Origin of the sequence: Pandoraea commovens, assembly GCF_902459615.1 — a bacterium.
Taxonomy (GTDB): domain Bacteria; phylum Pseudomonadota; class Gammaproteobacteria; order Burkholderiales; family Burkholderiaceae; genus Pandoraea; species Pandoraea commovens.
Genome location: NZ_CABPSA010000014.1, coordinates 1 through 57671, shown reverse-complemented (window position 1 = coordinate 57671; position 57671 = coordinate 1). Strand labels below are relative to the sequence as shown.

The 57671-nt window shown below is 63.6% G+C and carries 43 protein-coding genes, 1 tRNA gene and 1 pseudogene (1 of these 45 running past the window's edge); 32 read left to right on the top strand and 13 right to left on the bottom strand.

The genetic code is table 11. From position 1 onward, the window contains the following. Nucleotides 1-35, top strand: partial view of a sodium:solute symporter family protein gene (locus PCO31010_RS25525; RefSeq protein ID WP_150666717.1) — the final stretch only. Its footprint begins 1984 nt before the window's first position; 35 of the gene's 2019 nt are visible here — the last part of the coding sequence; the start codon falls outside the window, past its left edge; the stop codon is at nucleotides 33-35. A gap of 87 nt (nucleotides 36-122) precedes the next feature. Beyond that, a tRNA-Ser gene (locus PCO31010_RS25520) sits at nucleotides 123-213 on the top strand. 96 nt (nucleotides 214-309) lie between these two features. Here PCO31010_RS25520 and PCO31010_RS25515 read toward each other — a convergent pair. Further along, nucleotides 310-531: a hypothetical protein gene (locus tag PCO31010_RS25515; RefSeq protein WP_150666716.1), complete on the bottom strand. Its 222-nt coding sequence runs from the start codon at nucleotides 529-531 to the stop codon at nucleotides 310-312. A 621-nt stretch (nucleotides 532-1152) separates the two neighbouring features. Between PCO31010_RS25515 and PCO31010_RS25510 the strand changes: the two genes are divergently transcribed. Then, on the top strand, nucleotides 1153-1341 hold the full coding sequence (locus PCO31010_RS25510; RefSeq protein ID WP_150666747.1) for a type II toxin-antitoxin system VapB family antitoxin: 189 nt from the start codon (nucleotides 1153-1155) through the stop codon (nucleotides 1339-1341). 5 nt (nucleotides 1342-1346) lie between these two features. Then, nucleotides 1347-1445 (top strand): annotated as a pseudogene (locus PCO31010_RS27030) (VapC toxin family PIN domain ribonuclease); the annotation flags it as partial. A gap of 286 nt (nucleotides 1446-1731) precedes the next feature. Here PCO31010_RS27030 and PCO31010_RS25500 read toward each other — a convergent pair. Beyond that, nucleotides 1732-2196, bottom strand: a complete 465-nt coding sequence (locus tag PCO31010_RS25500) for a hypothetical protein (RefSeq protein WP_150666715.1) — start codon at nucleotides 2194-2196, stop codon at nucleotides 1732-1734. 349 nt (nucleotides 2197-2545) lie between these two features. Then, nucleotides 2546-2845, bottom strand: coding sequence for a DUF3955 domain-containing protein (locus PCO31010_RS25495; protein ID WP_150666714.1), 300 nt, complete (start codon nucleotides 2843-2845; stop codon nucleotides 2546-2548). 223 nt (nucleotides 2846-3068) lie between these two features. Here PCO31010_RS25495 and uraH point away from each other — a divergent pair, with 223 nt between their 5' ends. The 6 genes from uraH (at nucleotide 3069) to PCO31010_RS25465 (ending at nucleotide 8793) form a co-directional block, all read left to right on the top strand. Further along, complete coding sequence (gene uraH, locus PCO31010_RS25490; RefSeq protein ID WP_150666713.1) at nucleotides 3069-3479, top strand: hydroxyisourate hydrolase; 411 nt, start codon at nucleotides 3069-3071, stop codon at nucleotides 3477-3479. Nucleotides 3480-3850: 371 nt separating this feature from the next. Further along, nucleotides 3851-4168 carry a c-type cytochrome gene (locus PCO31010_RS25485; RefSeq protein WP_150666712.1) on the top strand — a complete coding sequence of 106 codons (318 nt, stop codon included), beginning with the start codon at nucleotides 3851-3853 and terminating at the stop codon, nucleotides 4166-4168. 124 nt (nucleotides 4169-4292) lie between these two features. Continuing rightward, nucleotides 4293-5321 carry a porin gene (locus PCO31010_RS25480; RefSeq protein WP_150666711.1) on the top strand — a complete coding sequence of 343 codons (1029 nt, stop codon included), beginning with the start codon at nucleotides 4293-4295 and terminating at the stop codon, nucleotides 5319-5321. A gap of 12 nt (nucleotides 5322-5333) precedes the next feature. Next, complete coding sequence (locus PCO31010_RS25475; protein ID WP_217426199.1) at nucleotides 5334-7034, top strand: arylsulfatase; 1701 nt, start codon at nucleotides 5334-5336, stop codon at nucleotides 7032-7034. A 71-nt stretch (nucleotides 7035-7105) separates the two neighbouring features. Continuing rightward, nucleotides 7106-8209, top strand: coding sequence for a formylglycine-generating enzyme family protein (locus PCO31010_RS25470; protein WP_373275393.1), 1104 nt, complete (start codon nucleotides 7106-7108; stop codon nucleotides 8207-8209). A gap of 128 nt (nucleotides 8210-8337) precedes the next feature. Then, nucleotides 8338-8793 (top strand): hypothetical protein, encoded by a 456-nt coding sequence (locus PCO31010_RS25465; RefSeq protein ID WP_217426198.1) that lies wholly within the window; start codon nucleotides 8338-8340, stop codon nucleotides 8791-8793. Here the strand turns inward: PCO31010_RS25465 and PCO31010_RS25460 are convergent. The 4 genes from PCO31010_RS25460 to PCO31010_RS25445 all read right to left on the bottom strand — a co-directional run bounded on the left by PCO31010_RS25460 (nucleotide 8790) and on the right by PCO31010_RS25445 (nucleotide 15157). Beyond that, nucleotides 8790-10430, bottom strand: coding sequence for a gamma-glutamyltransferase family protein (locus PCO31010_RS25460; RefSeq protein ID WP_150666709.1), 1641 nt, complete (start codon nucleotides 10428-10430; stop codon nucleotides 8790-8792). The genes PCO31010_RS25465 and PCO31010_RS25460 overlap by 4 nt on opposite strands. Then, nucleotides 10427-13036, bottom strand: coding sequence for a branched-chain amino acid ABC transporter ATP-binding protein/permease (locus tag PCO31010_RS25455; RefSeq protein ID WP_150666708.1), 2610 nt, complete (start codon nucleotides 13034-13036; stop codon nucleotides 10427-10429). Before PCO31010_RS25455 ends, PCO31010_RS25460 begins: the two co-directional genes overlap by 4 nt. Then, on the bottom strand, nucleotides 13033-13911 hold the full coding sequence (locus PCO31010_RS25450; protein WP_150666707.1) for a branched-chain amino acid ABC transporter permease: 879 nt from the start codon (nucleotides 13909-13911) through the stop codon (nucleotides 13033-13035). Before PCO31010_RS25450 ends, PCO31010_RS25455 begins: the two co-directional genes overlap by 4 nt. Nucleotides 13912-14005: 94 nt before the next feature. Continuing rightward, nucleotides 14006-15157, bottom strand: a complete 1152-nt coding sequence (locus tag PCO31010_RS25445; RefSeq protein ID WP_150666744.1) for an ABC transporter substrate-binding protein — start codon at nucleotides 15155-15157, stop codon at nucleotides 14006-14008. Between the two features lie 540 nt (nucleotides 15158-15697). Between PCO31010_RS25445 and PCO31010_RS25440 the strand changes: the two genes are divergently transcribed. From PCO31010_RS25440 to PCO31010_RS25410, 7 genes are all read left to right on the top strand, one after another. After that, nucleotides 15698-16675, top strand: a complete 978-nt coding sequence (locus tag PCO31010_RS25440; protein WP_425495032.1) for a polysaccharide deacetylase family protein — start codon at nucleotides 15698-15700, stop codon at nucleotides 16673-16675. A gap of 7 nt (nucleotides 16676-16682) precedes the next feature. Then, nucleotides 16683-17681, top strand: a complete 999-nt coding sequence (locus PCO31010_RS25435; protein WP_246184775.1) for a GntR family transcriptional regulator — start codon at nucleotides 16683-16685, stop codon at nucleotides 17679-17681. 9 nt (nucleotides 17682-17690) lie between these two features. Continuing rightward, nucleotides 17691-18326, top strand: a complete 636-nt coding sequence (locus PCO31010_RS25430) for a flavin reductase family protein (RefSeq protein ID WP_150666706.1) — start codon at nucleotides 17691-17693, stop codon at nucleotides 18324-18326. A gap of 204 nt (nucleotides 18327-18530) precedes the next feature. After that, a complete protein-coding gene (locus tag PCO31010_RS25425; protein ID WP_150666705.1) occupies nucleotides 18531-19964 on the top strand; it encodes an MFS transporter in 1434 nt (477 codons plus the stop codon). A 58-nt stretch (nucleotides 19965-20022) separates the two neighbouring features. Further along, nucleotides 20023-21222, top strand: coding sequence for a CaiB/BaiF CoA transferase family protein (locus PCO31010_RS25420; RefSeq protein ID WP_150666704.1), 1200 nt, complete (start codon nucleotides 20023-20025; stop codon nucleotides 21220-21222). Nucleotides 21223-21224: 2 nt separating this feature from the next. Continuing rightward, the gene (locus tag PCO31010_RS25415) at nucleotides 21225-22061 is read left to right on the top strand and encodes a citryl-CoA lyase (RefSeq protein ID WP_174985192.1); all 837 of its coding nucleotides are present in this window, start codon (nucleotides 21225-21227) and stop codon (nucleotides 22059-22061) included. A gap of 192 nt (nucleotides 22062-22253) precedes the next feature. Continuing rightward, entirely contained in the window at nucleotides 22254-22838 is a 585-nt protein-coding gene (locus PCO31010_RS25410; protein ID WP_150666702.1) for a hypothetical protein, read from the top strand. Nucleotides 22839-22874: 36 nt separating this feature from the next. Here the strand turns inward: PCO31010_RS25410 and PCO31010_RS25405 are convergent, their stop codons facing one another. After that, nucleotides 22875-23621, bottom strand: coding sequence for an IclR family transcriptional regulator (locus PCO31010_RS25405; protein ID WP_150666701.1), 747 nt, complete (start codon nucleotides 23619-23621; stop codon nucleotides 22875-22877). A gap of 219 nt (nucleotides 23622-23840) precedes the next feature. Here PCO31010_RS25405 and PCO31010_RS25400 point away from each other — a divergent pair, with 219 nt between their 5' ends. Together PCO31010_RS25400 and PCO31010_RS26745 are read left to right on the top strand one after the other, a co-directional pair. Continuing rightward, nucleotides 23841-25013 carry an AAA family ATPase gene (locus PCO31010_RS25400; RefSeq protein ID WP_150666700.1) on the top strand — a complete coding sequence of 391 codons (1173 nt, stop codon included), beginning with the start codon at nucleotides 23841-23843 and terminating at the stop codon, nucleotides 25011-25013. A 165-nt stretch (nucleotides 25014-25178) separates the two neighbouring features. Then, a complete protein-coding gene (locus PCO31010_RS26745; protein ID WP_217426197.1) occupies nucleotides 25179-25739 on the top strand; it encodes a hypothetical protein in 561 nt (186 codons plus the stop codon). An 81-nt stretch (nucleotides 25740-25820) separates the two neighbouring features. Here PCO31010_RS26745 and PCO31010_RS25390 read toward each other — a convergent pair whose 3' ends face one another. Then, entirely contained in the window at nucleotides 25821-27242 is a 1422-nt protein-coding gene (locus PCO31010_RS25390; RefSeq protein ID WP_150666698.1) for an aldehyde dehydrogenase family protein, read from the bottom strand. A 109-nt stretch (nucleotides 27243-27351) separates the two neighbouring features. Here PCO31010_RS25390 and PCO31010_RS25385 point away from each other — a divergent pair, with 109 nt between their 5' ends. Continuing rightward, on the top strand, nucleotides 27352-28260 hold the full coding sequence (locus tag PCO31010_RS25385; protein ID WP_150666697.1) for a LysR family transcriptional regulator: 909 nt from the start codon (nucleotides 27352-27354) through the stop codon (nucleotides 28258-28260). Nucleotides 28261-28328: 68 nt separating this feature from the next. Here the strand turns inward: PCO31010_RS25385 and PCO31010_RS25380 are convergent, their stop codons facing one another. The 3 genes from PCO31010_RS25380 to PCO31010_RS25370 all read right to left on the bottom strand — a co-directional run bounded on the left by PCO31010_RS25380 (nucleotide 28329) and on the right by PCO31010_RS25370 (nucleotide 30974). Next, nucleotides 28329-28610: a XapX domain-containing protein gene (locus PCO31010_RS25380; protein ID WP_150666696.1), complete on the bottom strand. Its 282-nt coding sequence runs from the start codon at nucleotides 28608-28610 to the stop codon at nucleotides 28329-28331. Further along, the gene (locus PCO31010_RS25375; RefSeq protein ID WP_150666741.1) at nucleotides 28607-29050 is read right to left on the bottom strand and encodes a DoxX family protein; all 444 of its coding nucleotides are present in this window, start codon (nucleotides 29048-29050) and stop codon (nucleotides 28607-28609) included. Before PCO31010_RS25375 ends, PCO31010_RS25380 begins: the two co-directional genes overlap by 4 nt. Before the next feature lie 70 nt (nucleotides 29051-29120). Next, the gene (locus tag PCO31010_RS25370; RefSeq protein ID WP_150666695.1) at nucleotides 29121-30974 is read right to left on the bottom strand and encodes an amidohydrolase; all 1854 of its coding nucleotides are present in this window, start codon (nucleotides 30972-30974) and stop codon (nucleotides 29121-29123) included. Between the two features lie 295 nt (nucleotides 30975-31269). Here PCO31010_RS25370 and PCO31010_RS25365 point away from each other — a divergent pair, with 295 nt between their 5' ends. Continuing rightward, entirely contained in the window at nucleotides 31270-31950 is a 681-nt protein-coding gene (locus PCO31010_RS25365; RefSeq protein WP_150666694.1) for a response regulator transcription factor, read from the top strand. Between the two features lie 76 nt (nucleotides 31951-32026). Here PCO31010_RS25365 and PCO31010_RS25360 read toward each other — a convergent pair whose 3' ends face one another. Then, nucleotides 32027-32398: a hypothetical protein gene (locus PCO31010_RS25360; protein ID WP_246184774.1), complete on the bottom strand. Its 372-nt coding sequence runs from the start codon at nucleotides 32396-32398 to the stop codon at nucleotides 32027-32029. A 349-nt stretch (nucleotides 32399-32747) separates the two neighbouring features. Here PCO31010_RS25360 and PCO31010_RS25355 point away from each other — a divergent pair, with 349 nt between their 5' ends. The 11 genes from PCO31010_RS25355 to PCO31010_RS25305 all read left to right on the top strand — a co-directional run bounded on the left by PCO31010_RS25355 (nucleotide 32748) and on the right by PCO31010_RS25305 (nucleotide 57412). Further along, nucleotides 32748-34433, top strand: coding sequence for a ShlB/FhaC/HecB family hemolysin secretion/activation protein (locus tag PCO31010_RS25355; RefSeq protein WP_246184773.1), 1686 nt, complete (start codon nucleotides 32748-32750; stop codon nucleotides 34431-34433). 88 nt (nucleotides 34434-34521) lie between these two features. Then, nucleotides 34522-36294: a DUF2341 domain-containing protein gene (locus tag PCO31010_RS25350; RefSeq protein WP_150666692.1), complete on the top strand. Its 1773-nt coding sequence runs from the start codon at nucleotides 34522-34524 to the stop codon at nucleotides 36292-36294. A gap of 12 nt (nucleotides 36295-36306) precedes the next feature. Beyond that, nucleotides 36307-36717 (top strand): ExbD/TolR family protein, encoded by a 411-nt coding sequence (locus PCO31010_RS25345; RefSeq protein ID WP_039396424.1) that lies wholly within the window; start codon nucleotides 36307-36309, stop codon nucleotides 36715-36717. Between the two features lie 10 nt (nucleotides 36718-36727). Further along, the gene (locus PCO31010_RS25340; protein ID WP_150666691.1) at nucleotides 36728-37477 is read left to right on the top strand and encodes an energy transducer TonB family protein; all 750 of its coding nucleotides are present in this window, start codon (nucleotides 36728-36730) and stop codon (nucleotides 37475-37477) included. An 80-nt stretch (nucleotides 37478-37557) separates the two neighbouring features. After that, nucleotides 37558-39366, top strand: coding sequence for a putative porin (locus PCO31010_RS25335; RefSeq protein ID WP_174985187.1), 1809 nt, complete (start codon nucleotides 37558-37560; stop codon nucleotides 39364-39366). Between the two features lie 9 nt (nucleotides 39367-39375). Continuing rightward, nucleotides 39376-40176, top strand: a complete 801-nt coding sequence (locus tag PCO31010_RS25330; RefSeq protein ID WP_174985184.1) for a coiled-coil domain-containing protein — start codon at nucleotides 39376-39378, stop codon at nucleotides 40174-40176. A gap of 102 nt (nucleotides 40177-40278) precedes the next feature. Beyond that, a complete protein-coding gene (locus tag PCO31010_RS25325; RefSeq protein ID WP_150666690.1) occupies nucleotides 40279-40878 on the top strand; it encodes a YbjN domain-containing protein in 600 nt (199 codons plus the stop codon). Nucleotides 40879-41111: 233 nt separating this feature from the next. Then, nucleotides 41112-41813 (top strand): STN domain-containing protein, encoded by a 702-nt coding sequence (locus PCO31010_RS25320; protein WP_150666689.1) that lies wholly within the window; start codon nucleotides 41112-41114, stop codon nucleotides 41811-41813. Continuing rightward, complete coding sequence (locus PCO31010_RS25315) at nucleotides 41814-42329, top strand: RNA polymerase sigma factor (protein WP_150666688.1); 516 nt, start codon at nucleotides 41814-41816, stop codon at nucleotides 42327-42329. A 76-nt stretch (nucleotides 42330-42405) separates the two neighbouring features. Next, complete coding sequence (locus PCO31010_RS25310; protein WP_174985181.1) at nucleotides 42406-43455, top strand: FecR family protein; 1050 nt, start codon at nucleotides 42406-42408, stop codon at nucleotides 43453-43455. 268 nt (nucleotides 43456-43723) lie between these two features. After that, nucleotides 43724-57412, top strand: a complete 13689-nt coding sequence (locus tag PCO31010_RS25305; RefSeq protein ID WP_174985178.1) for a filamentous haemagglutinin family protein — start codon at nucleotides 43724-43726, stop codon at nucleotides 57410-57412. Nucleotides 57413-57671 lie beyond the last annotated feature (259 nt).

The window sequence follows — 57671 nt, the reverse complement described above, 5'->3', positions numbered from 1 at the left end:
ACCGCCATCTTGTAGACCATCTCCGACGTCCCTAAGGACGGGCATCCAAAGGAATTTGACGCCGCATTTCACGAAAGAGGGTGAGATGTTGTCGCCGACCTGCTATAATGCGCGACCATTCAGGAGAGATGGATGAGCGGTTTAAGTCGCACGCCTGGAAAGCGTGTATAGGTTAATAGCCTATCGGGGGTTCGAATCCCCCTCTCTCCGCCAAGAACAAACAAAGGGCTTCCCAGTTGGGAGGCCCTTTGTGCGTTTACGTCGTCCAAAAACTAAAAAACGCTGCGCTATCGACAGTCGAGGCGGCAATTACGCATCGAGAAAATCGGCTTTCAACTTATGGCATTCGCAAGCCATTTCGACAGTCATTTCGCCAAGCTCTTCGAAGATCGCGAGTAGGAATCGATGAGGGACCTCCTTGCCGGTATCCGTGACTGTGCACGTCGTGAGAGCAAGGATGCGTTCGGAGAGCGTGTTGAGCTTGTCGACGGAAGCGTGGACTGGGGAAGCTGCGGGAAGATGAAGCGTCATGCGGGGCACCTCTAACTAGCCAATTTGAGATTCCCGCCACCCGCTGCATTGCGCAGGGGTGGGCGGGCACTGGACTAGGTTGGCGAACCGCTGATGACTAGGATTAACGGCACACCCGAAGGTGTCCTAATCCAGGCCCACCCGTTGACAACGAGGCGTGGCACAGCGCACACGAAAGCCGCAAACTGCGCGGCTGTGTGCCCTAGTAAAGCATCAATCGGGTCGCCAAACCCGGCCGCGTTTGGAGCGCGACAGGAGCAAGATTATCGAGCTGACGTTGTGGGCACCACGCGTTCGGAGTCGCATTCTAGGTCACTCGTTGAGATTCAGATTATTCCGAAGTCTCAATAGGGACTCTTCTTGGTCGACGAGAACGCGATGAGGTTTTGTTGGGTTAAATGTAGGGTTGCCTGGAACTGATAACTGACTGTCTTGGAAGGATTTTTTGGGTTTTCTGTACGGTTGAATGTGGGGTTCCTTGGAGGGATGTTGGAGCCTCATATCTTCTCGTTTGGAATAAGGCGCGTGACTAGGGAGAGCAATAGGCGAGAATGGTGCGGCTCAAAACAGGACATCATTCGATGCCGCAATCGTGCTAACGGACTGTTGACGAGGTGAAACATTCGAACGACATTGACTCTTGATGATGATCTTTTGGCGAAGGCTCAAGCCTTCACCGGCCTACAGGAAAGGTCTGCGCTGATCCGCGAAGCGCTTAAGGCATTGATCGAGCGTGAGAGCGCCCGCCGCTTGGCGCGTTTGAGTGGGAACGAGGCTGACCTTGGTGACATTCCTCGACGCCAAACGTAGCCCGCATGATTCTGGTCGACACGTCAGTTTGGATTGATCATTTGCGATCAGGGGATGCTGCGCTCGTCCAGTTGCTTGAGACTGGACGAGTTTTGGCGCATCCGGAAACGAAAACGGAGCCCAATGGCTCCGTTGACGTGTGCAAACCGCTAATGTTATCCGTACCGTTTGACCAGGAGCCCGCTTCCAATGAGTCCTACGATCATTGCAATCACGGTAACGATTGCGCTGGGAGTAAGCACCGTCGTACCTAGGCCGACGGCGGTTGCCCCCGTGAGCGTAGTCACTATCTTGATCAATCCGCTAGAAGGTGTCTGGCGTTGGGGTATGGGGGATAGCGCGCGGCTGGATCCTAGACTTGTCCTACGGATTGAGCGCGCTCTGGATGCGCTAGCGGCAAGTCGTTTGCGCGTCGGTGTGGCGGACATTATCGACTCCATTGACTAATGTTGCGTCCTGAACGTTGTAGGCCGAAACAACGATGACTGCCATCAGAACGCAGGTAAATACTATCAGGATACCGGGCGGCTTCCATTCTGGAATTTCCCCTCGGGTAATCATGCCTGCGGCCACAACAGCGCCGCAAAGAAGAGCGGTGCCGAAACAAATCCATACAGCAATCGAGTTTTGTCCGCTTACGGAGTGGTCGACTCCCCTGAGTCCCGACTGAACGGCAAGAATAGCCCCGCCGTACAACCACCCCATTGAATCGAACGCTTGGCCCCACGCCCATTTCACCCGCCTGCATGCAGGTGTCACCAGCCACTTGGCTGCCCCAAGAAACCCATAAATCAACGTTGCTCCGAAGAGCGGTAGCAACGCTTCAAGCAGCACCCATTTAGTTGCGGGAGACATGGGGTTGCGCCTCGTTGTGCATCAATGATCCTCCTACGAATTCGTCCATGTCGCCGGGGCGATGTGGGGGATGATTGTATGTCGAGGGGCAGGCGTTGGGCGGGCGGTTGGATTGTGGCTTCTTGGCGAAAATCGTAGCTAGAGTCGACTGATACGAGGTTGTAACGACGACTAAACCACTGTTTGCGGCACGGAAATTTCGGATGCCACCCAATGGTCGGATGCTTACTCACCTGACTGTTCCAACGTCTGCCACCAACGGAAACCGCTGACGACTACGACGCGGGGCTTCCCTGGAGGAAGACAGTCGGCCTACGTTGAACGATCTGCTGATCGCAGAACATCCTCTTCATTTGGTGCCCCGCGATTGGCGGCGATACAGCGTCATGATTCCGCGTACCAAGCTGCCGACTACGCCAATGACTACCATCAACATTCCCACCGGCACCAATGCGAACGGCTCATGCAAAACGCCTTGCGCGTCGACTTCCGATCCTATTGCAGCGAACGCGATCCAACATGCGAATCCTGCGAAGATGAAGCATGCACAGACCGTCCAATATCGACGGTGATCAACGTCTCTTACCGCCGCGACGATCGTCGCAACGAGAGCAGTCGCCGAAACAAGAAGTAATGCGAACTGAATCATAGGTTCACCGGGCTGGCCTCGACACGACGCATTCTACATACGCTGCGAAGCGTGATTCACGGATCTCCCAGTCCGTAGTTCTGCTTTGGCAAATGCACCCTAGCATTTGGGGAATTTCCCCTCTTTTGGCGGGTTGATAGCACGTACGATGAGTGACGCACACATTAACCCGCCGGTTGGTCTAGCGCTGTATATGTAATTTTTGACCATTGAGAGATAACGTATGTTGAAAAAATGCATTTTCGTTGTTCTTGCTTTTTGTCTGCTGCCAGTCCGCGTAGCCATGGCGGACGTCAATCCGATTAGTGTGCATATCCTCGATCAGCAAACCGGCAAACCTCCTGTTGGGGTGGTTGTTGAGCTTGAGCGGATGAATGGAAACGCGTGGAAGAAAATTGCGTCGGGCGAAACTGATGCGCAAGGGCGAATCAGATCTCTGTTCCCGAAGGGTGAGCACTTCACCAAAGGTGAATATCGCGTGATCTTTAAAACAGGGGAATACTTTGGGAAGATGAAGCAGGACACGTTTTTCCCCGAAATTCCGGTGATGTTCCGTGTTGTAGATGCAACCCAGCACTACCACATTCCTTTGCTTCTAAGTCAGTTCGGTTATGCGACCTATAGAGGTAACTGAGTTTTAGGCGGGAGAGCAAAGGTATGATGCCCCGTGCAGGATAATGTGCGCCCCGCATGTTCGTTTCTTTGGGCGTCTGGGTCATGCTTCGACTCCCCGTTGCTCCGCTGAGGACAAACAAAAGGGCTTCCCGATAAGGAGGCCCTTTGTGCGTTTACGGCGCTGCTGACACTTCTCGTCACGCTGCTTGAGACCTTCGGCGCAGTCATGCTCACGCCCCCCCGCTATAACCCCTTGGAATAACCACTTCCAAACCTTTCATGTACACCAAATTATTTCAATGTATTCTTTGACATAAATATGTATACATAAAACTCCTTTAGTCCACCTCGATTCCTCGGCCCTGGGAATCGCTCATTTGCGAGGTATCCATGAAGTTTCGCCGAGTTTCGTTAAGTATTGCCATCGCGCTCGCCGCCACCGCTCAGGCGCACAGCGTCTGGGCTGCACCGTCGGCCAGCGAGCAGACGTGCCGTGCCTGTCACGACATGAACAGTAAAAAGGTCGGGCCGTCGTTCCGTGAAATTGCGGCGTCCTATCGGAACGATCCAGACGCGCTCGCCAAGATCAGGAAGAGCATCCTCCAGGGCAGCACCGGTAAGTGGGGGAACATCCCCATGCCCGCGAACGCCATTCCCGACGACGAAGCCGAGCGCTTCGCCCACTGGGTCATGAGCCTCAACAAGTAAGGCCAGATCCCGCCATCGGAACACCCCCATATCGAGCACCGGGACGTCACGGCGTCACCGGGCCACTGCGCCTGCAACGCTCCGCCATGACTCGTGGCGCGTCGTCCGGCGCACAGGAGGAGACATGTACAAGAAGGCCTGCACCGCACTCGCGTTAGCGCAGTGTGCGGGAGCATCCTGGGCGCAAACCGGCCCGACTTTGTCCGGCTTCGTCGACAGCTACGTCGAGTCGATCCGGGCGCAAAACACCACGACGCAACGGCTTCAGAGCGGCGGACTTCAGACGTCGCGCTTCGTCTTTCGCGACGTCGAAAAGATCACCGACACCCTCGAAGCGCAGGCCGTTCTGGAATGGCGCTTGCGCGTGAACAACGGCACGACGCCCGTGCCACCCGCGCGCGATGCCTACGTCGCCCTCAAAGGCGAGTTCGGTCGATTCCTGCTCGGCCGCATGCGAGTGACGTCTGCCACCACTTACGGACGCATCGATCCCACGTACACCGGCAACTACAGCGTCATCACTAACGTCATCGCTTCCTACGAGCGCTGGCTGGAGAACAACACCGTCAAGTACGAGTCGCCGAAGTGGCAGGGCTTTCAGGTGATCTCGTCGCTGTCGCTCGGCAAGCAAGGGGAGAACCTCCAGCCGGGCGAGCGCCCCAAGAGCGGGCAGGGGACGAGTACGGGCCTGCGCTATTCGACCGGCCCGTGGTTCGCGTCCGTCGTCTACGACAACTTCAACAACGCGCGTCCCGGTGAAGGCATGCAGGACGTCTGGCTCGTCGGTGAATACTGGATTCGGGGGCAATACAAGATCACTGCGGCACTGCATCGCTATTCCGGCGTGTACACGTCCGGCAAGCCATCGCAGCAAGGCTTCGACTGGCAGATCGGCGGCCGCTACTCGATCACCCCTGCAAACGAGCTGGTCGTCTCGCTCGTCAATCGCAACGAAGCCGGTAGTTCGAACGGCGACGCGACAGGCCTGTACGTCGGCATCGAACACAGCCTGTCCAAACGCACGCGCCTCTATGCGAGTTACGCGCGCATTAACAACCGGGGCAATAGCCGTTACGCGCTGGCGTTCGACATGGTCCCGATGCCCGGCGAGAACACCAGCGCTGTGGCGTTGGGTATCAGTCATGCGTTCTGACAGGAGCCGCTCATGAACCATCGACGAACACACCTGCGCGCGCAGATGCGACGCAAGCTCACTACGTGCCTCTGCGCACTGGCGGCACTGGTAGCCAGTGCATCCGCACCCGTGGCAGCGGCCCCGTCCGAGAAGCCGAACATCCTCGTGATTCTTGCGGACGACCTCGGCTACTCGGACATCGGCGCGTTCGGCAGCGAGATTCGCACGCCGAATCTCGACGCGCTGATCGCGTCCGGACGCATCCTCACGAACTTCCACGTCGCGCCGAGTTGCTCGCCCACCCGCGCGATGTTGCTCTCCGGGGCCGATCACCATCAGTCGGGTCTGGGCACGATGGCCGAGACGCTGCAGATCTATCAGGTCGGGCATCCCGGATACGAGGGATATCTCAACGAACGCTCGTTCTCGATTGCGAGTCTGCTGCGCGATGGCGGCTATCACACCTACATGGTCGGCAAGTGGCACCTCGGTCTCACGCCGGGGCAAAGCCCGCAGGCGCGCGGTTTCGAATCGTCGTTCGTGTTGCTTCAAGGGGGCGCGGCGCACTTCGCTCCGGCCCCGGGTGCAGTCACCTCTGCCGACCGGGCGTCGTATCGCGAGAACGGCAAGATGGTGACGCTGCCGCCAAACTTCTATTCGAGCGTGGGCTATACCGACAAACTGATCGGCTACATCGACCGGAATCTCGGCGACGGAAAACCCTTCTTTGCGTACGCGGCCTACACGGCCCCGCATTGGCCCTTGCAGGCACCGGACGACCGCATCGACAACTATCGTGGTCGCTACGACGCCGGTTACGACGCGATTCGTAACGAGCGAATTGCACGCCAAAGGCAGCTGGGATTGCTGCCACCGGATTTCCGTCCGGCCACGTTACTGCCTGCGTCGCCCATGAATCCTCGCTGGGATCAACTCTCGCCGGAGCAAAAGAAGACCGAAGCCCGCAAGATGGAAGTCTATGCGGCGATGGTCGAAACACTGGACGCCAACATCGGCCGCCTCGTCGATCATCTGAAGTCGGTCGGCGCGTACGACAACACGTTCATTTTCTTCGCCTCCGACAACGGCCCGTCAGGCGAGAAGGTCGATATGTTCTACCCGGACGGGCCGAACAACGACAACAGCTATGAAAATCTCGGCCGTCGCCGCTCCAACATAGCTCTCGGCACCCGCTGGGCGGAAGTGAGCGCGACGCCTTTCCGGTTGTTCAAGGGATACCCGTCGGAGGGCGGCGTGAGCGTACCCGCTATCGTACGGATGCCGAAACAATCGAGCGCTCAGGCGACGGCGACACAACTGACAACCGTCCTCGATCTCGCTCCGACCTTCCTCCAGTTGGCCGGGCTGCCGAACCCGGGCGACCGCTATCGCGGCGAATCCGTCAATCCGATGACGGGCACGTCGTTGCTTCCGCTTCTCACCGGAAAGACGCAGCGCCATCTCCCCAACGGCAGTCTGCTCGGCGCCGAGTTCGGCGGGAACCGCTATGTTCGCGACGACCGATGGAAGTTGCTGTCGGTGCACATGAAGCGTGGTCCGCAGCCGGTCGCAGAACCGCCCGACTGGAAGCTATACGACATGACCCGTGACCGTGGCGAGACGACGGACCTCTCAGTCGATCACCCCGACATTGTGGCGCGTCTGAAGCAGGGCTGGGTGGACTACGCCAAACGTGTCGGTGTGGTGCTGGCACCGGGCGCGACCGAATGAGTAAGGGGACGCGTCACGATCACCTCGCATGGGCGCTCGCGATTATCTTGCTGGGCGTATCGATCGGGTGGATGGCGTCGTCGCGACACGCGTCGGCGCTGGTTCAGCGAAGCCAGTCGAACATTCCGCCCGCGCCTCTGACGTTGCCGCTCGTTGGCGACGGCAAGCGCGGTCCCGAGAAGATGGCGTGGATTCCGGGGCAGACGTTCCTCATGGGCACCGACAGCCGTCTTGCGCAGCACAACGAACGCCCTGCATTTGATGTGACGACGAGTGGATTCTGGATGGATGTTCACGACGTCACGAACGCAGAGTTCGCGCGATTTGTCGACGCTACGGGCTACGTCACCACAGCCGAGCGCCCACCGCGCTGGGAAGACTTGCGTGTGCAGCTGCCACCGGGAACGCCTGCGCCCCGGCCGGAAGCTCTCGTGCCCGGTGCGATGGTCTTCGTCGGCACCGAAGCGATGGTGTCACTGCGGGACTATTCGGCGTGGTGGCGATTCGTGCCCGGGGCGAACTGGCGTCATCCGCAAGGGCCGGGCAGCGATCTGACGGGCAAAGAAAATCACCCGGTGGTGCAGGTGTCGTATGACGACGCCTTGGCCTATGCGACATGGGTCGGCAAGCGCTTGCCGACCGAAGCGCAATGGGAGGTGGCGGCACGCGGTGGACTGACACAAGCGGACTACGCATGGGGAGATACGAAACGTCCCGACGGCAAATCCATGGCGAACGTGTGGGACGACAACGCGCGTCCGTTCCCCGTCGTCGACTCGTCGAAGATTCAGATCGGAACGACTCCCGTAGGACAGTTCTCGCCGAACGGCTACGGCCTCTACGACATGGCGGGCAACGTCTGGCAGTGGGTGGCCGATTGGTACCGCGCTGACGAATTCGCGACGCAGGCCAAACGTCGCGGCCGAACCGTCGATCCGTCTGGCCCGACGTCAAGCTTCGATCCCGACGACGGCGCGACACCGGTCGATGCGCCGAAGCGCGTCACGCGCGGTGGCTCGTTCCTGTGCAGCGACACCTATTGCAGCGGTTACCGCACCAGCGCGAGACGCGGCACGGACCCCGCGAATCCGATGTCGCACATTGGCTTCCGGCTGGTCATGACGTCTGCCGATTGGGCGGGTAAAGCCGGACGCAAGGGACCAGACGTCGATTAAACTGCTCGACTTCCGTAGCAGTCCAACCTGACGCACACGAAAGTCCCTGCATGCCTCTGACAACTTTGACACGCGGCTCCCACGGCGGACTGCGAGTTAGCCCCCGATGGCCCGCGCGCTACGTTCGTGTGGATGAGGCTGTTCTGAAAGCCCTTCAGGATATTCAGACGCAACTGCCCGAAGAAATCACGCTGATCCTCACTAGAGGATATGAGGCCCACGCGTCCCAACTCGGCTTCGCGAGGAGGCAGTTCCGCAAGTTCGGCATTGGCGTGTTCCGTCGGCTGTACCCAAATCGCCAACACGAGATCACCGACATTTTCGGCAGCAACGGCCACGACGTCGATGGCACACATGTCGACGTCTCGTTCTGCGTAAACGGACGCCGCATCCGCATGCTGCCGCTTGGCGTCTTCACCCCTTCAAGCTGGCAGCAGCGCCGGGTCCGGCGGCACGCATCATCCCTGAGCTGCATCCTCACTTTGCTAAAGCAATACGGATTTCAGATCCACCGCAATGCAACGGAGAGCTTGCAGATTCATTGCGACTTCCGATGGATGATGACGTCTGTCGATTGGCCCTAAACCGCCAACGCCGCTCCATCGCTGCGAGGGTCATGTGCGCCGGTTGCCACGCCGTCCTCCGCAATCGCGATGACGCCTGCCTGTCCGGCTAGCGGGCTGTGGGCAGGTAAGGGCACCACCGAATGTCCGCGCTCGCTGAGGCTGTCGAATACCGCTTGCCCGGCATCGCGCTCGAGCTTGAGATTGTCCCGGCTGTCGGAGAACGTGCGGCCAAGCAGAAAGCGCGGATGGGATAGTGCTTCTTGCGGGGACATCCCGAAGTCGATCAGTCGGGTCAGCAATGCACTCAGCGTTTGCGGTTGTCCGTCGGCCCCCTGAGTGCCGTACAACAACCGTGCGCGCCCGCCCTTTAGATACATGCCCGGATTGAGCGTGTGGAACGGCCGCTTGCCCGGCATGAGTGCGTTCGGATGCGCGCTTGCGGCGGGACGAAACGCCGCGCCCCGGTTGTGCCAAAGCACGCCGGTATCGCCCGCCATGACACCGCTTCCCCAGTCGAAATAGATCGTTTGCAGAACGCTCACGGCCCGTCCTGCCGCGTCGGTCGCGGCGAAATACACCGTATCGCCCTCACGAAACCGATGGGGCCATTCGAGCGCCGTACGATCTTCGATTCTCGAGGCGGCGGCCCGAAGTTGGTCGTCCGACAGCATCGCCGCGAGGGGAACGTCGACGAACTCCGGATCCGCGACGTATCGGTCGCGATCAAGGAACGCCTGCTTCACGGCTTCGACTAGCCGGTGGTAATACGTCGCGCTGCCATGCTCGCAGTCTTTCAGTCCGACGCGCTCGAGAATGCCCATGATCTGGAGCGTCGTGACGCCCTGTGTGGGCGGCGGCATCGTCGCGAGCACGCCGTCTGCATACGGCATCGTCAGCGCAGGCGACACATGCACACGTGTGGCGGCAAGATCCTCGCGCGTGAGTGGAGCGCCTGCCGCCTGCAAGCCGTGCGCCATGCGGGTTGCCAGCTCGCCCTCATAGAATTCGCGCGGTCCGCCATCTGCCAGCTGACGCAGTGTCGCCGCCAATGCCGGTTGACGAAATGTCTCGCCTGCCGCCGGGGCGCGACCGCCGGACAGAAATGCTTGTGCGAAGCCGCGCCACGTTGACGCATCGTGCATCTCGTCGGCGCGATACGTGTACCAGAAATCCTGAGAACGACTCGTCGGGAATCCCGCGTCGGCAGCCGCGATCGCCGGTGCGAGCAACGATGCCCACGACAATCGACCGCCCCACGTGTCGCGGCTGATGCGGAACGCCGCTTCCCATGCCGCCACCGTCGCCGCCGAGGTCAATGCGGCGCTTGGCCCGCGCAAGGGAATGGCCTCGCCGCCGAGCCATCGTGACGGCAGATCCCGCGCCGCCTGTCCGATGCCGGAGATGGCAAGTGGCGCTGTGCCGCCCTCGGACGTCCCGTCGGCGACAAGCCAGAAACCGTCTCCGCCGAGGCCGGTGAAATGAGGCATCGTCACGCACAGCATCGCGGCAATGGCGATGCCCGCTTCGATGGCGTTGCCGCCCTGTTGCAACACGTCGCGGCCCGCAGCACTCGCCAGCGTGTGCGGGCTGGTCACCAGTCCACGACACCCACTCGCGGCGCGGGGCGACTCGCAAACCGTCATGTCACGCATCATGCTGCCGCCCCTGCGTCATGCTCACCCCCGAGATACGCCGCGGCCAGCCGTGCGTCGCCTGCCAGTTCGCTCGCCGCTGCGCTGACCGTCACACGTCCCTCTTCAAGAACATAGCCACGGTCGGCAATCGACAGCGCCATGGCGGCCATCTGGTCGACGAGCAGCATCGAGAGCGATTCGCGACGCAGCGCATCGAGCGACGCAAACAACGACGCAATCACCTTAGGGGCCAGACCGAGCGAAGGCTCGTCGAGCAACAACACGCGCGGCGACGACATTAGCGCTCGCGCAATCGCCAGCATTTGCTGCTCGCCGCCGGAGAGCAAGCCCGCGCGTTGATGCTGGCGCTCTTGCAGTCGCGGGTAGCGTGCAAACATCTGTGCGATGCGTGCATCGAGCGTCGCTTTGGGCAGACGTCCGCACGGGAAAGCGCCGAGACGCAGGTTGTCGAGGACCGACAACTCCGGGAACACCTGCCGCCCCTCCGGCACGAGCACCACGCCGAGCGCCGCGATCTGCGCGGCGTCCAGACGTGACAGATCGCGTCCATTGAAGGTGATGCCGCCCTTGACCGGACGGTGCAGTCCCGCGAGTGCGCGCATGAGCGTCGACTTGCCCGCGCCGTTGGCACCGAGCAGGGCGACGAGTTCTCCTTCGCGCACCTGAATCGACACGTCGTGCAATACCGGCGCTGCGCCGTAATCCGCCGTCAATTTGCCGACCCCGAGGATTTCCGGGGTCACTGCCTTTTCGCGCGCTGTCGGGGCCGTCGTCGCGCCGGTCGCGTCGGGGACCGAAGCCCCCAGATACGCCTCACGCACCCGCTCGTCACGGCGAATCGCGGCGGGGGAGCCTTGCGCAAGGAAGCGCCCCGCATCAATCACGACGATGCCGTCCGATACGCCCATCACCAGCGACATATCGTGCTCGACGAGTCCCACGGTGACGCCGCTGTCGGCAATGCGACGCAACAGCTTGCCCAACTGCGCCTTGTCCTGCGTCGAGAGCCCGGCCGCAGGTTCATCGAGCAGCAGCACCGACGGGCGCGTTGCCAATGCTCGCGCGATTTCGACCAGACGCCGGTCGACGTGCGCGAGATCCGCCGCCATCAGCTCGACGTCGCCCAGATAGCCACACGCACGCAGCAATGCCAGGGCCTCCCGGCGCGGTGTCTCGCCTCGCATCCGGGCGCCGCCGAGCAGTGCACCGAGACGTCCGGCACTGCGTGCCAGCGTGACGTTATCGAGCACGCTCATGCCACCGAACAATTGCGAGGTCTGATACGTGCGCGCCACGCCGCGACGCGCGCTGTCGCAAGCACCGCGTGCCGCCAGTGCGTGAGCGCCGAGCGCACGCGTGCCGGACAGCGGCCGGTAAAAGCCCGAGAGCATATTGAGGACGGTCGACTTGCCCGCGCCGTTGGGCCCGATCAGGCTCGTCACCCGACCCGCAGGCAACGTGAACGAAAGATCGGCGACGGCCTTGACGCCCCCGAAGGTCATCGTCAGTCCCTGCGCCGTCAGTTCCTTTCGTTGCGATGCCTCAAGCACCGGCAGGGCGAGCATCGACGTTGCCGCGAGGTCCGTGCCGTCCGGCACAACACGTCTGCGCGACATCCACCATTGCCCGAGCACCCCGATGACGCCATTGGGTGCGCCCCACAGCACGACCAGCAGCAACACGCCGAAGCAAAGCAGGCGCATGTTCTCCAGACTCGCCAGAAACTCCGGTAACAAGCCCACGATCGCGGCCCCGACGAGCGGTCCCGCAATCGTGCCCGCCCCGCCGATCATCACGACAAGTACGAAGAGAATCGATTGCAGGAAGGAAAACATGCCCGGTGTCACCATGCCTTGCAACGGCGCAAAGAGTCCGCCCGCAAGTCCCGCGAGCGCGGCGGAAAACGCAAAGGCCACCGCCTTCACAACCAGCGGGTCGACACCGATCGATGCGGCCGCCGTCTCGCTGTCGCGCACCGCGCGCATGGCAGCGCCCCAGGTGCCACGTGAAATGCGAACGTAGACGACGAGTGCGACCGCCAGCACCGCCAGCGCGGCCACGGCCACCACTCGTTCGCTGCCCGCTATGCCGAATGCGCCCGGCGGCATCACGCCCATCAGTCCGTTCTGGCCGCCGGTCAACGTGCGCCACTCCACCGCGCCATGCTCGACGATGAACCCGAACGCAATCGTCACCATCGCGAGTCCGGGCCCGCGCACGCGCAGCGCCGGTAACGCCAGCAGCGCGCCGGTGAATGCCGCGATGACGCCACCTGCCAGCCACGCGGGCCAGAATGGCCAGCCTGCCTGTGTGGTCAGAATCGCCACGGCGTAGGCGCCAATCGCATAGAAGCCGACATGGCCGAACGACACCTGCCCGGTCAAACCCAGCAGAAGGTTCAGGCCCACACCGCAGATAGCCAGTAACGCCACGCCCGCGATCACCACCACGAAATAGCCGTTCACCACACACGCCGCACCGGCCATCGACAGAAGCGCGACAGCGATTGCGCCACCCAATGCCAGATCGTTGCGCGAACGCGGGGGTGTCGCCGTTGCGCGGGCGCTGTCGGTCTTCGACGCGATTTTCAACACGGAATCGCTCATACCTTACGTACCTCCGCACGACCGAACATGCCGTCCGGACGCATTGCCAGCAACACGATAACCAGACCGAACGTGATGATTTGTGTGTAGCCGGATCCGAGCGTCGCCGTGATCATCGCCTCGGCAAGGCCGAACAGCAGACCGGCAATCATTACGCCCCACGCGCTGGACAATCCACCCAGAATCGCGACCGCAAAAGCCTTGAGGCCGAAGACCGTGCCCATGTCCGCCTGCACGTTGAACAGCGGCGCGATGAGTACGCCCGCAATCCCGGCGAGCAGCGTCGAGACAGCGAAGGCCCCGGCGATGGTGCGACGGATCGGAATCCCCATGAGGCGCGCCGCATCCCGGTTCTGCACAACGGCCAGCATGGCGATACCCCAGCGCGAGCGTCGCAAGATGTAATGCAGTACGCCTGCGAGCGCGAGACCGACGACGGGGATCAGCAGTTGCAACGGATACACGCCGAGCCCGGCGTCACCGATCTGCAACGCGCTTTGTGCGAGCGGCGAGGGCAGGCTGCGCGGCTCCGTGCCGAACGTCAGCATGACGAGGTTATCGAGCACGATGCCGAGCGCCACCGTCGCCATGAGCCACGCGCTCGAACCGCGCCGCACGAACGGCTGCACCGCAAGCCGCTCGACCACCAGACCGTAGACGGCGCACAGCGCGAGCGCGATGGCGACGGCGAGCGGCATCGGCCAGCCGAGCGTTTGCGAGAACGTGTACGCCAGTACGGCGCCCAGCATCATCGAGCTGCCCTGCGCGAAATTGACCGTCGCGCTGACGGCGAAAGTCAGATGAAAGCCTAGCGCCATGAGGCCGTACATACTGCCGAGCCCCAGGCCGGCGACGAGCGCCGAGATCCATTGCATGAGATGTCCTCCGGGACGCTGCCTCGGCAGCGCCCGTTCGTTGACGCCGTCGTGTCACCGACAACGCGCGCATTACGTAAGCATTAGGCAAGCATTACTTCGCCGCGACCTTCGCCCCTGCGGCGGCCACCGGCACGATGCGGTTGTCGATGAATTGCGCCCACACGTAGTCTTGTGCCGAGAGCGCGTCGTGCTGCTGCTCGCTGAACGGCTTCACGTAGGTCTTGATGAGGCCCTCGTAGCGGTCGATCTTGTAGAAGCCTGTGCGGATCGCATCCCCGTTGGTCGAGCCGGCGCGGTCGATGGCGAGCGCCGTGAGACGCATCGCGTCGTAGGCATTGGCAACGCCCACCGCAGGCGTGATGTCGTCCGGCCCCTTGATGTCGGGGTACTTCGCCTTGAGCGCAGCTATCACCCGCGCGCTCACCGGCGACGTCGCACCGAAGAAGCTGTACGTCTGCACGAAGTGCACGGTTTTGGCGTTGGGACCCGCGAGTTCGGTGAAGCGTCCGCCTGCCGGACCCCAGTGAGAGACGATAGGCACCTTCCACCCCATACGGTCGAGCGACTTCACGACTTGCGCCGACGGTCCGACGTTGCCGACCATGAGCAGTGTGTCCGCCCCGGCAGCCTTCAGGCGTCCCAATTGCGGTGTGACGTCCACGTCGTTGGCTTCGAACTTTTCGACCGCCGCAGGCTTCATGCCTTTTGCCGAGAGCGCTGCGACGATGCCTTTTTCGTTCGATTCACCCCACGGGTTGTTCACGAGAATGAGGCCGAGCTTCTTCGCACCGAAGGTCTGCTGAGCGTAGTTCACCATCGCGCCGTCGACGATCTCGTCAACCGCCGAGACGCGGAACACGTAGTTCGGATTCGCACCGTTGTGGGTAATCGGCGTGCCAGCCGCCCACGGTCCCATGAACGGCACCTTTTCCTGATTGGCGATCGGGACGATGGCCATCGAGACCGGTGTATCCAGCCCGCCGAAGAGCACGGCCACCTTGTCCTTATAAATGAGTTCGCGCGCGGCGAGCACGCCCTTGGCCGGGTTGCCCTCGTCGTCGCGACGCACCAGTTCGAGCTTGCGGCCGCCGAGCACGCCGCCGCTCGCGTTGATCTCGTCGATGGCGATGGTCATGCCGCGGGTCAACGCGTCACCCGCTCGCGCCGACTGGCCGGAGAGCGCAGTGATGAGACCGATCTTGATCGTTTCCGCTGCGTAACCCGAAACGCTGGCAAACGTCATACCCGCTGCCGCCAGGGCGAGCGCGCCGGTGCGAAGCCAACGGCGGCGGGTAGGGGCGGCGAGCGGTGCCGGGTCGCCGGTGAGGGTGGAGCAGGGGGTGTGGCGACGTGCAGAGGCAGACATGAGCAATCTCCGTAAGAACACATAAGGCATATCTGAAGCGATTCGAAGACGAGGAGCGCTCTGGCATCGGGCACCCCTCACTACGTTTTCGCCGTACGCAAGAGGCGTGCCACCACGTCGACATTTCATGGCAATCGCCTTGCACGATATGCGCGGCAATGTGTTGACGATCTGGCATTGAAATTGCGAACGATTCTGTGTGGTGTTCGTTGACGACGCGTTTTGCGCCAACTCGGAACGCGCGCGCACTGCGGCAGTGCGCGGATGTTTCAAGACGGCTCATGACGCGGATGCATGTCCGGCTGTGTAGTTGCCCGACGCCGGGCAAGCGATTCGAACAACGAACGATTCGACGATGAATGAACGGCCTCACTCGCTGAGCCTGCTGCGATGCCGTACCGTAATGACGACATACCGATGACTTCTGCTCTGACGCTTCCGGAACGCGACGTTCTGGCGAACGACGACATGCGCTTCGGCGCATTGCGTTCTCACGACCGCTTCGACTATCTGCCGATCACGGCGCGCGATACGTATCGATGGCCGAATGGCGCGCGCCTGGCCGTCTATCTGGGTTTCAATCTGGAGCACTTCGCTTTCGGGGAAGGGATGGGCGCGAATCTCGGCCCCGTTTCGCCGCAGCCGGACGTGCTCAATTTCAGCTGGCGCGAATACGGCAATCGGGTCGGGGCATGGCGTTGTCTGGACTTGTTCGACGATCTGTCGATGCCCGCAGGTGTCGTGCTCAACACATCGCTGCTCGATCATTGCCCGGCGCTCGTGCACGCCTGCGTCGCTCGTGGCGACGAGCTGATCGGACACGGCCACACGAATGCGCATCGTCAGAGCGACTTCGAGCCCGCGCACGAGCACGATCTGCTCATGCACTGCCGGTCGCGTCTGGCGCAGGCGACGGGGTGCGCTCCCACGGGATGGCTCTCGCCTTGGATCTCGGAGACGCATCACACGCCGGATCTGCTCGCCCGCACCGGCTACCGCTATACGCTGAACTGGTGCCACGACGACCGGCCGGTGCGCATGCGAACCGCCCATGGAGCGCTCTGGTCGGTGCCATACCCTCAGGAGGTCAACGACATTCCGATGATCGTTGGCCGTCAGATGGACGGTGTGGCGTTCGCCGACATGATTGCCGATAACTTCGACGAGATGTACGCGCAGGCCGAACACCCGACCCGCGCTCAGCCGCTGGTCATGGGGATCGCGTTGCATCCGTATCTCGTGGGGCAGCCCTACCGGTTGCGGCACTTGCGCCGCGTGCTCACACCGATCGTGCAAGCCGCGCAGCGCGGCGAGATTTGGCTCACGCGCCCGGGCGATATCGCCGCACACGTCGCCTCGGTCAGTCTCACGCGGCCCGATGCCGTGATGGGCTGAGGACATCATGACGCTCAAGCCCTACTGTCCCGATTGCCCGGACTGCACCGATTATTCGACGTCGACCCTATTGCCTTCAGCTGCTATGCCCGCCAACAAGCCTGCGCCGCGAGCGCGCCGTCATCCCGCCAGTGCTGCCCCAGACGCCACAGCGACCGGACTCGCCGGTTCCCGCCCGCTCTCGCTCCACTCGCTGCACTCCCCCCCGTCCGACGACACGCTTGAGCAGAGCGCCGAGACGCGCGTCGAGACGCACATCTACCGGACCATCGTCGACGGCGTGCTGGCGCACCGTCTGACACCCGGCACCAAGCTCCCCGAGCCCGAGCTTTGTCAGCTCTTCGACGTGGGCCGGGCGGTCGTACGCCGAGTGCTCGAACGTCTGGCGCATGACGGGATCGTCACGCTGCGTCCCAACAAGGGCGCCGTGATCGCCGAGCCGACGCCGGAAGAAACGCGCGAGATCTTCGAAGCGCGACGTGCGCTGGAGCGCGCGCTCGTCGAGCTGGCGGTGGCAAGGGTGACCGATGAGGATCTGGCCATGCTGCGTCGGCAACTCGATGCCGAGCATGCGGCCATGCACCGCTTCGATCAGCCGTCCTGGGCGCGGCTGGCGAGTGACTTCCACCTACGCGTGGCGGCGCTTGCAGGCAATGCCGTGCTCTTGCGCTATCTCGGTGAATTGATCTCGCGCTGCTCGCTCATCGTGGGGTTGTACGAGCCACCGGGCTACGCGCCGTGCGAGCACGACGAACACACCGCCATCGTGGCGTGCATCGAGCGACGGGACGCCGCAGGTGCCATCGACCGTATGCAATCGCATCTGGAGGAACTGGAGCGACGCATCGAGACGACCCGGATGCGTGGGCAGAAGAGTCTCGCCTCGCTGCTCGGCTTGCCGGAGACCGGCGCTGCGCAGCGCGACACCGCCACATCGTCTGCCCAATCCACCAAAGCCACCAAAGCCACCAAATCGACCAAATCCACCATTCGCCAGCGCACCTGAGGCCATCGCATGGAAATCGACTTCCGGGAAATTACGGCCTATCAACGCTACAAGTTGATGGCCAGCCTGATCGTGCCGCGTCCCATTGCACTCGTCACGACGGTCAACGAAGACGGCGTCGTCAATGCCGCGCCGTTTTCGATGTTCAACATGCTCGGCGAAGAGCCGCCGATCGTCATGCTCTCGATCAACCGGCGCGACGACGATTCGCTCAAGGACACGGCGGTGAATATTCTGCGCACGCGCGAATATGTCGTGCACCTGACGGACGAGGCGATGGCCGCACGCATGCATGCGTGCGGCGAGCGTCTGCCGCCGACGCAAAGCGAGCTCGTGCATGCAGGGCTCACCCCCGTGGCGAGTAGTCTCGTGGCCCCGCCGCGCATCGCCGAAGCCCCGGTCGCGTTCGAATGCACGCTGTGGGAGACGCTAGAGACACCGAGCCGCCACATCTTCATCGGACGCGTCGAACGCATGCACGCGCGCGACGAACTGATCGACACGCAGGCGTGGCGCGTGCGTCTGCAAAACTACTTCCCTGTCGGACGCTTCGGTGCGAGCTTTTACGTCGATACGCGCAATCGCTTCTCGCTGGAATGCCACGACGGTCAGCCGACGGCCACCACAGCGGTGGACGAGATGTGACGGCGTGGCGGCCATCGGCCAGGTCTACAGATCCAACCTTGCGACGGGCATAAGCGCCCGAATTGCCCTCTCTATGTCCGCGTAAACCCCGATACCCGCCCCTTGGGTGGAGGCATACCCTTCGACTTCTCATAAAACAGAACGTCATTCTGTCTGACAGAACTTGGCAGAATGACCTGCAATGCAATCCAAAGGAGGATTGAGATGTCGAGTTTGCCTGTCGGCGCGGCACACGCGTCGCCCGCCGCCCATGCAGGGCCGTCCGACGCGAGTCGGCAGATCAATGCGCGCATCGACCGTTTGCCCGCCACGCGCTCCGTCTGGATGCTGATCCTGCTGCTCGCGCTGGGCGGCTGGTTCGAGTTCTACGATCTCTTCTTCACCGCTTACGTGGGCCCCGGCCTCGTCAAGAGCGGGTTGTACTCGACGACGACGGCATCGTTCTTCGGTGTGTCGGGTCTCGGCGCGTTTGTGGCGGCGTCCTTCGCAGGGCTGTTCATCGGCACGTTCTTTCTGACGGGGCTCGCCGACCGTTACGGCCGTCGCACGATCTTCACTGTCTCCTTGCTCTGGTATTCCATCGCCACGCTCATCATGGCGTTTCAGACGACTGCGCCGATGATCAACCTGTGGCGTCTGATTGCCGGGATCGGCGTCGGCGTCGAGCTGGTGACCATCGATACGTACGTGAGCGAACTCGCGCCGAAGCATCTGCGCGGCCGTGCCTTCGCCTTCATGCACCTGATTCAGTACCTCGCGGTGCCCGCGGTGGCGTTGCTGTCGTGGTGGCTGGTGCCGCAACAAGTCTTCGGAATGGACGGCTGGCGCACGGTGGTCATCATCGGTTCGCTGGGCGCGCTGATCGTCTGGGCGATCCGTCGCCGCGTGCCGGAAAGCCCGCGCTGGCTCGCGCAGCAAGGCCGCGCCGCCGAGGCCGAAGCGATCCTCTCGGTGCTGGAAGCGCGTGTGCAACGCGAGTCCGGCCGTCCGTTGCCGCCGCCGGTGCTGAGCGTCGAACCTGCTGCGACCAAGGCGAAGTTCCGCGAAATCTGGCAAAAGCCGTATCGCCGTCGTGCCATCACGTTGCTGGTCTTCAACCTGTTTCAGGCTATCGGGTTCTACGGCTTCGCGTCGTGGGTGCCCACGCTGCTCGTGTCCAAGGGCATCACGATCACACACAGCCTGATGTACTCGTTCGTCATTGCGATCTCGAACCCGTTCGGTCCGCTCATCGGCATGGCGATTGCCGATCGTATCGAGAGAAAGACGCTGGTCGTGCTCTCGGCGCTGGGTATCGCGATCTTCGGTTCGCTGTTCGCGGTGCAGACGTCGCCCGGCATGCTGATGATTCTGGGCGTTGCGATCACGCTGTGCGGCACGCTGCTGTCGGTGGGCTATCACGCCTATCAGACGGAGCTGTTCCCGACGCGCATTCGTGCCCGGGCCGTCGGCTTCGTGTACTCGATGTCGCGCCTGTCGGCCATGTTCTCCGGCTTCATGATCGCCTTTGCTCTGCGCCATTTCGACGTGACCGGCGTGTTTGCGCTGATCACGTTTGCGATGGTCATGGTGATGGCGTCCATCGGCCTGTTCGGGCCGCGTACCAACCAGCGCACGCTGGACGAAATCTCGCATTGATTCGCACCGATCCGATGCATCTCGCTTCAACCGAAACACGCATTTTTGGGAGCCAACGATGGCATTGCCGCTAGCCGGGGTGAAAGTCCTCGATCTCTCCAACGTCCTCGCGGGACCGTTCTGCGCCTATCAACTGGCGCTGATGGGCGCTGACGTGACCAAGGTCGAAAACCCCGAAGGGGGCGATCTGGCCCGTCGACTCGGGGCCGACAAAGCGGCAGCTGCGCGTCAGATGGGCGCGTCCTTCGTGGCGGTGAACGCGGGCAAGCGCTCGCTTACGCTGAACCTGAAAGATCCGCGCGGCAAAGCCATCCTGAAGGCGTTGGTGGCATCGAGCGACGTGCTCGTCGAGAACTTCCGTCCGGGCGTGATGACGCGTCTCGGTCTGGATTTCGACGTGCTGCGCGAAATCAATCCACGTCTTGTCTACTGTGCGATCTCGGGCTTCGGTGCGGACGGCGAGTTGTCGTCGCGTCCTGCCTACGATCAGATCATTCAGGGTATTTCGGGCGTGATGAGCGTGACGGGAGATGCGCAGAGCGCACCGTTGCGCGTCGGCTATCCGGTGTCCGACACCGTCGGCGGTCTGACGGCCGCGTTCGCGATCTGCGCGGCGCTGCTCGATGCGCGCACGACAGGGCAGGGCCGCATGCTTGACGTCTCGATGCTCGAAGCCACGCTTGCGACGATGGGCTGGGTCGTCTCGAACTACTTGAATGCGGGTGTCGCACCGGTGCCGATGGGCAACGAGAACTTCACGGCTGCGCCGTCCGGCACCTTCCGCACCGGTGACGGCCTACTCAACATCGCGGCGAACGAAACGCGTCAGTTCGTGAGTTTGTGCGCATTGATCGGCCGCCCGGATATCGCAGACGATCCTCGCTTCGCGCAACGCGACACGCGCAAGCAGAATCGTCACGCGCTCAAAGCGGAAATCGAAGCGGCACTCGCGCTCGACAGCGCTGCGAACTGGGAGACGAAACTCGTCGCAAGCGGTGTGCCTGCCGGGCGCGTTCTTTCTGTGCCCGACGTCCTTGCGCATCCGCATCTCGCTTCGCGCGAATTCGTGCGCGAACTGGATGTGCCGGGCGAAGCGCAGCCGCAGCGCGTGACGCGCGCGGGCTTCCGTCTCTCCGGCGGCGATGCCGCGCCAGGCGCACCCGCACCATCGCTCGGCGCAGATACGCTGAACCTGCTGAGCGACCTGGGCTATGACACGGCCTCCATCGATCAACTGCGCGCCGACGGCGTGATCTGACCATGAATCCGACACTCGATGCTGCGGCGCTGTGCGCCGATTACTGGAGCACGTCGATCATCGATATCCACCCGGGATCGATCAACGTGCGTGGCTATCCGATTCAGGAACTGATCGGCAACGTGAGCTTTCCGCAGATGATCTGGCTGATGCTGCGCGGCGAGTTGCCCACCGATGCGCAGGCACGATTGCTGGAGGCGGCGCTCGTCGCTTCGGTGGATCACGGACCGCACGCACCGTCGATTGCGATCTCGCGGATCGCGACGAGCTGTGGCTTGCCGCTCAACGGCGCGATGGCCTCGGCCATCAATGCGCTGGACGACGTGCATGGCGGCGCGGGGCAGCAGGCCGTCGAGCTTTATCAGGACATCGCGCAGCGGCTGGCGGATTCGACCGCTGAAGTACCTGATCTATCGATTGCAGTGGCAGACGGCATCGCTGCGTTTAACGTTGCCCACGGGAAGTACCTGCCGGGTTTCGGTCATCGTTTCCATCCGGTCGATCCGCGCGCGACGCGATTGCTCGCCATCGTCGACGATGCCGTGGCGCAAGGCGTGATCGAAGGCCATTACGCAGCCATCGCACGTGGCATCGAAGCGCATCTTAAGGCGCGCAAGCAAAAGCCGGTGCCGATGAACATCGACGGCATCACCGCTGTGATCTATGCCGAGCTGGGGTTTGCGCCAGAGCTCGCGCGAGGCGTATTCGTATTGTCGCGCGCGGTGGGCATTCTGTCGCACGCGTGGGAGCAGCGCGGACGCGGCGAGCGCAACAAAGGTCCGTTGCCGCGTCAGTTGCCTTATCGCTACACCGGTCGCGCAGAACGCGAACTGCCCTGAGTATTGATACGGCAGCGACACGGCAGCGAACCGGCGGCGACCCGGCAGGGGCGGGTACGTCAATGAATCCCAAGCGCGCACCACATCTTTTTCCCAAGGGGGCGCGAGAAACGAAAGCATGATGTTCGTTTGCATAACGTCGACGTACTCCCCGTACCAGAATGAACTCCCCAATTTTGATGGAGAGCCATCATGGAAGTAAGTTCGACGGGTGTTAATTCCGGTGCTGCGACTCAGGCGCTGACTGGGAGTCAGGGGGCTGACGAGAAGGGCAAGAAGGCCCACGCGGTTGGCGAGGATCTGCAAACCGTGAGCCAGATCCTCACGCCGCAGGCGCTGAAGTCCACCGAGATCGTTCGCTCGTTTGAGGTTCCCGATAAGCTAAACGAGATCTTCGGCCCCCGGGCGCTAGCCGCCAGCTTTAACGCAGATACGAAGTTCCTTGCGCGATTTCAGGAGGCCATCGTTTCGAGCGACGACACGTTGGGCGTGTTTGTCGCAGACCTGATGGGGGCTGATTCCAAGCCCAGGCGTCAAAAGGTGGTCGACGCGCTGGTTCAGTCGTTCGAGTACGTCCCGGACGCCTCCCGGGTCGATGCGGTCAAAACGCTGCTCAATTACCGCGTTGACGAGAAAGGCATCAGTGTCGATGCCGACGGCGTAGGTGTTATCGCACTGCGTGGATTCAGCGATGAGATTTTCGAAACGATTCCGGAGACGGACAAGGCGCACGTGAAAGATCTCTTCGAGAAGCATGAGATCGAGCTTGATGCGTGACGAGACCTTGCGCGAGCGATTGATCGCGTGAGCGTATCACTCCTCTCGCCGCTTCCACGCCGCGCGCAGTGCCCGAGAGTCACCGCCGAGTCCGTCGGTGGCGCGCGCGGCGCACGAGAACAGATCCGTCAGATGCCGGTCGATGAAGGCCCGGTCGATGCGTGAGCTGGGACCGGCTAGCGTCAGCACGCCGCGCAGCGTCTGACGCACCCCGAACACCGGCATCGACACCCCCGCCGTATCGCGCTCGCGATCGCCCATCGATACGCTGTAACCCACCTCGCGAATGCGGTCGTAGACGTCGCCCGTCTCCCCGCCGAAGGCCAGCAACGCCAGTCCCCCCGAGCCGTGTTCGAGCGGCAGTACATCGCCCTCGCGTACGTGGAAGCGCACGGCGTGCGTCGAGTCGACACGATGCAGACACACACGCACGGCGTCGTCGCGCACATAGAACGACACGCTCTCGCCACTCACGTCCGCCAGTTCGCGCATCAGCGGCAACAAAATGTCGCCGAGGTTCAGGCTGCGCTGATACAGGGCGCCGAGCATGAACGTGGCCGGGCCGAGCTGATAGCGACCATCTTCAAGTCGCATGAGCATGCGGTGCTGGATGAGCGCACCCGCGAGACGCAGCAGCGTGCTCTTGTAGAGACCGGTGCGGGCAGCCAGTTCGGCCAGCGTGAGGGCGCTGTCGTCGGGTTTGAACGCGAACAGAATAGCGCAGGCGCGGTCGATGACGGCAACGCCGGAGCTGTCTTTCGGTTCAGGGGTAACGTCTGACATCGGGGCAGGCGAGGTGTCGCTGTAAGAGGTCGAAACGGTGAGTTTATGTCATGTGGACGCGGCTGTGCGTCCCTTGAGCAGCGGGCCGTCTGGGAAAGCTGTGCGCCGGATTTAGGGAACGGTAGCGGCGCGGCGTGCTCGAAGGGGTAATCTGCGAACTTCACCGCTCTTGATTCCCCGCGCTCGTCTGCTGCGTTTCCTCACGTTCTCCCGCCTGCCATGCTCACCGCCCTCGCCATCGACAACTACCGTTCTATCCAGTCGCTTGTGATGCCGCTCACCCGGCTTAACGTCATCAGCGGCGCGAATGGTAGCGGGAAGTCCAATCTTTACCGGGCACTGCGGCTGCTGGCGGGCACGGCAAGCGACGGCATCATCGGCCCCATCGCCCGCGAGGGCGGACTCGGCTCCGTGCTATGGGCGGGGCCGGAGACGATCAGCCCGCGCATGCGTCGCGGCGAGGTGCCGATTCAGGGCGGCCCGCGTCAGAAGCGGGGGCGCATGCGTCTTGGCTTCAGCAGCGACACCTTCGGCTACGCCATCTGCATGGGGATGGGCAGCGCTGGTGGCGTTTCCATGTTCAGTGCCGATCCGGAGTTCAAGCACGAGAGCATCTGGGCCGGTGAGTTTCTACGTCCGGCCACTATGCTCGTGGACCGACAGGGGAGTGTGGTGCGACGCAAGTCGGGGCGTGAGTGGGACATCCTCACAAGCAGTCTGCCTCGCTTTGAGAGTCTCTTTTCTCACATTGCCAACGACAACACCTGCCCTGAGGTGTTCACAGTACGTGAGCGCATTCGCAACTGGCGCTTCTACGATCACTTCCGCACCGACGCAGATGCCCCCGCGCGGTGGCCGCAGATCGGTACGCGCACGATGGCGCTGCATCACGACGGCCGGGATCTGGCCGCCGCGTGGCAGACGATTCGCGAGATCGGCGATCACGAAGCGCTGGCGCAAACGGTGGAAGATGCCTTTCCCGGCGCGAGCGTCACGATCGATGGCACGGGGCGTGGCGGACTCATGCTGGAGTTCAACCAGCACGGTTTGCTGCGACCATTGAGCGCCGCAGAACTGTCCGACGGGACGCTGCGATTCCTGCTGCTGACAGCCGCATTGCTCACGCCGCGTCCGCCTGAACTGATGGTGCTCAACGAACCTGAGGCGAGTCTTCACCCTGATCTCATGCCCGCGTTGGGACGTTTGATCCGTCGCGCATCGCAGCGCAGCCAGCTCTGGGTGGTTTCGCACTCGCAGCGTCTGGCGGCCGCGCTCGAAGAGGACCCCGAATGCAATTCGATCCAACTCGAGAAGTCCTTCTCGGCGACGACGATTCTCGGCCAGCACCCGCTCGAGCGTCCCGCATGGCGATGGGCGGATAACGGCAATTGACGTCTGCGAACGCAAGCATGTGGGCACGGCAGCGTCAGAACTGACAGCTCGCCGACGCTATCGCAAAGTCCGAAGACGAAGCGCTGTCAGGATGCGATCTCCTTTCCACGATGGAGGTCCTCGATGAATCTTGTGAACGCAGTAACGATTAGTTCCTTACCGACGGTGACGCGTGCGCTTCACCAGCATTTGTGCCCGCATCGCGAGCGCTTTCGCGTCGATCTCGGCACGGTTCGCCTCATGCGCGGAGGTGGGCTTCGCCCGTCGGTCATCCCCACCGCGGTGTTTGTCGAGCCGCGTGGCGCGAGGTATGTACCGCCGATCGCCTCGGCGATGCGGATGATCGACCCGGCAGCGCCGAAGCCCGCAGTGGATTACGTGTTTTTCCGAGAACCGTTGAAGGCGAACCCCGCGCTCGTCGAGAAGTGGGGTGTCGCCGCGAAGGAAGGGAGCGAGTCTGAAGCTTGGTCCGCGTTCGTCGGCCACATCAGCGAGCGGTTCTTCAAAGGTAGCCGCCGACAGCGCGTGATGGATGCGCTGATCCTGAGCCTTGACATCCTGCCGCCGGAACGACGGGCGGATGCGCTTGCATGTCTCCTGTCTGACGGCAGCGAAGGCGTCGCCGCCGTCGAAGAGTTCTGGGAGTACGTCGGGATGGAGCGCATTCCCGACGTCGACCGCGCGCGCGTGGCGGCATTGTTGCTTCGCTACGAAATCGGCAAGTAAGGTCTGCGACTACGGCGGGTGGCGTGATGGGCGTCGCTGTGTTTCGACGGCGCCCATCGCGCCGAGCCGCTGCCGCTGCGCTTACAACACCCCGAGCACGGCCTTCGGTTCCATGAAGGCTTCGAGTCCGAAGGTGCCGTACTCGCGTCCGATGCCCGATTGCTTGAATCCACCGAACGGCGCAGCAGGTTCGTGAGTGAGGGTGTTGACGAGCACGCGCCCCGCTTCGATTTGCGCTGCCACAGCGGCGGCGCGCTCAACATCCGTCGCGCAGACATACGCCTGCAAACCATAAGGTGTGTCGTTGGCAATGGCGATGGCCTGCGCTTCATCTCGGTAGGCGATGATCGAGAGCACCGGCCCGAAAATTTCCTCACGGGCAATCGTCATGTCGTTGCGCACGTCGCTGAAGACGGTCGGGCGTACGAACCATCCGGCGTCCAGCCCGGTCGGGCGACCCTCGCCACCGGCGACCAACCGTGCACCTTCCTCGATGCCGATGCGAATGTAGCGCTGCACGCGATCCCATTGTTTTCGACTGACCAGCGGGCCGATATGCGTCTTCGGGTCGCGGGGATCCCCTGCCGGGAAGTTCGCAATGGCAGCCGCGATGCCCGCTTCGAATTCGTGCAGTCGTGCTTGCGGCACGAGAATCCGCGTCCCGGCGACACATGCCTGACCACTGTTCATAAAGCCCGCATTGAGCGCGAGCGGGATGGCCTGCGTGAAGTTCGCGTCGTCGAGCACGATCATCGGCGATTTGCCGCCGAGTTCAAGCGTCACCCGCTTGAAGGTTTCCGACGCCGCGCGCAAGATCGACCGGCCCACCGCCGTCGATCCGGTGAACGATACCTTGGCGACGTCGGGGTGCGTGCTGATCTCCGCGCCAACCGTCTCCCCGCGTCCCGTCACGATATTGACGACGCCCGGCGGCAACTGCGCGTCGTGCAGCGCTTCGGTCACGATGCGCGTCTGAATCGCACTCATCTCGCTCGGTTTGATCACGGCCGTGCAACCGGCAGCGAGTGCTGCGGCCAGTTTCCCGCAGATGAAGCCCGCATCGCTATTCCAGGGCGTGATGAGTCCCGCCACACCGAGCGGCTGCATGACGACTTCCGCCGTGCCCGCACGGCGCACGAAGTCGTAGCTGTCCAGCGTCTTCGCAGCCTGCAGCAGGACATCGCTCGCATGACGTGCCATCCAGCGCGCCCACGCGACGGGGGCGCCGTACTCCTCGATGATGGCGTCGAGCAAATCGTCTTCGCGTGCGGACACGGCGGCGTGCATGCGCTGGAGCATCGAGATGCGTTCGGCTTTGGTGCTTCGGGAATGCGCCGGAAACGCGCGTTTGGCCGCCGCAATGGCACGGCGAGCGTCTTCGGCGTCTGCCAGCCGGACGCTGCCGATGACTTGCTCGGTCGCCGGATTGAACAGGTCGAATCGTTCGTCCCCGTGCGGAGTGACGAAAGCGCCGTCGATATAAATCTGATCGATGATCTTCATGATGAGTGGGGGGCAGGGTGAAATGCGGTCTCGATGACTCAAGATAGTCGTCCGGCATTGATATGACTAGACGTACAATCCGGGATGCCTTGTTGAGGAATTTAGGACAATGAAGACGTCGGGACTCACCGAACTGGAAGCCGTCATGGCGGTGGCGCGTCACCGGAGTTTCCGGGCCGCGGCAAACGATATGGGCGTGTCGACGTCTGCGTTAAGCCATGCCGTCGCGGCGCTCGAAACGCGCATCGGTGTGCGGCTCTTTAACCGGACGACGCGCAGTGTGTCGCTTTCCGAAGCGGGCGCGCAGTTTGTGAACAGCGTCGCGCCCGCGCTCTCGACCATTCAGACGGCGATCGACGAAGCCGGGAGCTTTCGCGATTCCCCCTCGGGCACGCTGCGCATCAATAGTTCGGCCGGCGCGGTGCACCGGGTCATGCCCGTGTTGATCGAGTTCTCGCGGCGCTACCCGGACGTCAAGCTGGACATCGTGACGGAAGGCCGTCTCATCGACATTGTTGTGGAAGGGTTCGACGCGGGTATTCGTCTGAGGGAGTCGGTGCCGCAGGACATGATCGCCGTGCCGTTCGGCGACAGACAGTGCTTCGCGGTGGTCGCCACGCCAGCGTATTTCTCCCGTCATAAACCGCCGCGTACGCCGGACGACTTACGCAAGCATCAGTGCATTCGCACGCGGATGCCGAGCGGCAAGATGTTCCACTGGGAGTTCGAGCGGCACGGCCAGATGGTGCGCGTCGACGTGGACGGGCCGATGACGTTGGACGACGGCGCGCTGATCCTGGAAGCCGTGCGTTCGGGCGTCGGTGTGGGATATCTGACAGAGTGGGACGTGCACAAAGATCTCGAAGCCGGTACGTTGGTGCGCGTGCTGCAAGCGTGGACACCGCCGTTCGACGGACTCGCGCTCTACTATCCCGGACGGCGCCACATTCCGGCGGCGTTGCGCGCGCTGATCGACGTGATTCGCGAGCAGGCGGAGGCGGCGCGTTCTTTCAAGTAGGGTGACATGGCGCTGCGCGAGCGCGCCGTCGACGGCGCAATGGATGTCGCAGTGGACGCCATCAGGTCTTACGCCTTCGGCGCTTCGGTCTTGTCCTCATCCTTCGCCGCTTGCGCCACCGGCCCCGGCAGTCCCGTGATCTTCGGCACGCATTCGCGATGGAACCACACGAGGTTCACCGGCTCGCCTGCGAGCAGACGCTTGACGGGCGGCACGACCTGTTCGCCGATCAGCATGCCGAGCAAACCGATGAGCGCCACCGCGGGCGGTGCCGGTGAGCGAACGCCCAGACCGCCGTAGATGATGCCGACGAGCACGCCCACAGCAAGCGAAACGAGATAGAGCTTCATGATTGACTCCGCGCGGCGCGCGTTCCGAGGTCGTACCACGCCACGGCGATAAAGCCGCCGACGAGTCCGAGGTGTTCGAAGAAACTATTGGCGAGCATCGTGCGGGCGTCCGGCGGGGCGGACCAGAAGCGATTGGCCAGAAACGTGGCGGCCAGCGTGAATGCCGCCAGCGCCAACGCACCCAACCATCGCCCCTTGCCCGTCAAAATCATCAGCGACGCACCGATTTCCAGCACGATGACCGCCACCGCCATTGGTGCCGCCGGTGACAGTCCGAAGTGCTGCATTTCGGCGATGGCGCCGGAGAAGTCCAACGCCTTGTCGATGCCGCCTTGCAGATAGGCGCTGCACAGCAGCAACAGTGCAAGCCAGTAAGCCCAGCCCGGCAGCAAAGACGTCTCGCGTGCCATTGACGAGGAGGGATCGGACGACGGCAGCATCGTGGCCATGACGGACCTCAACAGTGAGTAGCGGACAGTAGCGACATCAGAATGGACATCAGAATGGACATCAGAAGGCCCAGCACGAACAGCCGAGCGCACCCCAGAAGCCGCTCTCGTCCGACGCGGGCACGCTCGACGACCACGCCTTCGCGTGCGCATGACCGTGCACGCCGCATGACGTCGCACACGCGCAACTCACGCTCACGTTAAGCACATTAGGTTGTCGCGGCTGATACCCCACACCGTGTCGCGCGGGCGACCAGTCGGGCATCGCGGGCGGCAGTGCCGGTGCATAGCTACCGAAGTCGCCGTCGCCGTACACCACCTTGCCGCCCAGCACCGTGAGCACGGACGTGATGTCCTGAATCTCGTCTTCCGGCACGCTGAAGTAGTCCTCCGAGAGCACGGCCAGATCGGCGAGCTGCCCGACCTTGATCTGCCCTTTCTTGCCGACTTCGGACGAGAACCACGTGTTCGCTTCCGTCCACAGACGCAGCGCTTCGTCGCGGTCGAGCAGACTGCCCGGGGCCGCCATGCGCAGCCCGCCGACGGTCTTGCCCGTCACCAGCCAGTACAGCGACACCCACGGGTTGTACGACGCGACGCGCGTCGCATCCGTGCCCGCACCGACTTTCACGCCGCGCTCCAGCATGCGACGCACCGGCGGTGTCGCCTCGGCAGCCTTCGCACCGTAGCGCTCCACGAAGTACTCGCCCTGATAGGCCATGCGATGCTGTACGGCAATGCCGCCGCCGAGTGCCGCAATGCGGTCGATGTTGCGGTCGCTGATCGTCTCGGCGTGATCGAAGAACCAGTGCAGGCCGTCGAAGGGGATGTCCTTCGCGACCTTCTCATAGACGTCGAGTGCGCGCGAGATCGTCTCGTCGTACGTGGCGTGCAGACGCCAAGGCCAGCGGTTCTCTGCAAGCAATCGCACCACCGGTTCGAGATCGTCTTCCATCGACGGCGCCATTTCCGGCCGCTCGACACGGAAGTCCTCGAAGTCGGCTGCCGTGTACACGAGCATTTCGCCAGCGCCGTTGTGACGATAAAGATCGTCGCCTTGCCCCGGGCTGACTTGCTTGACCCACTGGCTGAAGTCGGCGAGTTCGGCCTTCGGCTTCTGCGTGAACAGGTTGTACGCGAGGCGCACCGTCAACTGTCCTTCGCGGTGCAGTTCTTCGATGATGCTGTAGTCCTCGGGGTAATTCTGGAAGCCACCGCCGGCGTCGATGACGCCCGTCACGCCAAGCCGGTTCACTTCGCGCATGAAGTGGCGCGTGGAGTTCTTTTGATACTCCGGTGGGAGCTTCGGCCCTTTGGCAAGCGTCGCGTAGAGAATGGTCGCGTTCGGCTTGGCGAGCAGCAGGCCGGTTGGGTTACCCGACGCATCGCGCACGATTTCGCCGCCCGGCGGATTCGGCGTGTCCTTCGTGTAGCCCACGGTGCGCAGCGCCGCAGCATTCAGGATCGCGCGGTCGTACAGATGCAGGATGAACACCGGCGTGTCGGGCGCGACGGCGTTGAGCTCGTCGATGGTCGGTAGTCGCTTCTCTGCGAACTGATGCTCAGTGAAGCCACCGACCACGCGCACCCACTGCGGCGCGGGCGTGCGGTCGACCTGCGCCTTGAGCATGCGCATGGCGTCCGCCAGCGAGCGCACGCCATCCCAGCGAAGCTCCATGTTGTAGTTCAGGCCGCCACGAATGATGTGCATGTGGCTGTCGATGAGCCCCGGAATCACACGTCGGCCCTTGAGGTCGATGACCTGCGTGGCGTTGTCGGCCAGACGCATGATGTCGTCGCGGGTGCCAACAGCGGTGAACGTGCCGCCGGTGAGCGCGACGGCGTCCGCCTGCGGGTTCGCACGGTCGAGCGTGGTGAACTTGCCATTGACCAGAATGAGGTCGGGATTTGACATGGGAGGCTCCGGTGGGGAAGTCGGCGGACGATTCTTGCCGTTCGTGGACGCGGAAAGTACGGCCCGGAAGGCCGCCGAAGCGCCACGAACGACGGTCCATGAGCGTATGCCGACTCCCGTCGCCTCACTATCGTCTTTTCGTATTAGCGCCCGAACCCCGCGCCGGGCGGTCCCCTGCCATCGACGGCCAACCGTCAAACCGCAAAAATGCCAGCACGTTCGTGCTTTTTTATGGTTTTGAACGTCACATGACTGACGTATACTCAGGCTCACTGAATCAATACATCGCCCCTGCATGAACGCGCTTCCGGACAGCGACATCGCGACCGTCTACGTCGTGGCCCACGACCCGGCGGAGAACGACACGCTTTGTGCACAATTGACCGACGTCGGCCTGCGGGCGCGCGGCTTTACGAGCGCGGCGGCGTTTCTTGCCAGCGAGCGCAGTGCCGGACCGGCGTGCGTTGTGCTGGATGCCGATCTGGGCGCGCCCGGCGGCGGCCTCTTGCTTCAGGGTGCCCTCGCCGATTTGCAGGATCCGATTCCCATCGTGCTCATCACCGACCGGGCCGATGTGACGACCAGCGTGCGCGGCATGAAAGCGGGTGCGGTCGATTACCTGAGCAAGCCGATGCCGGAGGGCGTGTTGCTAAGCGCCGTGGGCGCGGCGCTGGCGCTCGACCGGCAGCGTCTCGGACGTGAGCGGGCGAGCACCGACGTGATCGAGCGTGCACAGCGGCTCTCGCAACGGGAGCGCGAAGTCATGGCGCTCGTGGCGGCAGGACGCATGAACAAGCACATTGCCGACGAACTCGGCATCAGCGAAGTCACTGTCAAGATTCATCGCGGGAATGCGATGCGTAAGATGGAAGCGCGCTCGTTTGCCGATCTGGTCATCATGGCGCACAAACTCGGTATGACGTCGCCCGCGCTTTATCACGGCGGGATCGGACGGCACAGGCGAGAGCTGGCCTGACGCTTACCGACATCCACCGACATCCACCGACATCCACCGACAATGCGCCACCCACACCGGGTGGCGCATTTTTTGTTTAGCGACCGGGCGTCACGATGGGCGCAGACGGCGGCGGCGCGCCCGGGCGCTGCGGCGTGGCCGAGTTGCCGAAGCTGTTTCCCATGCGCTGAGACGTCGCGCTCCAGTTGAACTGTCCGCCGATCTGATTGCTCGGCTTGTTGGCGATAGCTTCCGACTCCAGTCCCGGCGCGCGGCCCGATCCCGGTGCCGAAGCTGGTTGCAACTGATTCGTCAGACAGTCGTAGGACGGCGAGCGCTGACCGTTCACCTCGACATCCACGCAGCCCGCCCGCGATGCCGGTGCCGTGCCGCCCACGCGCGGGGCGTCATCGGCCGCTGCGGCGAGCTGTGACACCGCGCTCAGCAGCACCGTTGTTGCGACTGTCACGGCGAGTTTGCCCGTTCGATTTCTCATCCGACCCCCAACGTCTGTGCCGCTGCGCTGCCTCGTCATCGCACGTCTCCCCGTCAAAATATTAGTCATCCGTCAGGACTCCGACCGAACAAGCATACGGTAGCCAGAGCGTTTTTCGAGAAAGATGAATTTCTCGTGACAAACGTTAGTTGCCCGTCGGCTCACCCGTCTAGGTATCCGTATTCGAGAGAAATGTCGACACGGATTGCGTGCGGCCGGGCGAAACCTGAGGCGTCAGGAAAGCGTCTTGGGTAAGCGCCAGGCCACCGGGGGCACTGCATCGGGCAGGGCCGCGTCGACCTAACAAGTCAGAGTCTTCTATATGCGTTTGATGAAAACGAACCGGCCGTGGCTGCGCTGGGCGGCAGTGTGCGCAGTCACGTTGGGGGGAACTGTTCATGGCGTCGCGATTGCTCAGCAAACCGAAGCAGCACAACCGGACCCATCGCCTGCGGTAGTGCCGCAGGCAGGCGCACCTGCGGCCGACGGCGCGAAAGAGAAATCCGCCGACGCGCAAAAGCGAGTGAACATCAACGAGTACATCGTGCGCGGTAACACCGTGCTCGACATCCGCACTATCGAGAAGGCTGTCACGCCTTATCTGGGGCCTGACCGCACGCTCGCCGATATCGAAGCCGCACGCGACGCGTTACTCGCTGCCTATCAGGCCAAGGGCTATCAGTCGGTGTACGTCGACCTGCCCGAACAGCAGGTCACGGGCGGCATCGTTTATCTGAAGGTGAGCGAGACCAAGCTGGGACGCCTGCGTGTGGTCGGCTCGGAATATCACTCGCCGCGCGAAGTACGCGAGCGCGTGCCGTCGCTGGCCGAGGGCAAGGTGCCTGACTTCAACGCCGCGCAGGCGGAACTCACGGCGCTGAACCGTACCGGCGAGCAGCAGGTCGTGCCGCTGGTCAAGCAGGGGGCAGTGCCCGGCACGATGGACGTCGACCTTAAGGTCGAAGACACCAACCCGTGGCGCGCCAGCTTCAGCCTGAACAACGACCGCAGCGCTGACACGAAGCCGCTGCGCATGCTCGCCTCGCTCGGTTACGACAACCTGTGGCAACTGGGCCATCGCGTCTCGATGAGTTTCTTCGGCGCGCCGCAGGACTTCAAGCAGAGCAAGGTGTGGTCGGGCTCGTACGTCGCGCCGCTGGGCTCGTCGCCCTGGTCGCTCGAACTCAATGGCTATCAGTCGGACAGCAACGTCGCCACGACCGGTGGCACCACCGTGCTCGGAAAGGGCCATGCAATCGGCCTGAAGACCACGTACACGGTGCCGGACACGGGCAGTTGGTATCACGCCTTTAGCCTCGGCGTCGACTTCAAGGACAACACGGAAACCACGCGCTTCGGTACGGCTGGCGACGTGGTGCCGCTCAAGTATGCCCCGATCACCCTCAGCTACAGCGGCTTTTATCAGAACGAGAGCTTTCAAGCCGGTCTGAACACGTCGATCACGACGGGTATGTCGAGCTTCCTCGGTTACGGCAGCAGCCCGGCGCAGTTCGACGCGAAGCGCTATAAGGCGTCGCCGAGCTTCACGGTGCTGCGCGCCGATGCGAACGGCACATACACGATTGGCGGCGGATGGCAGTTGGCCGCGCGCGTGGCCACGCAGATGACCGACTCGCCGCTGGTCTCGAACGAACAGATCGCCGGTGGCGGCATGAACTCGGTGCGCGGTTATCTCTCGGCGGAAGCCACGGGCGATTACGGCGTGGTCGGCTCCATCGAATGGCGTACGCCGCCGATCCCGTTGCTCGCCCCGGTCGTCTCGAACTGGCGCGCATATGCGTTCTTCGACGGTGCACGTCTGGGCTTGCGCGATGCGCTGCCGGAGCAGACCTCGACGTATTCGCTTGCGTCGCTCGGTGTGGGCACTTCGCTGCGCCTCACGTCGCACGTGACGGGCCGCTTCGATGCCGCGTGGCCGCTGACGAACGGCCCGCGTACCGAACGCTATCAACCGCGCTTCAACTTCAGCGTGACGGCGACTTACTGATCGACGTACTCAACCAAACAACATTTACGACCTGATGCCTGGTGCGCTCACTCGATGCGTCAGGCGGTATACACGGAGAACTACAGCCATGCGACGCATTCTTCCATTCCTGCTTGCGCTGATCGGCACGCTGATGCCGGTGCTCGCGCACGCCTGGTGGCAACCGGATTGGGCGTACCGCAAGCCGATCACCATCGACGCCGGTCCGCAGGGCGGCAACATCACGGGCGACGCGGGCCGTGTGCCGATGCTGCTGCGCCTGCACACCGGCAACTTCAGCTTCGAAGGCGTGAACGAGACCGGCGCGGACCTGCGCTTCGTCGCCGGTGACGACAAGACCGTGCTGAATCACCAGATCGAGCAATTCGATCCGGTGCTGGGCATCGCGCTCGTGTGGGTGGACGTGCCCGCCGTGACCGCTGCCAACAAGCAGCAGATCTGGATGTACTACGGCAACCGCAAGGCGCCCGCAGCCGGTAACGGTCAGCGCGTGTTCGATCCGGATTACACGGCGGTCTATCACTTCGGCGAGCCGAATGTGCCCGCTCGCGACACGACCGCTTACGGCAACAACAGTCAGAACCCGGTCGTCACGCTCGATGGCGCGATCATCGGCCGTGGTATTCAAGCTGGCGCTTCGCCGCTCGTGCTGCCTGCCTCGCCGTCGCTGACTATTGCTGCTGGTAGCAACTTCACGTTCTCGGCATGGGTGCGTCCGGAAAAGCTCGGCGCGAACGAAGGGATTTACACGCGTCGCGATGGCGGCAGCGATCTGCTCGTGGGTGTCGATCAGGGCGTGCCGTTCGTGCAGGTCGGCGCTCAGCGCAGCCAGCCAGGCCAGCCGATTCAGGCCGGTCAGTGGTCGCACCTCGCGGTGACGAGCGACGGCAAGACGGTCACGCTGTACGTCGCAGGTCACGCGGCCGGTTCGGTCGCCGCAGCACTCCCGGCACTGAATTCGCCGACGATCATCGGTGGCGACGCCGATGGTGCAGCCGCTGGCCTGGCCCGCTTCTCGGGCGCGGTGGACGAAGTGCGCCTGTCGAAGGTCGCGCGTCCTGCCGCACTTATCCAGACGGACGCCGTCTCGCAAGGTGCCGAATCGCGTCTGATCGCCTTCGGTCCGGACGAACAGCAAGCGGGCAAGAGCCATTTCGCGTTCATCCTCGCGGCCATGCCGGTCGACGCCTGGGTGGTCGTGGTCGTACTCGGCCTGATGGCGCTGGTGTCGTGGGTCATCATGATCACGAAGAGCCGCAGCTACAGCGCCAAGACGCGCGCTAACACCGTGTTCATGGAGCACTTTCGCCAGGCGTCGGGCGCGCCGCTCGATCAGATCGCGCGTACCAACCGCGTGCCTGACGACGTGCGCGAGCAATCGCCGCTGTGGCGCCTGTACGAAGTCGCGCTCGACGAACTGCACCGCCGCCACGAACTCGGCTACGACACGAGCGCTGTCTCCGACGCGACCATCAGCGCCATTCGCGCGTCGATGGACGGCGTGATGGTGCGTGAGGTCGAAACGATGAGCAAGCGCATGAACTGGCTCTCGACGTCGATCGAAGGCGCACCGTACGTGGGTCTGTTCGGCACCGTGATCGGGATCATGCTGGTGTTCGTCGTGGCAGCGATGGCGGGCGCAGTCGACATCAACTCGGTGGCACCGGGTATGGCCGCAGCACTGCTGTGTACGGCCGCCGGTCTCGGCGTCGCTATCCCCGCACTGTTTGGCTACAACTGGCTGGTCTCGCGCTCGGACGCTCTGGCGGCCGACATGGCGGTGTTCGTCGACGAGTTCACGACGCGCCTCGCGGAAGAGCAGGGCGAAGGCCGCCGTCAGCCCGTGCTGCAGCGCGCGTGACGGGGACGAATCATGGCTAACGCAACGCGATTCGCTGCGAAGAAGCGCGCGGGTGGCATCAACATCACGCCGTTCGTCGACGTGCTGCTGGTGGTGCTGGTGATCTTCATTCTCACGAGTAACGCCAGCATTCCCGGCATCAAGGTCGATCTGCCGAAGGCGAGTTCTTCGGTGGCGCTGGAGAAGCCGAAGACCAAGGCCATCACGGTCGACAACTCGGGGCAGGTGTTTCTCGACGCCTATCCCGTGACGCTCAACGAGCTTGAGGATCGCTTGCGCACGGAAAAGGCAGTCACGCCCGACTTCCCGGTGATCGTGCGCGGCGACGCGCAGGTGCAGTACGCCAAGGTCGTGGAAGTGCTCGACCTGTTGCGTCGCATCGATCTCAATCAGGTCGGCCTCGTGACCGGCAAGCCGCAGTAAGGAGCGCAGCGTGAAACCTCGCGATTTCGCGTCTCGCTCCCCGCGCGCCCCGCGCGCCCCGCGCTCCCCGGTTACGTCGACGACTTCCAGCCCGGCGCTCGCACTCCTGCGTCGTCGTGGCGGGCTGATCGTCGGTGCCGTCGTGGTCATCGGTCTGGCGGCGCTCTTCTGGCACCTGCTCACCGACAAGGCCAGCATGCGCCGCGAGGTCAACAGCCCGCCGATGCTCATGCTGCCTCCGCCGCCGCCCCCGCCGCCGCCTCAGGAGAAGCCGCCTGAGCCGACGCCGGAGAAGGTCAAACCGGAGGTCGTCGAGCCCAAGCCCGCCGATCCGGTCGAGCCACCCAAGGACGACACGCCGCCCAGCCCGACCAAAGATCTTGGCGACGCCGTGACGATCAATGGCGACGCGCAGGCCGGTACCGATGCCTTCGGCATTGGCGCAGGCAGTGGCGGCGGCATGACCGGCGGTGGCGGTGGTCTGGGCAGCCGCTCTTACAGCGCCTGGCTCGCCAGTTCGTTGCAACAGGCGTTCGGTCGAGATCAGCGCACCCGCACGCTCGCGTTCGACGACGTTCGCATCGATCTCTGGCTCGACGCCGACGGCCGTGCGACGCGTGTGCAACTGGTGCGTGGCACGGGCAGTTCGACCATCGACGAAGCGGTGCTCGCCATGCTGCGCGACTTCCGTGCGGAAGAGAAGCCGCCCGCGTCGCTGCGCTATCCGCTGGCCATGAGCATTCGGGGACGCCGCCCATGACCGACATCACCTGTCACACCGTGCAAGCGGTCGACCGGGCTGAAGCAGACCATCCTTTTTACGCAAACGTCACACACAAAATGAAAGCACTGGAACGTATGACTGACGGGGGCGCGCGCCGAGGGGCACCCCGTCGCGCCGCCGGTACGGCGGGCGCTGTCGCACTGGCGCTCGCACTGCTGGGCACCGCCGGACTCGCGCAGGCGCAAGCCCAGGCCACACCGCAAGAGACCGCGATGGTCAAGCTCATTCGCGGCCTGATCAAGAGCGGCGCCATCGACCGCGCCACCGGCGAAGCGCTGCTCGCACAGGCTGAGACCGAAGCGTATGCGGCGTCGCAAGCGGCGCAGAAGCAAGCGGCTGCCGCCCCGGCAGGCGCTGCCGTGGCAGGGGCTGCGGGTGCAGGCTGGGCCGGTGCCGAGCCGGGCGACGTGCGCATCCCGTACATCTCCCAGACCACGCGCGACCAGATTCGCGACGAGGTGAAGAACGAAGTCATGGCGCAAGCCAAGACCGAAGGCTGGGCCGCCCCGAACGAAACGCCGGAGTGGACCAAGCGCATTCACATCGAAGGCGACTTCCGTCTGCGTAACGAATCGCGCTTCTACTCCAGCAGCAACACGAACACGCAGATCGACTGGGCTCAGATCAACAAGGGCAACGGCTTCGACGTCAACTCGAACACCAACCTCGCGCTCCCGCCGCTGCTCAACACCACGCAGAACCGGACCAACCAGTTCCGTGCGCGCGCACGCTTCGGCATCTTCGCCGACGTGTCGGAGCAGGTGAAGGCCGGTGTGCGTCTGGCAAGCAGCAACGACGACAGTCCGGTCTCGACCAACAGCACGTTGGGCGGCGGTCTGAACAAGAAGAGCGTCTGGCTCGACCAGATGTGGATGTCGTATCAGCCGTTCACGTGGATGAAGGTGACCGGCGGTCGCTTTGCGCCGCCGTACGTCACGAGCGACATGCTGTTCTCGAGCGACCTGAACATCGACGGTATCGCCGCACAGTTCAACAAGGCGCTGCCGACGAACCCGAACGTCGAACTGTTCGGTTCGCTGGGCTTCATCCCGCTGGAATACTCGGGCGACAACTCGCCGTCGAACAGCCAGAGCAAGATGTCGAGCCAGACGAAGTGGATGCTCGGCACGCAGTTCGGCGCGAACTGGAAGCTCGACTCGAAGAACAGCTTCCGCGGCGCGGTCGGCTACTTCGACTTCCGCAACATTACGGGGCAGCTGTCGTCGCCGTGTGCGCTGTACGCGGGGCAGACGAGCTGCGATTCGGACTGGTCGCGTCCGGCGTTCATGCAGAAGGGCAACACGCTCATGCTGCTGCGTAACATCGCGCTCAACCCGCTCGATCCGGCCAACACGGCGCAGCCGCAATACGTCGGTTACGCCTCGAAGTTCCAGTTGCTCGATCTGTCGGCGCGCTGGGATACGGTGCTCGCAGGCCGCTACCCGCTGCGCTTCGACGTGAACTACATCCGCAACCTGGCCTACAACGAGGGCGAGATGTGGGCGCGCTCGAACGGCGGCATCGTGAACAACTTCGCGGCGGGCACGGCCACGCGCGCGAACTTCAAGAGCGGCCCGAACGCTTACATGTTCCAGGCCACCTTCGGCAAGCCGGTCATGGCTGCGCGCGGCGACTGGAACGTGCTGTTCGGCTACAAGCGTATCGAGCCGGATGCCGTGCCCGATGCCTACAACGATTCGACGTTCCACGGCGGCGGTACGAACGCGAAGGGTTACTACCTGGGCGGCTCGTACGCATTCGACAAGAACGCCTGGATTACGGGCCGCTGGTTGTCGACGAAGGAAGTCTACGGTCAGCCGTTGTCGATCGACACGCTGCAAATCGAAGTCAACGCCCGATTCTAAGGAGGTGTCATGAGCCAACAGCCCTCGCGCACGGTGTCGCGTCTGACCTCGGGCGCCAAGGTCACCGCAGCGGCCATGCTGCTCGCCGTGAGCTCGGTCGCGCTGGCGCAGACGCCGCAGGGCGCGCCGACGATGGAAGAGCGTTTGCGCACGCAACTACGCACGACGACGGATCAGCTTCAGCAGGCGAAGAACGAACTCGCGGCGCTCAAGGCCGGTGGTGCAACCGCCGGTACTGCGGGCAAGGCCAGCAAGGACTCGCCCGAAGCACTGCGCAAGCAACTGGACGACGCGCAGCAGCAGTTGGCGGCGGAGCGTCAGTCGCGTGAGCGTCTGGCGCAGGACGCCCGCGCCTCGCAATCGGAAGTGAAGACGATTGCCGACAAGGCGAACACGCAGATCTCGCAGTATCGCAACGCTTACGACGAACTGCTCAAGCTCGCGCGTCAGGCCGATGCGCAGCGCAAGCAGCTTGCCGAGGAGACGGCCGCACAACGGGCCGCGCTCAAGCTTGCGCAGGAGAAGAACGATCGTCTGTACGCCGTCGGTCAGGAAATCCTGACGGCCTACGAGACGATGGATGTGGCGACGATCGTGGCGGCACGCCAGCCGTTCGCCGCACAGGCGCGCGTGAAGTACGAGCAGATCGCCCAGCAGTACGGCGACAAGCTCTACGAGGGCAAGTTCGACGAGCAGCAAGCGATGGCTGCCGCGTCGGCCAAACCTGCCCCGCAAGCGGAACTGGCAGTACAGCCCGCCCCGTCGGCTCAGACTGACGCGGCAGCATCGGCTGCTCAGGCCTCGAAGTAAGACGGCGTGACGGGGCGAGCGCAGCGGACCCCGTCACGCTTTTGCAACGCGTAATCAGAACGCAGTATCAGATATCAAAAACGGACGTTGAGGACCACTGGCATGAACGAAGAGAACACGATGCAACAAGACAACCACGACGCAGCACAAGCAGCCGCGCCGGTGACGTCAAACGAGTCATCCCCCCTGGACGTCATCACCTTCATGACGTCCGCACAGGTGGCCGATGCGATTCGTGCCGCCGGTTGCGCCGTCTCGGTTCAGCAAGACGATCTGGTGACGCGTCTGCACAGCGCCAGCCACGGCATTGGCTATCAGGTGCACTGGGGCAATCAGGCGGGCGTCGATCAGTATCTGGATCTCACGCTGAGCTGCCCGCTGCGCATTCAGGGCGGTGATCTGCCTGAAGGACTTATCAACGAATGGCATCGTTCGCGCCGCTTCGCGCGCGTGGCCGCGCACGGCGAATTCCTCGTGCTGGAGATGGACGTGTTCGTCGCGGGCGGCGTCACGTCGGAGTTCCTGCGCTTCTCGATGCGTCTGTGGGTCGAAATGATGGGACAGTTTTTCCTGCATCTGCGTAACTTCACGCAGCAGGCGACCGGTCAGGCCGCCGCACCGCGTGACGACCTGGCTACGCCGGGCGACGCCCTCGCCGGTGTCGATGCCGCAGAGTCGCAGGCACCGATGACGCTCAACTGAAGCGTCGCCGCGCGGCGCATCAAGCGCGTTTTCCTCTCGAGCCTGGGGACCTCCCCGCGCGGCAGTATCACGTCCAGCGGACGACTGGTTGGCCCGTAGCGCGCTTACTACCCCGTGGGCGCGTTACGGGTTTTTTTCTTTGAGAAGGCAATCCTGCGCATTGTCAAAGCATCGTCACAATCGGACACGAGAATTGTCAGGAATTCTTACAAATCATTAGTGGATCAACGGGGATGCGGAAATCGCCCGCCGGGGTGAGTTGGCTGGCTGGCGTATTAGCGCTTGGGTGGCTCGCGTGTCTGCTGTTCGGTCCGGCCGCCATTGCCCGGACGACTGCCTCTGAGGCGCAGTCGTTCGATATCCCGGAGCTCCCCTTGAAGGACGCGCTCGCCCGCTTCGACGCGCTCACGCGCATGTCTGTCTTTTACCCGTCTTCGCTGGTGGAGGGCCGTCGTTCGCATGCTGTGTCCGGTATCCACGCCCCGCATGAGGCGCTTGACGAGCTGCTCTCCGGCACCGGTGTGACGGCGGAGCTGACGGCAGAGAACGCGTTCGTGCTGGCACCGGTGAATTCACCGGTCTTGCAAGATGCGCAGCGTGGCGAGGCGGGCGTTGCTGCGAGCTACCACGGGACGTTGCAGAACGTTGTGCTGCGCGCCCTGTGTGCGCCACCGTCTCTCTCGCCCGGCGATTATCGTCTGGCAATGACGGTGCAGGTCGGTGCGAATGCGCGGGTCAGCCGGGTGCGTCTGCTCGATACCACCGGGGATGCACGCCGGGACACGGCCATTGTGCAACGGTTGCAGGGGCTCGACGTCGGCCGCGTGCCTGCGGATACGACGCGCCCCTTCGTCATGTTGCTGTTGCCTGCGGGGTGTCGCACCGGTCATGTCGCGTGTGTGCAGTCGCCGTGTCAGGCGATGACGGAGCACTAGATGGTCGACACACCGCGCGCCTTCCTGCGTGACCTGCTCGCGCAGCGTTACGAAGATCTCAAACGCAAACTGACCTGGCGGCTGGGTTCCGCCGAGCTGGCGAGCGACGCCCTGCACGACACGTGGGTGCATCTCGACGACCGTGCCGACCGGCAGAGCGACGTGAAGAGTCCGGGCGCGTATCTCATGCGCATCGCCATGAACATGGCGTTCGACCGCGTGCAGCGCGAACGTCGTTACATGAGCGACGATGAAATCGACGCGCTCATGACCGAATTCGTCGATCCGACGCCGGGGCCCGCACAGACCATCGAAGCGCGCGACGATATCGCCACGCTCGAACGTCTGCTGGCCGATCTGCCGCCGCGCCGTCGCGCGATCTTTATCGCGGTGCGCGTCCATGAAATGTCGAACGAAGACGTGGCACGCCGCTTCGGCGTGTCGCCGCGTCTCGTCGGTCTTGAACTCAAGCGTGCGCACGAATACTGCATGGCGCATATGCCGAGGTCCGAATGAACCGGGGATTGCCGATGGCGCGGGGCAAAACCGTCTCAGCAAAGGAGACCTTCCGTCTCATGCGAGAGGTGACGCCATGATGTCCCGACCCGATACCCCGTTGCCGCACAAGCGGCGTCTCGATGCCGCCGAGCGGCAGGCGATGAGCTGGGTGCGACGTATGGCGTCCGGCGAAATGACGCACGCCGATGGCGACGCGCTGCGCGAATGGGCGCGGCGCGATCCGAAGCACGCGCAGGCGCTGGCAAACGCACAGCGTCAGTGGAAGCAACTGACGCAGGCGGCGCAGCAATCGGCGGCGGCTGGGGCGACGGTTGCTGCGTGCCCGGCTCCGTTGCGCAAAGCCAAATCGAAGGCGAAAGCTGAACGGAAGACCGAAGGGGGTTTCGATCCGCGCCGCCGCTGGATCCTTGCGGGCACGGCAGGCGCATTCGCTACGGCCGCCGGTGTGGCCGTCATCGGTGGGCCGCTCGGGTTGCTGCCCAGTGCGGCATCCATTCACGCCGACTACAGCACCGGGACCGGCGAACAGCGCACGGTCGCGCTGGCAGGCGACGTCTCCGTCGAAATGAACACGCGTACGAGCGTGGCGCTTCGTACTGGGGGCGCTGCGGCCGGTACGCCGGGCATCGACCTGCTGAGCGGCGAAGCGGCCGTAGACACAACGCTGGCGTCGCGCCCGTTCGAAATCGTGGCGGGCGCAGGACGCACGATTGCGCACCACGCACGTGTCGAAGTGCGCAACGTGGCCGACAAGGTCTGCGTGACCTGCATCGAAGGCGCGGCGGATGTGGTGCATACCGCCGGGCGTGTCACGCTGCGCGCCCGTCAACAACTCGTGTACGACGCGCACAGTCTGCAATCGCTGGTCAATGTCGACGCCAACGCCATGCCCGAATGGCGCGACGGCTATCTGCGATTTGCCGAGGTGCCGTTGGGCGATGTGATCGAAGAGATCAACCGTTACCGTCCGGGGAAAGTCGTACTCCTGAACGACAAGATCGCCGCGCGTCCGGTGACCGGACGCTTTGCGATCCGCTCGCTCGACGTGGCGCTCGGTCAGATCGAGCATTCACTCAGTCTGTCGGCGCGCACGTTGCCCGGTGGCATCGTGTTGCTCGGTTGATTGGCGCGGATCCCCTAAGCCAATGCAGTCTCCGAACGCCGCGAGTTGGCCGTTCGTCGTGACGGTTCGGTCATGTCACGAAAGATTCAAATAAATCCTTGCCGATTGGCCTGCGTCGAAGGGTCTTAGTCCCGAGAGCGTCAAGTGTTCCTTTCGCATTCCTATGCATGGGACGTTTGGACGAAAACCTGCCAGAGGCTGTCCGCTGGCGTTGTCGCGAGACACCGCCCCACAGCCGCACCAGACGACAGACGGGATTGAAACCATCATGCGTAAGCGCGTAGCTTCTTCTTCGCCCTCCGTGCCCTCCTTGCCACTGCGCGTGCTGCGCATCCGCCCGCTTGCGCAAGCAGTCGCGGTGTTCGCCGCGAGTAGCGCCATGATCGGCGCAGCCCACGCGCAGCAGGCGTTCAGCAGTGCATGGTTCGCCGCACGCGGTGCTGCGCAGACTACAGCGGCGCAAACGGGACGTTTGCCGAACGGCATGCCCGTCTCGTCGCTGCAAAACCCGGGTGAGCAGCAGCAGCGCGCCAATCAGGCTTTGCAGAACTCCATCGCCAATCTCGCCACCGCAGCACAAGGTATCGCGGCGATGCAGGCCGCGCAGATGGCGGCGCGTCAGGCGGCCGCTGCGTCTCCGGAAACGATTCCCGACGGTCTTGCCGAAGGCGGCCTGAAGGTCGACACGAATAGCCTCACGGCGGGCTGGATCAACGCCAAGAAGGACATCGCGCAAACGCGCGACGCCGCTGGCAACACCAACGTCAAGATCGAGCAGACGGGCGAGAAGGCCATTCTGAACTGGGAGACGTTCAACGTCGGGCGTCGCACGACGGTCGAGTTCGCGCAGCAACCGGGTTGGGCGGTGCTCAACCGCGTGAACGACCCGAACGCTCGCCCGAGCCAGATTCAGGGCCAGATCAAGGCGGATGGCACGGTCGTGATCGTCAACCGCAACGGCATTCAGTTCACGGGCACGGCGCAAGTCGATACGCGCAATCTCGTCGCGGCTGCCGTGGGCATGACGAACGACCAGTTCAATCGCGGCATCTACGGCGCGGCACTCGCAGGCGCGACGGTGCCGACGTTCGCCAACGACCTGACTGTCACCGGTTCGGGCTTCTCGCATACCGGCGCGACGGCCAATGTGGTCGTCGATGCAGGTGCACGAATCGGCACGCGCAATCCGCAGTCGGTGACAGAAGGCGGCGGCTATGTGCTGCTGCTGGGTCGCGAAGCGCATAACCGGGGCACGATCGTCACGCCTTCGGGCCAGACGGTGATTGCGGGCGGCGACGCGTTCGTTATCCGTCGCGGTATGGGCACCGACGGCAATCCTAATTCCAGCACGCGCGGCAACGAAGTCACGCCGGGCCTCCTCGCGGGATCGACGGCCGGACGCGTCAGCAACAGTGGTCTGATCCTGTCGACGCTGGGCGACATCACGCTCACCGGCCGTCAAGTCGATCAAAGTGGCGTGCTGGTGTCGAGCACCTCCGTGAACACGCGCGGCACGATCCATCTGACGGCGAGCGGCGACGCAAACGCACAGGTGAAGGTCGCGCCGGGCGCAGTGAGCGCCATCCTGCTCGACACGGCAGGTGACACGGCGCTCGATGTGCAGCGCTCGTCGCTGCTTGCAGACACTGCCAAGGTCGCTGAATCCGGGCTGTACAACCGTCGCGATCAGTCGCTGGTGCAGGTCGTCTCGTCGGGCGACGTACTTTTCGACAGCGACTCGCTCACGCTAGCCAACGGCGGGCAGATCAACGTGGCGGCGACGCGTCGGATGGTCGCGATGGAGCGTGCCAAGCTCGACGTGTCGGGCGCGGTCGGCGTGCAGGTGGCGATGGCGTCGAACAACCTCGAAATCAGCGTGCAGGGCAACGAGCAACGCGATGCGCCGACCAATCGCGATTCCGCACTGCTCAACAACCAGACGCTCTTCATCGACCGTCGCTATCTGGTACGCGTGCCAGCGGGTACGCAAGGCTTCACGACCGATCGTTGGTACACCGCGGGCGGTCTGCTCGAAGTCAGCGGCTATCTGAACACGGCGCAACACGGTATCGGCGAGTGGGCCGCACAGGGTGGAACGGTGCAATTGGGCGGCGCAGAGGTCGTCACGCGCGCCGGTTCGCTGATCAATCTCGCGGGCGGCACGCTCGACGTGCAGACCGGCATGATCCGTCAGAGCTGGCTGCGTGGCGATGACGGGCAACTCTATCGTGCTGACAATGCGCCGGGCGATTTGCGCTATCTGGGTGTGTATCGCGGTTTCGAAGTCGCTCACACCCGATGGGGTAAAGGCACCACGGAGTCATTCGCCACGCCATTCATCGCGCCGGGCGAACGCCTGGAGAACGGCTACACCGTCGGACGCGATGCGGGGCGTCTGGTCGTCTCCAGTCTGTCGGCCGTGCTTGAGGGCGACGTCGATACGTCCGTCTATCAAGGGCCGCGCCAGACGCTGGCCGCCGACCGGGGACTCTACGACGGTTATCTGCAATCTCAACTGGCTGCACCGCGCGCCGGACAGTTCATCGTTGGGCGGATCACGCCCTATTACGACGACGTAGCGCTCGCCTTGCGCGACAGTCCGTCGGCGCTCGTTCGTACTATCGACGTCGGGTCGGTGCTGGCGTTGGCGGCCGACATCGCACTCGATGCGGCGATCGATCCGAAGCGCGCAGGCAAGATCTCGCTCGACGCCGACTGGATCAATCGTCAGAACTTCGGTGCCGTGAAGCTGATGGCGACCGAGCGATTGACGCTGGGCGGTGACCTTCGTGTTGCCGATGGTGGTGACGTCGGCCTGCATGCCACGCGCGTGGAACTCAACGCTAACGTGACGGCGCGCGGCGGGGTTATCGCCGCAGGCAACATCCTGAATCAGATGCTCACGATCACCAGCAACGGTGTCTGGACCGACATGCCTGTCGCAGACACCGCTGTCATCGGCGGTGAGCAGTACGTCAAGGTGGCGGGCGGCGCGACGCTCGACGCACGTGGCCTGTGGAGCCGGGCGGACGACGGCGAAGCGGGCATTCACGGCCTGCCGTACGTCAACGGCGGCAGTGTGCAGCTCTCCAGTTCGGGCGACGTGAGGTTGCTGCCGGGGAGTGTCGTCGATGTGTCGTCGGGCGCAGCGTTGTTGTCGAACGGCGCGGTGCGTGGTGGCAAGGGCGGCAGCGTCTCGCTGCTGGCCAGCCAGTACGACCTCGACGGCAAGCGGCATGGTGAGTTGCAGGTCGACGGCACGTTGCGCGCCCATGGTGTGAACGGCGGCGGCACGCTCAAGGTCGACACGGGCAACGGCGTGCTCATCGGCGGTGCGGGGCTTCAGACGGAGGGATGGCTCGCTGCCGGTGAGTCGTTGCCGATTAACGTCATGCTGCTGGAGGACTATACGATCAAGGCGGGCACCATCGCGCCGGTCGACTACAAGCAGACGATCTCACGCGTGATGCCGGGGCAGACGCTCACTACAGCACCGGCGATCACCGCCGACGCGCCGGTGACGCTCGCCGCCGACTGGACGGTGCCTGCAGGGGCGTCGGGCACCTTCTTCGCTTACGCACCGAGTGGCCGCTCCTATAGTTCGGGGCAGGTCGTGCCTGCGGCCACCGTTATCGTGCGCACGTTCGGCACCGTCGCGCCGGACTATGTGCTTCCGGGTAACGTCTTCCCGCAGGGCATCCCTGTCGTGCCGTACAACGTAGTCGCCAAGGCAGGCACGCCGCTGCCGTTCGACGTGACGCTGACTAAAGGGGATGTCGTCCCCGTCGGGCTGACCGTGACTAAGAAGGTGCGGGTGGCGTCGCCTACGGTCTTGAGTGCGGATCTCTTCTCTACGGGTTTCGCGCGCTACGACGTCACGGGTCAACTGGGCGTGTCTGTGGCCGACAATGCACATCTGAACGTCGTGATGCCGGTGCTGTATGCGGACAAGCAGGCCGCGCAGGACGCCGCGAGCGGCAGCGATCCGTCTCGCGTATTGCGCACGTATCTCCCGCCGGTCTGGCAGAGCGACGCCGCGAAGGGCACCGTCACGCAACGCGGCGGTGCCGATCTCGCGCTCAACGCGGGGACGGTCTACAAGCGCGCGCCGCTGGTCGTGGCCGAAGGTGCGCGCATCGACGTCGATCCGGGGCGCAGCATCGCGCTGACGGGCAACGATCAGATCACCTTGCTCGGCGGGTTGTACGCGGCCTCGGGGACGGTCGGTCTGTTGCGCGGCGCGTTCGGCACGGGCAATGACGTCGATCGCCCCGACGGCGCGTTCACGGCGCGCTCGATCTGGCTCGGCAGCCATTCCGTGATCGATGTGGCGGCCCGACCGTTTGTGGCGCAGGACGCGTCCGGCGCATACAACGGCCGGGTGGCCGCTGGCGGCACGATCCAGATCGGCGCAAAGTACGCGCCCGGAGCGACCAAGGTCGACGCCGCAGACGCTTTCGTCATCGTGCGCCCCGGAGCGAAGCTCGATGCGTCGGGCGCGTCGGCAGACGTCGACGTACCGGGTCAGGGCCGCACGCATGTGACGAGCAACGGCGGCGTGATTTCGCTGGCCTCGGCACGGGGCCTGTATCTCGACGGTGAGATGATCGCCGCGTCGGGGGGCGCGGGCGCTGCGGGCGGCACGCTGAATCTGGTGCTTGAGACGCTGGCGTACGCCCCTGTCGACCGCCTCACACTCAAGGGTGCCGCCGTGGAAGACGCGGTTCGCGTCGCCCACGAGATGGTCGTTGCACAAACGCAGGGTCCGAGCACGCTGTCGGACACCCTGACGGCGGGCGCAGTCGGTGGCGGGCTCGCGATGGGGACTGCTCGCATCGGCGTGGATCGCGTCAAGGCCGGTGGCTTCGACAATCTGGCGCTGCTCGCCAACGGCATGATCGACTTCGACGGCAGCGTCGACCTGTCGCTGGGACAAAGCGTGCGACTGACGGCCAATTCCTTCGGTCTGGCAGCGAACGCGACCCCGGGAAGCGTGGTGAAGATTGCGGCGCCGTATGTGCAACTGGCCGGGGCCACGCGTGCGCAGGGCGAAAACGAGATCATGCCCAATGCGGTCGTGGGCTCGAAGAATCAGGGGCAGGGTGGCGGTGCGCTCGGATTACCAGCGCAGGACCGCAACGCAAAGTTCGAGGTCGATGCATCGATCATCGATCTGTCGGGTCCGATGCAATTCGGCACAGCGGGGACCATCGAGACGAACACTGCACCGATCGAAGTCCGCCGACTCGCGTTTGGCGATGTCGCGTTGCGCAGCCGTGGCGACCTGCGGCTTCTCGACAAGACGACGTTCTACGTTCCGGGCGATCTGACGCTTGCCGCCGCTCAGATCTACCCTGTCTCCGAAGCCACCGCGACCATTGTCGTGGGGCAGCGCACGTATGTGAACGAACAGTGGCAGACGAACGAAATCCGATTCGACCCTGAGCGCAAGTTGACCATCGAGCGCGTGGGCGACGCGCTACCTGCACAACCCTATTCGCTCTTTGGCAATCTGATGCTCGCCGCGCCGAATATCTTGCAGGGCGGGGTGTTGCGCGCCCCGATGGGCTCCATCACGTTCGGCACCGCCAGTAACCTTCAGACCATTGGTTTGCTGCGTTTGCTGCCGGGCAGTGTCACGTCGGTGAGTGCGGCCGGGCTGACGATGCCCTTTGGTGGCTCGCTCGACGGCCTGAGCTATCTCAATGCCGGTGCCGACGCGAAATTCGCGCTGGCAGGCGCAGGGCCGACGATTGCTGTGTATGCGCACTCGGTAGGCGTGGATGATGGCGCGGTCATCGATCTGTCGGGCGGTGGCGAGATTCGCGGCGCGGCGTTCCTTAGCGGACGCGGCGGCTCGATCGACGCGCGCCTCTCGCCGCTCATGCAGGTGGTGCAGACGGGCAACAAGGCTAGCTTCACGCTGCCGTCCCTGTCGTCCAATCCGGTCTACGCCATCGTTCCCGGTGCACAGTCGGGCTACGCGCCCATCGTGAGCGACAACGGCGCGGGCGCACCGCTCATCGGTCAGCAGATCACTATCGGCAACGGTGTGCCGGGACTGCCTGCCGGAACCTACACGCTGCTGCCGTCGACATTCGCACTGCTGCCTGGCGCGTACCGCGTGGAGTTACAACCGGGGACGACGGCACCGGCGGGTCTCACGCCGCTCGCGATGCGCAACGGCTCGCTCGCGCTTTCGGCACAGTTGAGCGTGAACGACACCGGCATTCGCAGCGCCGCGCCTACGCGGGCTGTGCTCACGTCCGCAGACACGTTGCGTAAGTACTCGCAGTACAACGAGATGAGCTACGCCGATTTCGCACGGGCGGCGTCGGCCCGCGATGGTGTTCCCCGCTCGCTGATCGAGGCGGATGCCAAGCGTCTCGACTTATATTTCCTGCCGCACTCCTACCTGGGCGCAATCGACGGACTTCCGTCGCTGCGTTTCGAAGGTCACGCCGACGTCACGCATGGAAAGGACGGTTACGGTGCCAGCGTTCTCGTCAGTTCGCCGTCCGGCGCTAGCTTCGAAATTCTCGGCGCGAATGCCAGGCCAACGGTGGGCGATATCGGCTTGGTATCGCTCTATGCCAACGACTTGAACGCCATCGGTGCGGCGCGACTGGCGATCGGTGCGCTGCCCGAAGTGCTCAAGGGCACGGGAGGCACGCTGGGGGCCGCCACGGCATCGTTCGATGTCAATGGTCGCGGCAATGTGTACGACGTGGTGCTGCGCGGCGGCGCGGTCTTGCGCGCGGGTGAGGTGTTCATCGTGACACGCTCACCGACCCGCGGTATCACCATCGAGCAGGGCAGCGGCATCAACACGCTCGGCTATGGCATGCAGATGTGGGATGCGTCGAACGGCTACACCTACGCACCGGGCACGTCCGGTGTGCTGGCCGTGTCCAACGGTCGGATTGCGATGCTCGCGCCGACGCCGACAACGGCTACCGACTCGTTTGGTTCGGGCTACATCGACCTAGGGGTCTGCACGGCGGGCGCTGCGTGCAGCGGCGAATCGCTGCTGCTATCCGAGGGCTCCATCGCGGTAGCGACGGATAAGCGCTTCACGATCACCGATGCCGTGCGCTACGGCACGCGTCAACTATCGCTCTCCGTCGGGCGGGTGAACGTGGGCGAGCAGGCTTCACTCGACGCGCTGGCGGCATCCGGGAAGCTTGCGCAGGGGCTGACGCTGAATCAACCGGTGCTGTCGCGTCTGCTGCGCGGTGACACGGTGTACGGCGCACCGGCGCTGGAGAGCCTGTCGCTCATCGCCCGCGATTCGATCAACTTCTACGATTCCGTCGAACTGTCCACCATCGACGCGACCACCGGCAAGTCGACCATCGATACGCTCGTGCTCGGCACCCCTGCGATCTTCGGCTACGGGTCGAGCGATGCGCTGGCGCGTATTCGCACGGATCGTCTGGTCTGGACCGGCTCGAAGGCCCCGGCGAGCAGTGTGGTCGCCGGTGGCGCGGGAACCGGCAGCGGTCGGTTAGCGATTGAGGCACGCGAGATCGAGTTCGGTTTTGGGCCGGCCACGCAGCCCGACGTCAACAACGCCATGAACCGTCTGGCGGTCGGGTTCTCGACGGTCGAGCTCAAGGCGAGCGAACGTGTCACGGCCAATCAGAAGGGCAGCCTGTCCGTCTATCGCTCACAAGACGGCTGGAACGACCAGACGCACGCCTACGACTACAGCGGCGGCGATATCGTCATCGATACGCCGATCCTCACGGGGGCGGCGGGTTCGGTCAATCGCTTCAATGCGGGCGGGAACATCACGGTCGCCAATGCAAGCGCACGGGCGAAGTCAGCGGTTGGCAATGACCAACTGGTCGCCGCCCTCGGGGCGGAAGTCGGGCTGAAGTCCGGCGGCGCGACGTACATCGATACCAATGTCGTGCTGCCGAGCGGTCGCCTGCGGGTGGACGCGGCCGGTGATGTCACGCTCAGAGATGGCGCGCAACTCGATCTCGCAGGACGCAAGCTCCAGTTCTTCGACGCGACGAAATACAGCTGGGGCGGCGACGTGCTGCTTTCCAGCGAGCAAGGCAACGTGCGTCAGGCGGGTGGGTCGGTCATCGATCTGTCGGCTGTCGAGAACCGTGCAGGCAAGTTGTCCGTGACGGCAGTGGGCGCGACCGGCGGGGACGTCTCGCTCGCAGGTAAGTTGCTCGGCAGCGCGACCGGCATGTACGACGCAGGCGGCACGCTGGTCCCGTTCAGCGCGGGCGGTATCGATGTGCGGGCACAGCGCATCGATGGCTTCACGGCATTGAATTCACGTTTGAGCGAAGGGGGCGTGTTCGGTAGCCGCAGCTTCCAGATCAAGCAAGGCGATCTCGTCGTCGGCGACGAACTCAAGGCACGCGAAATTACGCTGTCGGTCGACGGCGGGCGGCTCGATATCGCCGGGCGGGTCGATGCGAGCGGCAAGCAGGTGGGGAGCATCCGATTGTCGGCGCGTGACGGTGTCAACGTCGGCGGCAATGCAACGCTTGACGCACATAGCACCACGCTCCGGCTGGATAGCTACGGTAAGCCTATCGAGGCTTCGAACCGCGCTATTGTCGAAATCAACGGCGGTGACGGGCGGGTTGTGCTGGCCGATGGCGCGCGCATCGATGTACGTGCCGGGACGAATGGCACGCCGCTCAACGTCGGCACCGTCGAGATCAGCGCCAAACGTCTGGGGCCGAATGGCGCGGGTAGTGCGACCGGTAACGACATTGCCATCGATGCGGGCGGCAACGTCGTGATCGATGGTGCACGTTCGATTACCGTCAACGGCATGCAGCGGGATGCCAATGCGCGTCCGGGCACCGACGTTTCGGTCGACGGCCGACCGTATCAGATCATCGATCAGGATTATCTCGACACGCTGCACGGACAGAACGAGACGTTCATGTCCAACGCGCTGGCCAACGGCGCACTGCTCACGCGACTGGCGGGCCTGCGTCGCTATACGGCCGCCTTCCATCTGCGACCGGGCGTCGAGATCGTGAGTGCCACGCCTGAGGGCGATCTGCACATCGATGGCGACATCGACATGTCGCGCTATCGCTACGCGAGTCTGAATCCGAACACGCAGAAGACCGGTGTGTACGGCAGCGGCGAAGCCGGGGCGCTGACCATTCGTGCGGGCGGCAACCTCGAAGTGTTCGGCAGCGTGAACGACGGCTTCGACACGAGCAAGCTGACTGCGACGTCTTCGGACAACAAGGGATGGGTGCTCACCAGCGGCAAGGCGGGTTGGGGCGGTGACGCCGTCGTGCCCGTGGGCGGTCTGGTCACACTTGCGGCAGGGACGACGTTCCCGGCAGAGCGACAACTCAATTACGACATCTCGATCGAAGCCAGCACGCTCCCGAGCGGCACGCGTCTGCCAAGGCAGGCGACGTTGACGGCCGATCTGACCTTCCCCGCAGGCACGGTGCTGGGCGGCGCGGTGCGCGATGCGTCCGGCAACGTGGTGTACGCGGCGGGTTCGGTACTCACGTCAAGCGTGACGCTCACTCGCGACATGAAGCTGGACGCAGGCGTGCTGCTGCCCGGCGACGCATCGGTCGCCGCGATGATCTGGCCCGCAGGCAAGGTGCTGCCCACGACCTTTGTGCTGGCCAGCGATCTGGCGATGAAGAAGGGCGCGATCATTCCGGCAGAAACGACCGTCAAGCTGCCGAACGATGCGACGTTCGTCAACGTGCGCCCCGCCGATGCCGACGGAATTCAGGGACAACTGCTGGCGCTCGCGCCGATGCTGCAGCCGGGATCGGCCGCTTGGTCGATGCGGCTGGTCGCTGGTGCGGACCTTGCTGCCGCTGATCCGCGTGCACTGCGCGCGTCTGCTGCGAACGGTCATCTGGCGCTCTCGGATACGCATTACGGGATGGGGGAAAAGTCAGTGAAAATCCCGGGCACGGGAACAGTCGGTGTGTATCGCTGGGGAAGTGATGCATCGTGGTATTTCGGTACGACTCCCGGGGATCCGATTACGGCGCAGGAGCTCGCGGACTACGGTATCAATTCCGACGCCGATGCGGACTTCTGGAACACGATGGGCGACATGATTCAGATCGTCACACCGGGAATTCCTGCGCAGTTCGAACTGAAAGCCAGCCCGGCGCGTGAGCCGATTTTCAGTGTGGTGCGCACCGGCACGGGCGATCTCGATATGCTCGCGGGCGGAAACTTCACCATGAACTCGCCGTACGGTGTCTATACGGCCGGTACGCAATCGCGAGATGTGGCGGCCGCCTACAACCTGGCCCGCTCCAAGGTGAAAAACGCAACGGTGCTGGGGCCAGACGGCGGCGAGTTCGAGAAGTTCGTCGACGGCAAGGCGCAGAGCCTGTATTCGGCGTGGTATCCGGAGCACGGTGGCAACCTCTTCGTGCGCGCGCAGGGCGACATTCGTGGCGATACGATCGGCACGTCCGATAGCTACCGACGCCCGAATGCGACGGGGTTCGGCGACCCGCGTCAGGTCACCGATTCGGGCAATGTCGGTAGCTGGTTGTGGCGACAAGGCTCCGGTTCCGTGATTCAGACGGACGGTGTGCCGACCGCATGGTGGGTGAACTTCGGAACTTACACGGCGGGCAAACAGAGCGGTTCCGACGTGTTCGGTACGGCACCTTTCCTGCAGGGCTTTACCGGGCTTGGAACGCTCGGCGGTGGCAACGTCGTGCTTGAGGCGGGCGGCAACGCGGGCATGCTCGAATCGCGGATGGGGCCGGGCAATACCGAAGGCCCACGTGCGCTGGCGCGAAGCGAGGGGCTGAACGTCTCTGTGGCCAGTACCGGTCGTGTCTCGGCCGATGGCTCGCAGATCGTACTCACCGGTGGGGGCGATCTCGACGTGCGTATCGGCGGCGGCCTGAATCCGGTGCGCGAAGTTCGCGCCGTCGCGCCGACCAATAACCCGATTACCGATCTGTCCACATGGCGTATCGGCAATCTTGCACTGAACGGCACGTTCACCAACCTGCGCGGCGCGACACGCGTCGAAGCCGGAGCACTGGGCGGGTTCGACGCCATCTTTGGCGGCACCGACATAAGCGAGTCGCGCGCTCGCGACCCCTATGTCGCCGAACGCGGCATCGGGACCGGTGGACCATCGCTCGTGCTGGGCGACTCGACGGCCCGTATCGACACGCGTGGCGATCTGGTAATCGGCGGTTACGGCGACGCCACGCGCACGCAACAGCGCACCAATGGCACGCCGTTCTCCGTGAACGGCACCTCCTATAGCGGCGAGGGCATCAGTTGGTTCACGCTCTGGACGCCCTCGACTGCCATCGATCTGTTCAGCGCGGGCGGGAATTTGGTGCCGATCACGACGTTGGGGGACAACGGCCGTGTGGGGATGAACTATTCGGCGACAGACGGGCGCTTCGTGTTGCCCGCCACGTTGCGTGCTGTGGCGGCCAATGGGAGCATCTACAACGGTTACTCGGCGACGGGGATCCTCGGCGAAGATTCGTATCCGTCCCGTGGCGACACACCGGTATTGTTGGCACCTGAGCCGGTCAGTTCCCTGTTCAAGGTCGCTACCGACGGTGGCGCGCTGGAGATGATCGCAGGTAAGTCGTTGTACAGCTCCGGCTACGCGATCAGTCGCTCGGCGGCGGATCCGACAGCATTGCCCACTGCGCAGAATCCGGCGTTCGCGGGCGGGGTGCTCGCCACCTGGTTCGGTCTTAAGTTCCTGACCAACGTTCGGCAAGATGCGCTGGCGCCCGGGTTCATGCTGCTTGCCTACAGTCAGGATTCGCTCGATCGTTTCCCGATGTTCAGCCTGACGCCGGCGACCGTCTCAGGGTACGACTTCAGCGGCATCTCGCCCGCACGTTTCTATGCGCTGACCGGCGATATCGTGGGACTTCAGACCGGCGGTATCAACTATCGCGGAACCGTGGTGCCGCAACCGGGTACGGAGGCGAACTGGTACGAGGGCAACGGCGCAGTCGCCATCCGGGCGGGCAGAGACATCGTCAACTCGGGCACACCGCTTGGAACGTTCCTGTCGACTAACGGCAATTTCGCAGGCTGGTACACCATTCCGGACTTTCAGGATCCGGTGAACAATCCGGGCAGGCCGCAACCGAGAAGCAATGCAACGGCACGGGGCAACCTGATCGTGCAGAACTCGCCGGACGACATTTCCGTCGTCTCGGCCGGACGCGATATCCGATATAGCTCGTTCTACGTGGCCGGTCCGGGCTTGCTCGAAGTGACGGCCGGACGCGACATTCTCATGGGCGACAAGGCCGAGCTGCGCAGCCTCGGGGCGCTGACCAACGTCACGTCGGGTGACCGGAGCAGCGGTGCCGGGATTGCCGTGGCGGCGGGCGTCGGTCCGAAGGGGCTCGACGGTATCGACTTCAAGGCGTTCGCTGCTCGTTATCTGGATCCGGCGAATCTGGCCGAAGCGGGGCGTCCGTTCGCCGATCAGCCAGGTAAGGCAGTCGTCGTGTATGGCGGCGAGATGACGTTGAGCGGCTGGCTGAAGCAGGAGTTTGGTTATGCGGACGATGCGAGCCGTGCCGAGGCCTATCTCGTCAACAAACAGGCCGAACTCGATGCCGCGAGCAAAGCGGCGGGCGGTGCCGGGGCTGTTGCCAAGCGCGATCTGCGAAATGAATATCAGCAGCAAAGCAATCTGTATCTCGTGAACTGGTTGACCCGACGTTTTGGCGACGCATCGGTGCGCTATGGTCAGAGCGTTCGTTTCGATGCGGCGTCGATGGACGCGCGTCAGTTCTTCGACGCGCTTGCGCCCGAGCAACAGCGTGCCTATCTCCGGGACGTCTATTTCGCCGAACTGCGTGCGTCGGGCCGGGAGTACAACGACGCGAGCGGCCCGCGCGCGGGCAGCTATTTGCGCGGTCGGGAAGCCATTGCGACCTTGTTCCCGACGACCGATGCGACGGGCGCGGCACGGCAGTACGACGGCGATCTGACGATGTACAGTAGCGCGGCGTATTTCCTCCAGAACATGAATCGTTTGTCGACGACGCGTCCGCAGGCCGGCGTTAAGTATTTGACGCAGGCTCAGTGGATTGCGCGTGGAAGTCCGGCGACGGGCGTGCCGCACTACGAAGTGCAGGATGCCGGGATTCATACGGACTTTGGTGGCGGCGTGAGCGTACTCACGCCAGGCGGGCGGACGCTCGTCGGCGTGGACGGCGGGTTCGTCCCGGAAGAAGGGTCGGGGATTCTGACGCAGGGCAGGGGCAACGTCGAACTGTATTCGCTCGATAGCATTCTGCTGGGACAGAGCCGTATTTTCACGACGTTCGGCGGCCACATCCTGGCGTGGTCGGCGCAAGGCGATATCAACGCTGGTCGCGGCTCGAAGTCCACCGTCGTCTATACCCCGCAACGCCGGGTGTATGACGGGCTCGGCATTGTTTCGCTCTCGCCGACGACGCCGAACACGGGCGCTGGCATTGCGACGCTGGCGCCGATCCCGGAGGTACCGCCGGGCGACATCGACCTGATCGCCCCGCTGGGAACGGTCGACGCGGGCGAAGCCGGGATTCGGGTGTCGGGTAATGTGAACGTTGCGGCATTGCGTGTGATGAATGCCGAGAACATTCAGGTGCAAGGCAAATCGGTGGGTATCCCGACGGTCGCTGCGGTCAACGTCGGTGCGCTGACGAATGCGAGCGCCACGGCGGCGCAAGCGGCGTCCGCCGCTCAGGAGGCGATGGCTCGCGATCGGGCGGCATCGAGGCAGAATCAGTCGTCCATCTTTAGCGTGCGCATGCTGGATGCCGGGGCGCAGACAGACAGCACGGGTAAGCCGCGTGCGGATACCGGCAAGATGTTCCGCTACGATCCGGCGTCGCCCGTGCAGGTGGTTGGTCAGATGAATCTGTCCGAGTCCCAGTTACAGGCGCTGACCCCGACGGAACGGAAGAACTTGATGCGTTGATCGTTCTTGATGAGGAGAAGGACCGACCGCTCTCTATATATAGGGAGAGCGGCCGGTCCTCTTCGTTTGGGCGGTGGCTGGCGCGTGGACACGCAAGATTCCCACGATCGTAAAAATAATTTCACAAAGGACTTGCGCTCGTTCGTGAACGTCATTAATATTCCGTCTCTCGCAACGACGGGGACGCAGCGAAAGCAGCGACGAGGTTGAAGCGACGGGCTAGAAAGCCCGGTGGTTAGTGGTTTTGGAGCTTGTGAGT

Excerpts from the sequence above, each read along its gene's own strand:
- PCO31010_RS25495 (WP_150666714.1), bottom strand. The coding sequence starts at position 2,845 with ATGATTCAGTTCGCATTACTTCTTGTTTCGGCGACTGCTCTCGTTGCG.
- PCO31010_RS25480 (WP_150666711.1), top strand. The coding sequence starts at position 4,293 with ATGTACAAGAAGGCCTGCACCGCACTCGCGTTAGCGCAGTGTGCGGGA.
- PCO31010_RS25400 (WP_150666700.1), top strand. The coding sequence starts at position 23,841 with ATGCTCACCGCCCTCGCCATCGACAACTACCGTTCTATCCAGTCGCTT.
- PCO31010_RS25430 (WP_150666706.1), top strand. The coding sequence starts at position 17,691 with ATGGAAATCGACTTCCGGGAAATTACGGCCTATCAACGCTACAAGTTG.
- PCO31010_RS25330 (WP_174985184.1), top strand. The coding sequence starts at position 39,376 with ATGAGCCAACAGCCCTCGCGCACGGTGTCGCGTCTGACCTCGGGCGCC.
- PCO31010_RS25410 (WP_150666702.1), top strand. The coding sequence starts at position 22,254 with ATGGAAGTAAGTTCGACGGGTGTTAATTCCGGTGCTGCGACTCAGGCG.
- PCO31010_RS25475 (WP_217426199.1), top strand. The coding sequence starts at position 5,334 with ATGAACCATCGACGAACACACCTGCGCGCGCAGATGCGACGCAAGCTC.
- PCO31010_RS25375 (WP_150666741.1), bottom strand. The coding sequence starts at position 29,050 with ATGCTGCCGTCGTCCGATCCCTCCTCGTCAATGGCACGCGAGACGTCT.
- PCO31010_RS25440 (WP_425495032.1), top strand. The coding sequence starts at position 15,698 with ATGACTTCTGCTCTGACGCTTCCGGAACGCGACGTTCTGGCGAACGAC.
- PCO31010_RS25390 (WP_150666698.1), bottom strand. The coding sequence starts at position 27,242 with ATGAAGATCATCGATCAGATTTATATCGACGGCGCTTTCGTCACTCCG.
- PCO31010_RS25385 (WP_150666697.1), top strand. The coding sequence starts at position 27,352 with ATGAAGACGTCGGGACTCACCGAACTGGAAGCCGTCATGGCGGTGGCG.
- PCO31010_RS25450 (WP_150666707.1), bottom strand. The coding sequence starts at position 13,911 with ATGCAATGGATCTCGGCGCTCGTCGCCGGCCTGGGGCTCGGCAGTATG.
- uraH (WP_150666713.1), top strand. The coding sequence starts at position 3,069 with ATGTTGAAAAAATGCATTTTCGTTGTTCTTGCTTTTTGTCTGCTGCCA.
- PCO31010_RS25345 (WP_039396424.1), top strand. The coding sequence starts at position 36,307 with ATGGCTAACGCAACGCGATTCGCTGCGAAGAAGCGCGCGGGTGGCATC.
- PCO31010_RS25335 (WP_174985187.1), top strand. The coding sequence starts at position 37,558 with ATGAAAGCACTGGAACGTATGACTGACGGGGGCGCGCGCCGAGGGGCA.
- PCO31010_RS25445 (WP_150666744.1), bottom strand. The coding sequence starts at position 15,157 with ATGACGTTTGCCAGCGTTTCGGGTTACGCAGCGGAAACGATCAAGATC.
- PCO31010_RS25455 (WP_150666708.1), bottom strand. The coding sequence starts at position 13,036 with ATGAGCGATTCCGTGTTGAAAATCGCGTCGAAGACCGACAGCGCCCGC.
- PCO31010_RS25310 (WP_174985181.1), top strand. The coding sequence starts at position 42,406 with ATGATGTCCCGACCCGATACCCCGTTGCCGCACAAGCGGCGTCTCGAT.
- PCO31010_RS25305 (WP_174985178.1), top strand. The coding sequence starts at position 43,724 with ATGCGTAAGCGCGTAGCTTCTTCTTCGCCCTCCGTGCCCTCCTTGCCA.
- PCO31010_RS25470 (WP_373275393.1), top strand. The coding sequence starts at position 7,106 with ATGGCGTCGTCGCGACACGCGTCGGCGCTGGTTCAGCGAAGCCAGTCG.
- PCO31010_RS25320 (WP_150666689.1), top strand. The coding sequence starts at position 41,112 with ATGCGGAAATCGCCCGCCGGGGTGAGTTGGCTGGCTGGCGTATTAGCG.
- PCO31010_RS25365 (WP_150666694.1), top strand. The coding sequence starts at position 31,270 with ATGAACGCGCTTCCGGACAGCGACATCGCGACCGTCTACGTCGTGGCC.
- PCO31010_RS25500 (WP_150666715.1), bottom strand. The coding sequence starts at position 2,196 with ATGTCTCCCGCAACTAAATGGGTGCTGCTTGAAGCGTTGCTACCGCTC.
- PCO31010_RS25515 (WP_150666716.1), bottom strand. The coding sequence starts at position 531 with ATGACGCTTCATCTTCCCGCAGCTTCCCCAGTCCACGCTTCCGTCGAC.
- PCO31010_RS25460 (WP_150666709.1), bottom strand. The coding sequence starts at position 10,430 with ATGATGCGTGACATGACGGTTTGCGAGTCGCCCCGCGCCGCGAGTGGG.
- PCO31010_RS25350 (WP_150666692.1), top strand. The coding sequence starts at position 34,522 with ATGCGACGCATTCTTCCATTCCTGCTTGCGCTGATCGGCACGCTGATG.
- PCO31010_RS25325 (WP_150666690.1), top strand. The coding sequence starts at position 40,279 with ATGAACGAAGAGAACACGATGCAACAAGACAACCACGACGCAGCACAA.
- PCO31010_RS25355 (WP_246184773.1), top strand. The coding sequence starts at position 32,748 with ATGCGTTTGATGAAAACGAACCGGCCGTGGCTGCGCTGGGCGGCAGTG.
- PCO31010_RS25370 (WP_150666695.1), bottom strand. The coding sequence starts at position 30,974 with ATGTCAAATCCCGACCTCATTCTGGTCAATGGCAAGTTCACCACGCTC.
- PCO31010_RS25380 (WP_150666696.1), bottom strand. The coding sequence starts at position 28,610 with ATGAAGCTCTATCTCGTTTCGCTTGCTGTGGGCGTGCTCGTCGGCATC.
- PCO31010_RS25415 (WP_174985192.1), top strand. The coding sequence starts at position 21,225 with ATGAATCCGACACTCGATGCTGCGGCGCTGTGCGCCGATTACTGGAGC.
- PCO31010_RS25435 (WP_246184775.1), top strand. The coding sequence starts at position 16,683 with ATGACGCTCAAGCCCTACTGTCCCGATTGCCCGGACTGCACCGATTAT.
- PCO31010_RS25405 (WP_150666701.1), bottom strand. The coding sequence starts at position 23,621 with ATGTCAGACGTTACCCCTGAACCGAAAGACAGCTCCGGCGTTGCCGTC.
- PCO31010_RS25420 (WP_150666704.1), top strand. The coding sequence starts at position 20,023 with ATGGCATTGCCGCTAGCCGGGGTGAAAGTCCTCGATCTCTCCAACGTC.
- PCO31010_RS25315 (WP_150666688.1), top strand. The coding sequence starts at position 41,814 with ATGGTCGACACACCGCGCGCCTTCCTGCGTGACCTGCTCGCGCAGCGT.
- PCO31010_RS25485 (WP_150666712.1), top strand. The coding sequence starts at position 3,851 with ATGAAGTTTCGCCGAGTTTCGTTAAGTATTGCCATCGCGCTCGCCGCC.
- PCO31010_RS25425 (WP_150666705.1), top strand. The coding sequence starts at position 18,531 with ATGTCGAGTTTGCCTGTCGGCGCGGCACACGCGTCGCCCGCCGCCCAT.